The following is a 57,671-nucleotide window of genomic DNA, read 5'->3' as shown; positions in this document are numbered from 1 at the left end:
TATGTAATAACCTGTTTTATTGGTCGAATTTTCATAATCACCACTTACCGTTGCTAGATTTACCCCAGCTCTAACTCCTAAACTTTGTGCCGAAACAGTATTTGATACTATAAACATAAAAGCACCAAACAATAAAATTTTTAATAATTGCATATTTTCTTTTTTTTAGGTTAAAATCCAATTATGGAATAATTGGTTCAAAAGTACTACAATATTTTAATTTCAACTTTATTTATAATTCAAAAAGCAAGCATCAATACCGTGTTTTGAGCCTATTTTGAAATTCTTAAACAATTACAAATAAAGCGTTAAAATCATTAATAAATAACGCTAAACGGTATGATAAATTGTGTTACCTTTGAGTAAATTATTTACAAATTCATAATGAAGCTATTGCGGTTTTAAGTAAAAAATGTTTTTATGTTTTAAAAAATAAATCAGATGGATAAAATTATTCACAAAGCGAAATTGTTTCTAAAAACAAAAACATTTAAAATAATTAAAATCTTCTTAGTTTCTTTTTTAGTCCTACTACTACTGATTTTTATTGGATTGCGAATTTATTTTGAGAGAAATAAAGATCATATTCTGACCGAAATCAATCAAAAAATCAATGATAATATTTCGGGTTATGCCCATATAGGGGATCTAGGTTATAAGTTTTTGATTGGCTTCCCCGATTTTACAGTTGTTTTGAATAAAGTAGAATTACGAGATAGTTTATATGCAGTTCACAAGCGAAGTGTGCTCAAATCAGAGGAAATAGAAGTTCGTTTGAATGTTTTGGGTTTACTTCATAAAGCCGTAGAAATTGACAGAGTAGTATTAATCGATACCAAAATTGATTTGTATAAAGATAAAAATGGCGTTAGCAACTCTAATATTTTTAGACCAAATTCAAAGAAAAATAAGCCAAAATCCAAAAAAGATACCGAAATCAATAAAATAGATTTTAAAAATGTAGTTTTTATTTCTCAAAACGCACAGCGAAATAAATTATTCCATTTTGAAGTAGCCTCTTTAAAAAGCAAAATAAATTACACAAGTAGTGGTTGGGATACCAATGTTTTTCTTGATGTTACGGCCAAGAGTATGGCCTTTAATACTCGTAGAGGGAGCTTTATAAAAGATAAAAGAATAAAAGGAAAATTAGAAGTTCAATATACTAACGAAAAAAACACAATTGAGGTTGTAACTAACAGACTCGGAATTGGTAATGATGACTTTGACATTAAGGCGAGTTTTGGTTTAGATAAAGCGCATCCAATGATGGATATAAATATCACAACAAATATTATGTGGTTAGACGCGGCTCGATTATTGGATAATCACTTGTTTGGAATCCTAAATCATTTTAATTTAAAGAAACCTTTAGACGTAAACTGTAGCATAAAAGGAGACCTGAATGCAGAAGGAGATCCAGAAATTATTGTCGTAGGAAAAATCAAAGACAATATATTAGTTACACAAGAAGGTGAAACAACCAATTGTAGCTTTATTGGAAAATACACTAATAATGTAAAAAAAGGTCTGGGGCATGTCGATGCAAACTCTGCAGTGATTGTAAACAATTTCAAAGGAGTTTATGAAGGAATTCCCATTGAAATAAAAAATGGAGCCATTAATAATCTAGAAAAACCAGTTGCAACAGGAAGTTTGCATTCTAAATTTAAAGTCGAAAAACTGAAAAATATTTTCGAAGATAATTTTGTAAAATTCAATAGCGGAACAGCTAATGTTGATCTTGATTTTAATGTAAACATAGTGGATCTTCGTATTTCAAAACCACATTTCACAGGCAAAATTAATATTGAAAAAGCCAACATACTTTACAAACCCAAAAACTTAATGTTTCAAACTAACGTCCTTCTTGATTTTTCGGACAAAGCATTGTTTATTAGGAATATAAAGTATCAAAGTCAAAGAAACATTGTTTATTTAGAGGGGAGAATTGATAACTTCTTGAATCTCTATTATGATGATCCTCAAAAAATGGTAGCCGTTTTGAATCTCAAAAGTCCTTTTCTAGATGTTAAAAAATTTTTGGGAGTTTTGACCTATAAAGAGAAAGGGGCAAAAGTTAAACAACATCAAACCAGTAAAGCTGATTCTAAAAAAAGAGTTGCATTAGTCTTAAAATGCAAAGTAGATTTGAATTTGGATCTTGAGAAAATGGTGTATTCAAATTTGACAGCTCAAAATGCCAAAATCAACATAATACTTAACAACAGGAATATGTTTATTAGGCAAGGTTCGCTAGAAACTTGTGGCGGAAAAATTACTTTTGATTCCCAACTAATTCCTCAAGATGAAATCTTCCATGCCAAAACATTGGTCAATATTAATAATGTTGACATTCCTCGTTTTTTGAGTTCATTTAAGAATTTCGGAATTACTTCATTTCAACCCAATAATGTAAAAGGAAACCTTTCGGCAAAAGCAGATATGTTTATCAAAATAAATGACAAAGGCGATTTGATAAACGAATCTACTCAAGGCAACTTACAGTATAATATTACCAATGGATCTTTGGTGAATTTTAAACCCATTATGAAGGTTGGTAAATTTGCTTTTCCTAATCGAGATGTAAAACATATTGTATTTAATGATTTATCTGGAAAATTGAGTGTAGATGGTCATTTGGTCAATGTCGATTATTTTAGAGTGAGTTCGAATGTGCTAAATTTTGATGTCGAGGGTGTTTATTCTTTTACAAAAGGAACAAAATTAGGTCTTGTAATCCCGTTAAGAAATCCAGCTGATGATTTGAAAATAAAAAACACTAAGGAAAGAGACGCATTACGATACAAAGGAATTGTTGTTCATTTGCTTGTTGTAGATGGCAAAGATGGAGAGATGAAAATAAAATTAGGACATATTCCTAAAAATGAATTGAAATAATTATGAAAATATTTTTTTTAAGTTTAACAGCACTAATGTTAATCAGTTTTAATGATTTACATAAAACAGAATCTAATGAAAAAGAACAAATAAACAAAATGCTAGACTCATGGCATAAAGCTGCCGCCGATTCAAATTTTGATGTTTATTTTGGAATGATGACCGAAGATGCAATCTACATAGGAACGGATCCAACCGAGAATTGGAATTTAAGTGCGTTTAAAGCATTTGCCAAGCCTTACTTTGATAAAGGCCAAGCTTGGAATTTCAAATTGCACGGTCAACGTCATATTTATTTTGATCCGTCTGGTAAAATAGCTTGGTTTGATGAACTTTTGGATACCCAAATGAAAATTTGCCGTGGCTCTGGAGTTTTAGTAAAAATTGGAAAACAATGGAAAATAAAACATTATGTTTTATCAATTACCATTCCTAATGATAATATTGATGAAGTGGTTAAAATCATTACCCCTATAGAAGATAATTTATTGCAAATGAAAAATACAAAATGATGCTTTTTTTGATTTTTTAAAGTTAGAAGTGACCATTCTTATAGAATTGCTTAATTTTGCCGAAATTAAAATTATATCGTGGGAAGTAAAAATAAACTAAAAAGGTTCAAAGAAAACGAAACGTTTAATAATGTTTTTCAACCAACAAGAGAAGAGGTAGTAGGGAATTTATTCGCATTGAGAGGGAAATGGAATGCTGATTTTTTTAAAAATGATAATCCAATTGTTCTTGAATTGGGTTGTGGAAAAGGGGAGTATTCTGTAGGACTGGCTGAAAGATATCCAAACAAAAACTTCATCGGAATCGATATAAAAGGAGCCCGTTTTTGGCGAGGAGCTAAAACAGCAGTAGAAACAGGGTTACATAATGTTGCTTTTGTTCGTACTCAAATCGAATTAATCAATCATATTTTTGCAGAAAATGAAGTAGATGAAATTTGGATTACTTTTCCAGATCCTCAAATCAAATACAAAAGAACAAAACACAGAATGACCAATTCTGAATTTCTGAAACTGTATAAAAAAATCCTTAAAAAAGACGGAGTAGTCAATCTAAAAACCGATAGCGAGTTCATGCACGGTTATACTCTCGGATTACTGCATGGTGAAGGACACGAAGTTTTGTATGCAAATCATAATGTGTATGTAAATGAAGGAAGTCCTGAAGAAGTAACTGCATTTCAGACTTTTTACGAAAAACAATATCTAGAAATAAATAAAGCAATTACCTATATCCGTTTCAAAATAAAGTAGTATTTAGGTTGTTTTTTGCAGCTTAAATAGTAGTTTTTGAAATATTGAAGTGTTTAAAAATGAATAGATGGTATTAGTACTCCCTTTTTTTCTTGGCTTTATAGCTGCTGCTATTGGTATTACCCCTCCTGGGCTGATAAACATGACTGCGGCAAAAGTAAGCTTGAAAGACGGAAGAACTGAAGCTATTTTTTTTGCAATTGGAGCCACAATAATTGTTTTTTTTCAAACATTTTTAGCACTATTGTTTGCCAATTTTATTAATAGAAATCCAGAAATCATTAGTAGGTTGCAAGAAGTTGGTTTGTTTATCTTTATAGCGCTGACAATTTATTTTTTTTGGAAAGCCAAAAAACCAAAACTACCCAAAACCGAGATAAAAACCTATAGCAAAGCAAACCGATTTTTTTTAGGGATGTTGCTTTCAGCGCTAAATTTATTTCCTGTTCCGTATTATGTTTTTGTCTCGATTACACTAGCTACCTATGGGTATTTTCATTTTGCAACCTCGTTTATTTATGCGTTTGTAATTGGTGTTGTGGTAGGTTCTTTTTTAGTTTTTTATCTTTATATCTTATTCTTTAAAAAAAGAGAGGCAAAATCCTCTTTTTTAATCAATAATGGGAATTACATTATTGGAGCCATTACAGGTTTGGTTTCTATAATCACACTTTTTAAACTAATTAAGGGATAATTTAATTAGGGATTTATGGAAAAAAGTGAAAATTTTTTCGAGAGAGTTTATGTAGTGGTTAGACAAATACCATACGGTAAAGTTACTTCATATGGAGCAATAGCTAAGGTTTTAGGAGCAGAACGTTCGGCAAGAATGGTGGGATGGGCTATGAATGCTGCTCACGATCTCGAAGATGTTCCAGCACATCGAGTGGTAAATAGAAAAGGAATACTTACTGGCAAACATCATTTTGATGGAACTAATTTGATGCAACAGTTGCTAGAAAATGAAGGGGTTGTTGTTAAAGATAATCAAATAGTCAATTTCGAAGAATGTTTTTGGTTACCCGAAATGAAAATGCCCTCAAAATAAATAGGAATTCTGAGAGCATTTTATTTTAGTCTTTAATGGTGGTCTAAATGTAACGCCTTGTATAAACGTTCATCACGCTCATAAATATCTGTAAAGAAATTTACCTGACCATCATCATGAACCCAAGCGGTGTAATATCCAATATAAATTGGGACTTTGTCTTTAAGGACACAAGGAGTTTCTTCTTTTCCGCTCATAGCTTCGTTTATTTTGCTTATTGGCCATTCAGGATAATCTGCCAAAAGTTTTATGGCTAATTCTTTTGCTTTTTCAACATTTATACAGCCATGGCTAAAGGTTCTGGATTCAAAATCAAATAAATTTTTCTGCGGAGTGTCGTGCATATAAATATCATTAGGATTTGGGAATAAAAATTTCACTAATCCTAATGAGTTTTCGGGGCCAGGTTTTTGTCGGTAGCGACCATTATTAACTTCTATGTTTTGCTCCTCAAGATATTTTGGGTCTTGTGAGACTTTAAACTTCAAAACATTTTCGACTATGCTCGAAGGAATATTCCAATACGGACTAAAAACAATACGATCTATTTTGCTGCTAAAAATAACAGTTTCATTCATTTGGGTTCCTACAAATACTCTAGATTCAAGCTCGAATTTGCCATGCTTAACATATATCAATCTAAAAGATGGAATATTAATCATTACATATTCTGGATCACTTTCTAGATAGGGAGGAATCCATCTGCAACGCTCCATATTTACTAAAAGTGTTTGAATTTGTTTGCTATAAGGCGTATTCAATAATTTGATGTGCTCAGGAGCAATGAAAAAATTTTGCTTTAAACCATGACGTTTTTTAAAATTCAATACTCCGGTCATTAATTCGGTATCATAGACATTTTTTTTAGAATCAGTTTTCAAATCTCCATAAATAAACAAGCGATTCCGTATTTGTGCAATGGTGCTAGAAGTGTCGTCGGGTTTAAATTCGATATAAGTTGCTGAAGTGTCAATTCTTTTCCATGGATTGTTTTTTTCAATGTCTTGGTATTTTTTTAAGGCTTTTTCTAATTTATAGTATTGGCTAAAAAAGGCAGAATTATTTTTATTGATTAAGGCTGGCGAAACGAGCAAAGAATCTAATGCTTTTTCATACGAGATTTCTTTTTTAGGCAAATTCCATCCTAATTCTTTTACTTTTTTTTCGTCAAGCCCGTTATAAATTTTATCAACATAAAAAATGTACATACAGGTAATTAAAATTTCAGAATCTTTTTTAGAAGGCTTTTGCAGAGCGGTTTTGTTGAAAATGTTTTCAAGATCTTTTTTGTAAGGAACACTAGAAATGGAATTGTCTTCGGATAATTTTTTTACCTTATCATATAGCATTTGTCCTAACTCGCCAATACCTCGATCGTCATACCAAATAGTGTGATAATCCCGATTTTTGTATAGTGTTTCAGTCGATTTTTGATACTTTTTATAATCTGAATATTTTTTAAAAAAAACAGTAAAATAATTTTTATCCAAACTAAAAGCCGAATCTACTTTAACAATGCTACTTTCAGTAGTTGGATAAGTATAATTTTTGTGAAATTTTGTTTCAGAGTTTATAGATTTGAAAGAGCAAACTATAAAAAATACAATCAATAGGAATGATAAAAGAGTAATTTTTTTCATTTTCACGTTTTTTAGAGTTAACAGTAGGTCTTGTTGTGGGGCTCTAAAAAGATAAATGCGGTTATAAATTTACTAAATATTCATTTGAAAACCAATTTATTGTTTGGCATGTTTGTATTTGAGATGTTGGATTTATATATTCAAAAAAAGGATCTGATTCCTGAAAAAACAAAAAGACATTAGTACTTCTAAAAATGAGATTGATGATTTTTAATAATCATGTAGGGTTTCGTTATAAATCGATTTTAAAAAAGATTAAAAATCGCAAAGGAAAGCTTATCTTTGCAACTTAAAACGGTATAAATCAATCTTTGAATTTATACCATTTGACATAAATAGGAAAAACCTCTGAAATGAAATTAGATAGAAAAGATATCCTTAAGGCTTTAGAAACAATTACTATAGCTGGGGAAGGTAAAAATATGGTTGAAAGTGGAGCTGTTACCAATGTGATCACTTTTGGAGATGAAGTTGTGGTAGATTTAGTTTTGCACACCCCAGCAATGCATATCAAAAAAAGAGCTGAAGACGACATCAAGAAAACAATACATGAATTAGTATCTGCTGATGCTAAAATTAAAGTCAATGTAAAAGTTGAAGCTCCAGAAAAAAATGAAATAAAAGGAAAAGCAATTCCAGGTATAAAGAATATTATTGCGGTTGCTTCTGGAAAAGGAGGAGTAGGGAAATCTACCGTAACAGCAAATTTAGCTGTAACACTTGCCAAAATGGGATTTTCAGTTGGAGTTTTAGATGCCGATATTTACGGGCCGTCTATGCCAATCATGTTTGATGTAGAAAGCGAAAAACCAATTTCAGTCGAAGTAAACGGTAAGTCTAAAATGAAACCCGTAGAAAGTTATGGTATAAAAATGCTTTCCATCGGATTTTTTACTTCGCCAAGTCAAGCTGTAATTTGGAGAGGACCAATGGCTTCCAAAGCGTTAAACCAAATGATTTTTGATGCCAATTGGGGAGAATTAGATTTTATGTTGATCGATTTACCTCCAGGAACAGGAGATATTCATCTATCGATAATGCAGTCATTACCAGTAACAGGTGCAGTTGTAGTAAGTACGCCTCAAGCGGTGGCTTTGGCAGATGCCAAAAAAGGAGTTTCAATGTTCCAGTCAGAGGCAATCAATGTTCCTGTTTTGGGAGTTATAGAGAATATGGCTTATTTTACTCCAGAGGAATTGCCAAACAATAAGTATTATATTTTTGGTAAAGAAGGAGCTAAAAACATGGCCGAAGACTTAAGTGTTGCTTTTTTAGGTGAAGTGCCAATTGTACAATCTATTCGTGAAGCAGGTGATTACGGTCGTCCAGCTGCTTTACAAACAGGTTCTATCATCGAAAATGTTTTTGATGAAATTACTCGTAATGTAGTAAATGAGGTCGTGAATAGAAATGAAAATTTAGAACCAACCGAAGCGATCAAAATTACCACAATGGCTGGATGTTCGGCTGTAAAGAAATAATTTTTAAATTCATAGTCTATCTATAAAATGCACAATTGTTGTGCTAATTGTAATCAAGAGATGGAATTATATATATAACTTATGGAAACAGAAGAATTAACAAACGTTATTTTAAAAGCACTAGAGGAAATCAGGCCTTTTTTGAATTCTGATGGTGGCGATATAACACTAGTTTCAATTGAAGATGGTAAACATGTAAAAGTACGTCTCGAAGGAGCTTGTACTAGTTGTAGTGTAAATCAAATGACTTTGCGTGCAGGTGTCGAAACTACAATTAAGAAATTTGCGCCTCAAATTGAAACAGTTGTTAATGTAATTTAGATAGGTTTCGTTGTAAGGTTTGCTTTTCTAAATAGGATTTGAATTTTGTGTTCGCAACACTCTTTTTGAGATTGTGAAAAAATCACAAAAAGACCTTTTTAAAAAGATATTCATTAAAGAATAATTAATAAAAAAATCTTTTTTTTCATTATGCGTAAAAATTATAACGAATAATTCAATTTTTTTTCGATCGATTTTTTAAATAAAGATTTATTTTTGTAGCCTAACCTACAAACTTTGAATTATGAAAAATCTGTATTTGTTATTCGTTTTATTTTTATGCTTTTCCAAATCGTACGGGCAAGAACCAATTCAAGAAGCATACGTAAAAAAAACATATGTAAGTGTTGATGAAGCTTGGGAAGAGATAACTTTCAGCAGAATTATTGATGTGTGGTCAAATAGATTAGGACAGTTAAAAATATCTAATGCTGAATTTTTAAAGGTGCTTAGTGACGGTAAAGCGAATATGTTAGAAAATAGTGCTTATGTTACTGCAGAATTTGCATCGCAAATCCAAACTAAAAGCAAAACCGAGAAAAACGGATTGTTAAAAATAACCTACGAAGGGAAGTTGGTTTTTAAAACCATAAATGGTTCTTATTCGCCAAACGCAGTTATTGTTTTTGTCATCAATCAGGCTGATGTTGTTGGTCTGATAATATTCAATAAAGAGAATAGAAAAGAAATTGCTGTTGATCTTGAAGTAAAAGCATAACAAGAATAAAACGGTTTTTTCTTTAAAAAAATAAATAGTTATAATAAATGGATGTTTTAATAAAGATTAAAGACAGAGAAGGAGTAGTTCATGATTTGCAAGCTCCTACTGATATGGCAATGAATATTATGGAATTGTGTAAAGCTTATGAGTTACCTGTTGAAGGAACTTGTGGCGGAATGGCGATGTGTGCTTCTTGTCAGTGTTATGTTCTTAATGATGTAGAATTGCCAGCAATGGGAGATGATGAAGAGGCGATGTTATCTGAAGCTTTTTATGTAAAAGAGAATAGCCGTTTGGGGTGTCAAATTCCGATTACTGAAAGCTTGGATGGCTTGGAATTAGAATTGGCTCCAGAATATTAATTGCATTATTTTAAAGAGTAGTTTTTCAGTCTGTTTTTATAAAACATAGACAAGAAAAAATAGTTAAGTCACAAAAACAATATATGTTATGTTGTTTTTGTGACTTGTTTTATGGGGTATTCTGTTCTGAAACAAGTTAGCACAGAAAATTCTTATTATGAGTAATTAATTGAAAAAAGTTTTATTATTTATTTGAATGCTGAAATTCCTGTAATATCCATACCAGTAATCAATAAATGAATATCATGTGTTCCTTCGTACGTGATTACCGATTCAAGGTTCATCATGTGGCGCATAATGGAATATTCGCCAGTTATGCCCATTCCGCCAAGAATTTGCCTGGCTTCTCTAGCAATTTGAATGGCCATTTCTACATTATTTCTTTTGGCCATAGAGATTTGAGCCGATGTGGCTCTTCCTTCATTACGTAAAACTCCAAGTCGCCAGGTCAACAATTGAGCTTTGGTGATTTCGGTAATCATTTCGGCTAGCTTCTTTTGCTGTAATTGGGTAGCGGCTATTGGTTTTTCAAATTGAATTCTTTCTTTTGCATATCGCAAAGCTGTATCGTAGCAATCCATTGCTGCTCCGATAGCGCCCCAAGCAATTCCATATCGAGCAGAATCTAAACAGCCAAGCGGAGCTCCTAGTCCAGATTTGTTAGGTAATAAATTCTCTTTTGGGATTTTTACATTATCAAAAATCAATTCACCAGTAGAGGAGGCGCGAAGTGACCATTTGTTGTGAGTTTCTGGAGTCGTAAAACCTTCCATACCTCGTTCAACTATCAAGCCGTGTATTCGTCCTTCTTCATTTTTTGCCCAAACAATTGCAATATCCGCAAATGGAGCATTTGAAATCCACATTTTGGCTCCATTCAAAAGATAATGATTGCCCATATCTTTAAAATTGGTAATCATACTTCCTGGGTCAGATCCGTGGTTGGGTTCTGTAAGCCCGAAACAGCCGATGAGTTCACCAGTAGCTAGTTTTGGTAGGTATTTTAGTCTTTGTTCTTCGCTTCCGTATTTCCAAATTGGATACATAACTAATGATGATTGTACTGATGAAGTAGATCGTACACCAGAATCACCACGCTCAATCTCTTGCATTATTAATCCGTATGATATCTGATCCAATCCTGCCCCTCCATATTCTGCTGGAATATAAGGGCCGAAGCCTCCTATTTCGCCTAAACCTTTAATGATTTGTTTTGGGAATTCTGCTTTTTGTGCATATTCTTCAATTATTGGAGAAACTTCTCGTTTGACCCAAGCACGAGCAGCATCACGAACTAGTTTGTGTTCTTCATTTAATAAATCATCTACATTGTAATAATCGGGTGCTTGAAATAAGTCGGGTTTCATGATTATATTTTTAAGTTATTACAAATCTACATAAAGAAATATAACAAATACAAAATGAAATGTTATATTGTATGAAAAAGTAAATTAAAATGAAATAACTTATTAATCATTGGATGAAATAATCTTTTTGAAAATAATGATTTTAAGAGAGGAGTTACCAAAGCCACCACTCGACTTTTGCTCCCAAATACTGTCCCCATTTTTTAGTGCCGCTTTGAGCGAGATATGGAGAGTAAAGATTGTTTGCTGCAAAATCATTATATCGAGCCAAGCTATAGACGAATCTAAAATGAGGCCTTTCCCAGACATCTCTTTTTGCAGTAGGTACTATTGTTGGGGCAATAGTAAACTTTGTCATTTGAGCAAAATCTTGAGTTCCATCTTTTCTCCAAGCCAAATCGAATTCGTGTAGTAAGTGAAGCCAATCTTTTATATACCAAGTTCCTCTTGCGCCAACGGCAATATCTTGTTTTCGGTTGAATAATAATTGTTTGTGTAAGTAGTCAGGGGCTTTGTTTAAACTATCACTTGCACCTCTACTTTTTGTATAAATTGCATAACCATTTAAGGAGTAATTCTTGCTCAGATTTAATAAAAAAGTTTCTGTTAATGCAATAGAATAGGCTTTTCTAAAATTATTAGTTCCTAAATGCGGAGCGCCATATGTAGTGTATGTTCGGCTACTTCCTCCGTCTCCGCCATTGGCTATTCCCGATCCATAACGAGCGCTAATTGCATTAAAAGAACCTGGGAGTTTAGAGGCGATTGTTCTGAGGTATTTTGCTCCAATAACACAGCCCCAATCGGAGGGGTAATTGTATTCGGTATCAACGTCTTTTGAAATTCCAGAAGGAAGACGTTGAAATTCCCCCATTAATTTTATATAGCCATTGTTAGATCGTATGGTGTGTTCTAAAATAGAAATATACCTGTTGCGCAATCCTAATGTAGGCGTACCATTTACAATGTTTAGGTAGAAATTAGGAGGTAGTGTAGAAGTTGTGTCTATTGCGCCAGCAAAAATCAACGTGAATTGAGTGTCTTTGTATTTGATGCCTCCACCTTGCCCAGAATGATCGTCAAAATAAAAATGATCAATAATATGGATATCGTCACCTCGGAATAATCTTGCTCCCATCCAAATACTCCAGTCACTCCCCATTATGTTGTTGGCTTCGGCATATAATTCTGGTAAAGCAGTTACTATTCCTCCTATAGATTTGTTCGAAACATTGCCTATTAGTTGCCCTTGGGTGGTATAAAAAGCAAATCGAGCTTGGACATTGATTTTGGTTTTTTCTTTGTTTGCTATTGAAGGATTAAAGTGTAATGCAGTGGCTAATTCAAAATAGTCATTCTCTTCAAAACGTCCTCCTATTGAACCCATTCCGTTTAAATTTAGTGATTGTGGAAAAGAATCTCCTCCATCACCTAGAGCATACGCAACACCAGCCCTACCATAACTACCGATTGAAAAATTTTTGTTTGAAATCGTTGGGATTTGAGCAATGGTGTGTAAGGATACTAAAATAAGATAGCATACAAGGAGTTTTTTTTTCATAAGATTCAATTTTGTAAATTTTATGGAGAATTGTTTCTGCTAATGTCTATCAAATTTAATAAAATTTAGCAAAATTTAGCAATAAAAATACTCTTAAAATCTCTGTATTAAAGTCTTATGGCAATGGTATTACATTTTTAAATAAAAATCTTTTGTAAGTGCAATATATTCTGTAGTATAGTGGTGTCTTTTGGTTTCTATAATCAATTCGTCAATAGGGAAGTCGGTTTTTTCGTTTCGGCAAAATGCTAGTAAACTGCGTTTGATTTCGCTGGTTGGAGTTCCTTTTACGCGGGTGATTTTTAGAGGATACAGTTCGTATTCTTTGGTAAGAGATAAGAAATTTTCTTCTTCTTTAAAAGGAATTATAACCGAGAATACTCCGTTTTCGGATAATAATAAAGCAGCAGCTTCAATTAATTCATCAAAAGGCATGGCATCTTGAAAGCGGGCTAAATCTCTTTGTTCGTTGTCGGTTTTGTAATCTTCACTATAAAATGGTGGGTTGGAAAGAATTAGATCGTATTTGTCTTCGGGTTCTTCGACAAATTCGTCCAAACCAGCGTGAAAACAAAATAAACGGTCATTCCAGGGTGAATTCTCGAAATTGTCTGTAGCTTGTTCGTAAGCAGCATCGTCGATTTCTAAAGCGTCAATTTGTTCGGCGTGGCTTCTTTGTGCAAGCATTAATGCTATAATTCCTGTTCCTGTACCGATGTCTAGAATGTTGAACGGATTGTTCTCGATAGGAGTCCAAGCGCCTAATAAAACACCATCGGTACCAATTTTCATGGCGCAACGATCTTGTTCAATAGTAAATTGTTTGAATTGGAATTTGGACATAGAGGGGTTTAAGGTGGTAAATTGACGAATGCTGATTTCAGATTTAAGTAACTGAATACTAAAAACTGAATACTGTTTACTTTTTTAAAGATACATTTCAATTAATCCATCGGGTAAATCCATGATTACCTTATGATTTTCTCGGTCAATTTTAACCAAAAAATGATCTATAATAGGGATTAAGATTTCGGCTCCATCTTTATGAAGGACTTCAAAAAGAGGTTGAGCAGTTGAGTCGTTGACAGATTGAATTTCGCCAACAATTCCAAGACGTTTGTCTTCTACTTCAAAACCAATAACTTCGTGAAAGTAGAATTTGTTACCAGTGAGTTTGGGTAACATTTTTAGTGGAAGATATAAGTCGTTTCCGATCAAAGAGTCTGCTTCGTCTTCGGTATTAACATCTTCAAAACGAATACGGAGGAAATCGTTTTTGTGTAGTGAGCTACTTTCAATAAAAAAAGGAACCAAGTGTTTGTTGCATTCAACAAACACTGATTCCAAGTTTTCGTATAACTCAGGTTCGTCCGTGTCTAAATAAGCAAGGACTTCACCTTTGAAACTAAATTTTTTGGCGATTTTGCCTAGATAGAAACAGTCTTCTTTACGCATTTTCGCCTGCTAAATTAAGCTTCAGTTGTTTCGTTATTTTCTTCAGCAGCAGGAGCTTCTTCAGTTTCAGCAACAACTTCTTCAGTTTCAGCAGCTTCAGCTTCGGTAGCAGCAACTGCAGCAGCAGCATCTGCAATACGTTTAGCGTTTACAGCTTGTTCAGCTTTTAACGCTTTAGCTTTAACATCAGCTTTAGCTTTAGATAAACCATCTTTTTTAGCTTCAACTTTTCCAGCTTTAGCTTCTAACCAAGCAGCTAATTTTGCATCAGCTTGTTCTTGAGTCAAAGCACCTTTACGAACTCCTCCATCAAGGTGGTGTTTCAATAAAGCTCCTTTGTAAGAAAGAATTGCTTTTGCAGTATCTGTTGGTTGAGCACCATTGTGCAACCATTTTACTGCGCTATCCAAGTTCAATTCGATAGTTGCAGGGTTAGTGTTTGGATTGTAAGTACCAATTTTCTCTAGGTATCTACCATCTCTTTTTGAGCGAGCATCAGCTGCTACTACCCAGTAAAACGGTTTTTGTTTTTTACCGTGTCTTTGTAATCTGATTTTTACTGACATAATCGTATGATTAAATTTTGAGGTACTCGACCTCGATTAATTAAGGGTGCAAAGATACATTTTTTATTGAAACAAACTAAAAAGTTTAATGTTTTAATTGTTAATCTGTTATTAATGATGTTTTTACAGTCTTAATGTGCTTAAAAAATATACTATTTGTACTATTTATCTAGATAAAATGATTCGATTTTAGGGAGTCCTAGACGAAATATCATTTATAGTAATTGATTATTTCATTTGAAAACAGAAAAGGTGTCAACTAAAATTGACACCTTTTTTGATATTTATCTAAAAATGTATTAGATGTTGGCAGCTAACCAATCACCCACTTCTTTAGTACCATAGGCTTTACCGCCATTAGCTAAATCTTCGGTAACTACACCAGCTTCTAAAGCTTTGTTTACAGCATCTCTCATTGCTTTTCCTTCTTCCATCAATCCGAAGTTTTCGAACATCATAGCAGCAGATAAGATAGTAGCCATTGGGTTAGCAATGTTTAAACCTGTAGCTTGTGGATAAGATCCGTGAATAGGTTCAAATAAAGATACTTCAGCTCCCATAGAGGCAGACGGCATTAATCCCATAGAACCTGAAATTACAGAAGCCTCATCTGTTAAGATATCTCCAAATAAGTTTTCGGTAATTAATACATCGTAAGAGTTTGGCCACTGTACCAAACGCATCGCAACAGCGTCAACAAATTCGTAGCTCACTTCTACTTCTGGATAGTCTTTTTCCATAGCCTGAACTGTTTCTCTCCATAAACGGGATGTTTCCAAAACGTTTGCTTTGTCTACACAACATAATTTTTTAGAACGAGTCATAGCTAATTCGAAACCTTTTTTAGCCAGACGTTGTACTTCTTCTCTTGTATAAACACAGTTGTCAAAAGCAGTATCTCCGTTGTCTCTTCTTCCTTTTTCACCAAAGTAAATTCCTCCAGTTAATTCTCTTAAGAAAACCAAATCAGTTCCTTCGATTCTTTCTCTTTTTAACGGAGATTTATCTAATAAAGAAGGGAATGTAAAAGTAGGTCTTACATTTGCAAACAAGCCTAATGCTTTACGCATTTTTAGCAAACCTTGCTCTGGTCGTACTGGTGCAGATGGATCGTTATCGTATTTAGGGTGTCCAATCGCTCCAAAAAGAACTGCATCAGCATTTTTACAAATTTCGTGTGTAGCATCTGGGTATGGTTCACCTACTGCATCAATTGCAGCAGCTCCAGTCAAAGCTGGTTTCCAGGTGATTTCATGTCCGAATTTTTGTGCAACAGCATCTGATACTTTTACTGCCTGATCAATTACTTCTGGTCCGATACCGTCTCCAGCTAAAAGTGCGATATTTAATTTCATTGTTGTTTCTTTTTGATTATATATTATAGTTTTAAAGTGGCTTTTATTAAGCAATTATATTTAACATTTTCTGCGTCGCAATAATCGCAGCAACTGTTTGATCCGAATCTAATCCTCTTGTTTTAAATTCTTTTCCGTTGTTTGTCCAAGTAATAATAGTTTCGCATAATGCGTCCGAACTACTTCCTGGAGGGATTCTCACAGCATAGTCGATTAACTTTGGAAGTGTTAATTTTTTCTGCTTGTAAATTTTAGAAAGAGCATTCATAAACGCATCAAACTGACCGTCGCCTTGTGCATTTTCTTCGATTATTTCTCCGTTTAAATTTAAAGATAAAGTCGTAGATGGGCGCATTCCTTTAGAATGAACCAGCATATAAGAATTTATGGTGATTTTTTCCTCATATGTATGACTGTCTAAAACATCCGAAATAATATACGGTAAGTCTTCTTTGGTAACGGTTTCTTTCTTATCGCCTAATTCAATGATTCTTTGCGTAACCAATTTCAAATCTTCGTTGTTTAGTTTTAAACCTAATTCTTGAAGATTTTTTTCGATATTGGCTTTACCAGAAGTTTTTCCAAGAGCGTATTTTCTTTTTCTTCCAAAACGTTCTGGAAGTAGATCATTAAAATATAAATTGTTTTTGTTGTCACCATCAGCATGAATTCCAGCAGTTTGTGTAAAAACATTGTCACCTACAATTGGTTTGTTGGCAGGAATTCGGTATCCTGTAAACGTTTCAACCAGTTTGCTGACAGAGTATAAAGAAGTTTCTTTTACATTGATATTTACTTGCGGTAAATAATCGTTGATTACGGCAACAGTACTTTCAAGTGGGGCGTTTCCAGCACGTTCACCCATTCCGTTTACTGTTACGTGAAGTCCGTCGATTCCTGCTTTTATGGCTTCCATAACATTGGCAACACTTAAATCGTAATCGTTGTGTGCGTGGAAATCAAAATGAATCTGCGGATATTTTGCTTTAATTTTAGAAATAAATTCAAAAGTCAAAGATGGAATTAAAACGCCTAAAGTGTCTGGAAGTAATACTCTTTTGATTGGCTGAGTCGATAAAAACTCCAAAAATTGAAAAACATATTCAGGAGAATTTCGCATTCCGTTGCTCCAGTCTTCCAGGTAAACATTGGTTTCAATATTGTTTTCTTTAGCTAAAGCAATAATTTGAGCGATTTCAGAAAAATGCTGTTCAGGTGTTTTTTTTAATTGATGTGTTAGGTGATTCATTGAGCCTTTGGTCAATAAATTTTGAACTTTAGCACCGGCTTTTTTCATCCAGTCAATTGAAACACCGCCATCAACAAATGTCAAAACTTCAATTCTGTTAATGTACCCTTTTTCTTCAGCCCAGGAAGTAATGCCTTTTACCGCCTGAAATTCTCCTTCACTAACGCGTGCTGAAGCAATTTCGATTCTATCAATATTTAATTCCTCCAACAACAATTGTGCAATGGTCAGTTTTTCTGCAGCAGAAAAAGATACTCCCGAGGTTTGTTCACCATCACGGAGTGTAGTATCCATTATTTCAATTTTTCTTTTTTCCATTAAATATAGATGACTTTTGTATGATTTGATAAGTAATCAAATCGAATTTTGTAAAATTGTAAAAAGCAGTTACGAAGTCCAACTTTAAAATTGAAACTTACGTAACTGCGTTTGAGTTGGTTGTGTTTAGTAAGGAAGCTTATCAGCAAAAGCCTTAATATCTTCCTTCATATCTTGTAAATAATCAATATCGTCAAAACCGTTGATTAAATTGTTCTTTTTGTAACCGTTAATAGCAAAAGATTCTTGCTCACCAGTTGACAATAAAGTAATTGTTTGGTTTGGAAGATTGATTTCTAATGCGGTGTTAGGATCAGCCTCGATCGCTTTGAAAATGTTAGCTAAAAATTCTGGGCTGATTTGTACTGGCAAAACACCAATATTCAAACAGTTTCCTTTGAAGATATCTGCAAAGAAAGACGAAACCACAGCACGGAATCCGTAATCGTAAACCGCCCAAGCAGCGTGTTCTCTAGAAGATCCAGAACCAAAGTTTTTTCCTCCAACCAATATTTTTCCACTGTAAGTTGGGTTGTTTAAAACGAAATCTGCTTTTGGAGTATCATCTCCGTTGTATCTCCAGTCTCTGAAAAGGTTATCTCCAAAACCTTCACGTTTTGTAGCTTTCAAGAAACGCGCTGGGATGATTTGATCTGTATCTACGTTCTCAATTGGCAGTGGCACCGCACTGCTGGTAAGTATATTAAATTTATCGTATGCCATTTTTATTTATTTTACCGCAAGGACGCAAGGACGCCATGCATTTATTTAAAAATTAGTAGTTATTTACAAATCTTTTGAAACCATTTTTTATGATGGGAACATTAAAATTAATTAAGAATCCCATTTTTTTATCAGCTAATTTCAGATACGAAATTAATTGTGCCTGATGTACAGGTAGTATAGTATCAACTGATTTTAATTCAATTATTAACTCTTTTTCGACTAAAATGTCAATTTTGTATTCTTTCGACAAATTGAAACCTTTATATTGTAAAGGAATACCAACTTGGCTTTCGGCTGAAATATTTCTCAAGTGCAATTCTTTTAAAAGACAAATTTCATAAACGGATTCTAATAAGCCTGGTCCCATAATTTTGTGAACCTCAAGACTAGCTAAAAATATTTGTTTGGCTAATTCTTCCTCATACCGATTTATATCCATATTATTTCATTTGCGCCTTAGCGTCCTTGCGGTGAAATATTAAAACAATTCTCTTGGATCGGTTAATTTTCCGGTAACTGCTGCTGCTGCTGCCATAATTGGTGAAGCTAACAAAGTTCTTGAACCAGGACCTTGACGACCTTCGAAATTTCGGTTTGATGTACTTACGGCATATTTTCCTGCAGGAACTTTATCATCGTTCATTGCCAAACAAGCTGAACAACCTGGCTGACGCAATACAAAACCTGCTTCAGTTAAGATGTCCAAAATACCTTCTTCTTTGATTTGTGCTTCAACAACGTGAGAACCTGGAACTAACCAAGCCGTAACATTGTCTGCTTTTTTTCTTCCTTTTACAATTTCAGCAAAAGCTCTAAAATCTTCAATACGTCCGTTTGTACAACTTCCTAAGAAAACATAATCGATTTGTTTTCCAATCATCACATCGTCTTCGTTGAAGCCCATATAAGCTAAAGATTTTTTGTAAGTTTCCTCACCGCCTTCAACTTCTTTTGCATTCGGGATATGTTTTGTGATACCAATTCCCATTCCTGGGTTAGTACCATAAGTAATCATTGGTTCGATATCAGCAGCGTTGATGTTTAATTCAGCATCAAAAACAGCATCAGCATCAGTTTTAAGGGTTTTCCAGTATTCAACAGCTTTTGTCCAGGCTTCTCCTTTTGGAGCGTAAAGTCTTCCTTCGAGGAAATCGAAAGTAGTCTGGTCAGGAGCAATCATACCACCACGAGCACCCATTTCGATACTTAAGTTACAAACTGTCATACGGCCTTCCATAGTCATGTTTTCAAAAACATCACCAGCATATTCAACAAAATAACCAGTTCCTCCAGAAGTAGTTAATTGAGCAATAATATAAAGAGCAACGTCTTTTGGACCAACACCTTTACTAAGAGTACCATTTACATTGATACGCATTTTCTTTGGTTTTGGTTGCATGATACATTGCGTAGAAAGTACCATTTCAACCTCAGATGTTCCGATACCAAAAGCAATAGCTCCAAATGCACCGTGTGTAGAAGTATGTGAATCTCCGCAAACAATAGTAGAACCTGGCAAAGTAATACCGTTTTCAGGACCTACTACGTGTACAATTCCATTTTTTTGGTGACCTAATCCCCAGTGTGAGATTCCGTATTCAGTTGCATTGTCTTCCAAAGCTTTCAGCTGATTAGCAGATAAAGCATCCTGAACAGGTAAGTGTTGGTTTATAGTTGGTGTATTGTGATCGGCAGTAGCAAAAGTACGCTCTGGGTATAAAACTTTTACACCTCTAGCTTTTAATCCTAAAAAAGCAACAGGACTCGTAACTTCATGAATGAAATGGCGGTCAATAAAAAACACATCTGGTCCATCTTCAATTTTACGCACTACATGTGAATCCCATACTTTGTCAAATAATGTCTTACTCATTGTTTATTTTTTTTAATTGTAATTTTTATAACTACAGCATTTTCCTGTTCATTATAATAGCAAAACAAAAGTAAAAAAAGATACAAAAGTGTCAATTTCAATATTTCATTATATACGATACCCAAACTAAATTACAGATTGCAAATTAGCTTTTGTGGGTTTGAATTTGATATAAAAATATTTTGGTAACGGATTTTAATTTTCTTTTTCGACTTTTCTTTTTTTGAAATGATTTTAGTTTTAATAGTTAGCAAATTTATTTTAAAACTACTACAAAATACAAGGATTGTTTATGAAAAATGTAACAAAATGAATAAAAATAGTAACAATTATTAGTTTTGCTTTTTTTTTATTGCTTCCTTTTTTTGGGTTTTGGAACGTCTAAAAATTCATTTTTTACTTGTGGTATCTAATTTATGTTGTACCTAAATACTACGACATCCAAAGAAAGATATTTGGCTTTTTTTGACCGTAATTTAGGATTTAAATTTGTAGATTAAAGTTAGCTTATAAAAAACTAGTTTTAAGCGAAGAATAAATTTTTGAATGCAAAACAAACTTTTTTGAAATAATCTAAAACAGTATAAGAGTGTTCCTGAATTTGTGTCAGTGAAATGCAAATGGCTTTCAGTTTTAGTTTTGATGAAGATATGGCAAAAACATAAACAATATCATCGGGACTAGAATCTTCATGACAATAATGAATGGAATCAATTTTAAATTCATTGAAATCTATATTGTAGTTACTCTTGTTGTTTGTTAAAGTGAGCATATTTTCGAGTAGGTCTAAATTGACTACATATCCACATTCGATTAATTCATTTATTACTTCGCTTACTATTCTAATTTCTTCCATAACCCAAAGTTGCTAAAGATAATAAATGCTATTCCCAACTGCCTAAAATCGAAACACTCAAGCTATCATTTTGGATTTCCATATCAATAGGAAAAATAATTTTGTATTCATCCATGTCAATATCGCATCTTCCTAAGTAGCCATTGATTTCGCCCCATAATTGGATGTTGTAATCCTTGCCATACAATTGCATAGGTGTAACTGGATATACCTTGAAAGTGGCTGGCATGGTATATTCGCTAGGGTAGAATCCTGTTTCGGACAGAGGAATTTCGGAGTCGTTTTTAAAAACTTTTAAATATAATTTTTGTGATGGAAGATTTGTTCTTTCTTTAAAATCGTTGAGTTTGATAGTTTTTAGACTAAAAGTCATATCATCGTTGCTGCAAGCACTAAGAAGAGCAATAATGCAAAGTAGGATTATTTTTTTCATAATAAATTAAAAATTAAGCAGGCGAAAGTCTTCGGGATTTTAAATACAACATGGTTCTGTTTAGATAAGGTGTTAATGCAATGAATAGTATTGTGGCGATGATTAGCCAAGCCATCATTTCATAATAATCCATCGCAAAACGTAGTTGTCCCTGAGTATTTACCTTGTTTACAAGTGTTTTATAGGCCGCTTTTACGGCTTTTCCGTGTGTCATCCCTTTGTGAGTTAAGTTTGCAACTTGTTTTTGCAAGAACAATCTCGACATAGGATCTGTACTGGTTAAATGGTCTTGAAAAGCGTTGTAATGGCTGCTTTTTCCAAAAAGGGTAAAAAAGTTAATCAATGCAATGCTTACACAAAATCCTAAGTATCTAATGGCTAAACATATTGCTGCAGCCGATGGTCCCAGAGCTAATGTTACTGATGATATAGTATAAACAATTGTAGGTACCATAATGAGACCTACCCCTAAACCTTGAATGAAAAGCGGGATAAAATAATTGAATTCGTCTCCTTGAATATCGAATAAAAAATACATGCTGAAATGAAAAGCAAGCAATAACAGAAATCCAGGAATCCAGATGCTGCGAATACGTCTTTTTTGTAAAATCATTGCACAAGCGATGGTGACACCAATTATCAATCCGAATAAATTAAAGAGATTGATATATGATATATGCATAGGATCAAAACCATACGCTTGAGTAAAGAAGGTATTGGTTATTCCTGATGCAAAACGGCAGATGTACATTACAAACAAAACAATCAAACCAACACTGAAATTTCGGAATTTAAATACAGCCAAACTGATATAAGGACGCTTAAGTGATTTTTGACGAAAGGCATACACGATACCAAGTCCAAAAATTGCCACAACACTACCTAGGATACGAATGTCTTCTAGCCAATAATATTCTTGCCCAAAAATACAGATGTAGCCTATTAAAGACAGAATAATGCTATAAAGTACAAAGCTTTGCCAGTCCAGTTGGTATAATGGGAATTTTACATTCAGTCGAACATTGTTCATTAGGGTCAATAATAAAAGTAAACCAGGTACATAAGAAAAAACAGCAATCTTGTAAACGATGTTGTAATTGAACGTATCAATTAGATCTGCCGTTACTAGATTATTAAATGGCAATGCACAGAGTAATAATCCAAAGAAAACAGAAAAGCCAATTTCTCTTGCACGCTCAGTTGCAATGCGACTAAACATTAATGAGAGCGAAATATTTACATTGCAGGCAAATAACATTCCCTGTAAAAAACGCAACGGAAAAAGTATAAAAACCTCGTTGGTTTCATAACAAATGAATGTGGCGGCTAATTGCAAAAATGTAAAAATGATAAAGTATTCTTTGGCAGCCAAAAAAGAGAAAAAACGTCTTTCTAAACTGTAAAAACCTACGTAACCAGCATAGAATAAGGCAACAGCAAATTGCATATCGGCAGGTTCGCTACCGTAATATCCAGCGGCAGCATTAAGGTTTGTCATGGGTAAAAAAAACAAAACCAAATTGGGCATGATTAATACAAAAAGCGTAACGTTGATTAACCAATTAGGAGCCCAAGGTTTAAAAATTGGCAATGAATTATCCATGGTGTTGTTTTTTGGGAACAAATACGTTCACATTCATTCCTACCTTTAATACGTCTATATCTTTACGATTTCCGTCAATTCGAATACGAACAGGCACACGTTGTACAATTTTTACATAGTTACCTGTTGAGTTATCTGGGGGTAATAGCGAAAAGCTAGAACCTGTAGCTGGCGAAAGTGAAATAATAGTACCGTTGAATTCTTGATCTGGATATGCATCGGCATAAACTTTTACTTTGTCTCCTATTTGCATATGTTCGACTTGAGTTTCCTTGTAATTTGCCACGACCCATTTGTCTGTTTCATTATTTACAATGAAAGCCAAAGTTTCTCCCACGTCAATCATCTGACCTACTTCTACGGTACGTCGTCCCATTCGTCCATCATAAGATGCGGTAATTACAGTATAAGATAAATCAAGGTTATGGCGGTCGAGTAAGGCTTCTAAACGCCCAATTTCGGCTTTCACAACGTGTTTTTCTGCTCTAACGTCTTCTATTTTAGAAACGGATGCGCCATAATTGTCAACAGCAGTTTTATAATCACTTTTGTTTACATCTAGAGTAGCTTCTATGTTTTCAAGTTGTTGTTTAGTGGCAGATTCTTCTTGGTATAGCTGTTTGTAACGTTTGTAATCCAACTCTTGTTTCCAGACTTTGGCTTTATTTGCAGAGATTTGAGATTTTGAAGCTGAGGCGGTTTTTTCTAAAGTTTCTATGTTGCTATTTAAAACCAAAAGTTGCGCTTGAGCTTTTAAAAGTTGTGCTTGGGTTTGTTCTATTTGTAAAGTATATTCTCGGTTGTCAATAAGCAGAAGCGTATCTCCTTTTTTGACTGGTTGATTTTCTTCAAACTTCACAGCGACAATAAATCCGCTGGATCTCGAAATTACAGGATTTACATACTCTTGAACTTGCGCATCATTGGTTTGCTCAAATTGAAAATAATTCCATAGACTGCTTCCTCCCCAAATTATTAAAACAAGAACTGTAATTCCGGCAATCCATCCAGTTATTTTGGTAATCATACGATCGGTAGTTGTTATTCTTTTTTTCATTTTTTTTAAAGTATCCCAATAATGTTTTGTAATAAATAGTATTTGTCTTGTGCTAGAATTTGTGCAGATGCCAATTCAAATCGAGTTTGTAAAACCTGAATATCAGCATCGAGTAAGTCGGTAATCAAAGAGGTTTGATTGAAATAAGTATTTTTGATAATACGAGCATTTTCTTTGGCATGGGTTTCGTTTACCTTAGCTACTTTAATTTGTTCTAATGCTTCTTTGTAGCGCAAATATGCTTCTTTTACCTCTTGTCGTACTTTGTCTTCGGTATCTTTGTGGGCTTCTTCTTCCTTCTCAAATTCTAGTTCGGCTGCCTTTACTTTATTGATATTATGGTATAAAGCCGAAATAGGAAAGCTTGCTTTTAGTCCTACTACTCCCAATGAATATAAATATGGATTATACGGATAAAGGAATATTTGAGGATTAGCAAAATAAAACTCACTATACAAACCTACTTTTGGAGCCACATTGGCACGGACTTGCTTAAGATTGATTTTGCTGAGTTCTGTTTTTTGTTCAGATATGTGATAAGGGAACGAATGTTGCAAAGCCATGGCTAAATAGTCTTCATAAGTGGTTTTTTCCTCCCAATCATTTTTGGGTAAATTAGGAAGTACCAACCTCTCATCGGGTTCGCCCATAATAATATTTAATTTTTGTGATGCGATCAAAATATCATTATTAATGGTGGTTAGTGCTAGTTTTCTGCGAGACAATTCTAATTCTACTCGCAGAACATCACTTTTCAGGACCGTTCCGTTTTTATGAAAGGCAACTATTTCTTTGAGTTGTTTTTCCTGATCTTCTATATCTTCAATAATAAGTTTTTTAAAGATTATAGATTTTTGTAAATCCAAATACAAAGAAGCCGTTGTATAGTGAATATCAGAGATTGTCTGATTTTGTTTAATCTCACTAATTTGATGAATGGTTTTTTCTTCTTTGATTTTTAAATTCGTCTTGTTACCATTGTAGAGATTCAAATACAAATCGGCACCAACTTTATATAAAGTATGAATTACTTCGTGTTGAGTTGGTTTGTGAAATAATCCGTTCTCATAAACGGGAATGTTAGAAGCTTTTTCGATATTGCCTTTTACTCCCAACTCGGGTAGTCTTTCCATTTTGGCATCTCGGACTTCAGCTTCAGAGATTTCGGTATTCTTTTTTTGGATTTCAATTTGACGACTGTGACTTTCTGCTTTTTTCCATGCTTCTTGTAGAGAAATATGCAAGGTGTCGCTTTTAATTTCTTTCTGGCTGTAAGCTACTGTAAAGCAGCAAGATGAGATCAGTAAGAGTGCTGGTTTTTTAATATTTGTTTTCATAATTATTTTAGACGTGCAAATTTACTACGAGAATCAGCGTGTCTTTTATCTTGAAAAGACAATTATTTCATTATTCTAGCCATTTTTTAAGTATTTTTGTTCTGTCAAAAAAAGTAAAAGGAACGATTTATGGGGTTAATAGATTCATTACCAGAGATTAATAATCTAGAGGATAGTGTTTTTGTGATGCATGAAAAATCAGAGAAACTAATCCCTTTGCACACACATACAAAAGGACAGTTAAGTTATGTAGAAGGTGGGATTGCATATATTACAATCGAGAATCGTACTTATGTAATACCTGCTCGTCATTATTTTTGGGTTCCACAGGGATTGGAGCATGTATTAAGAATTGGGTATTCGGCAACAGTATTACGTTCGTTATATTTTTATGCCCACGATGACAACAATAATCCATTTTATGGAAAACTAGGGATTTATCCAGCTAGTGAGTTGCTTATTCAAATGATAAATTTTACCGAATGTTGGGATGGAAGGCACGTAACCAAAGACGATGCTAATTTTGAATTTCTAGTAGCCCTTAAGAATATTTTGCCCCAAATAAATTCAACAGCTTTACCAATAATTCTGCCTTTTACTGATAACGAACAGATGAATAAAATCGTGAGTTATCTTGAGAAAAACATGGGTGAACCTTTGAGTTTGAAAGAAATTAGTGAGAAATTTAATAGTAGTGAACGAACAATGTCCCGTTTATTTCAATCTACTTTGCAGTTGTCTTTTTTGCAATATTTAAAAACAATTAGAATGGTCAAGGCCATCGAATTGTTGGTTAAAACCCAAATGTCAATTAGTGAAATCGCATTTGAAGTCGGCTATAATAGTTTAAGTGCATTTAGTGATACTTTTCATGAGTTTACGCATTCACGTCCAACTGATATGAGAAAAATCAATAAGAGATAAGACTTGTTTTGTACTAAAAAGCAAAGTCATTTAAATAATTGAGAGCTATATTTTTTGCTACAAATATATAGCTGTTGATAACTTGAATTATATTTCTACTGTAAAAAAACTAAATTTGAAAATTACTAGGCACAGTGTTTTGTTGTGTGTAAATGGTTAAAATTCAGCTATGTACTTAATATTCGATACCGAAACTACCGGATTACCCAAACGTTGGGACGCACCTTTGAGCGATTCAGACAACTGGCCAAGATGTATTCAGATTGCTTGGCAATTGCATGACGAACACGGACAGCTGATCGAACATCAGGATTATTTGGTAAAACCAGAAGGATTTAACATTCCCTATGATGCCGAACGTGTACACGGAATTTCGACTGAATTGGCACAACACGATGGGATTTTGCTGGCTGAGGTTTTGGAGAAGTTTAATATCGCTTTAAGTAAAACCAAGTTTATCGTTGGACAGAATTTAGGTTTCGACGTAAACATTATGGGTGCCGAATTGTACAGAATGGGAGTGGAAAGTCCTTTGGCTTCCATGCCTGTATTGGATACCTGTACCGAAGTTACGGCCAATTTGTTGAAATTGCCTGGAGGTCGAGGCGGAAAGTTCAAATTGCCTACGTTGACTGAGTTACACGAATACTTGTTCAGTGTTCCATTTGCGGAAGCGCACAATGCCACTGCCGACGTTGAGGCAACGACTCGTTGTTTTTTGGAGTTAGTTCGTCGTGAAGTTTTTACCAAAGAGGAATTGGATGTTCCGGCATCTTATTTCAAAGAATTTCAAGAAAGAAATCCTATTGAAATTCCAATAATTGGGTTAAAACACATTAATCTAAAAGCAGCTTCTGATAAAATTCGTGAGCAGCTAAAAGCATTAGAATCAGAGGGCAAAGAAACTATTGTTTCCGATTCGGATAAAGCAGATTTAAAAGCGGCTCGTTTTGCGCATTTGCACAATCACACTCAATTTTCAGTTTTACAGTCCACTATCGGAATCAATAATTTGGTTTCGGCTACCGCCAAAAAAAATTTGCCAGCAGTAGCAATGACTGATACCGGGAACATGATGGGAGCTTTCCATTTTGTGAGTGCCGTGATGAATCACAATAAAGGAGCTTCTGCCAAAATTAAAGCTTCAATCGAAGCAGGCGAAGAGCCAACCGAAACCGAAATAAAACCTATTGTGGGTTGTGAGTTTAATATTTGCGATAATCATAAAGATAAATCCAAGAAAGATAATGGCTACCAGGTTGTTTTATTGGCTAAGAATAAAAACGGCTATCACAATCTGGCCAAAATGGCCTCGATTGCCTATGTGGACGGCTTTTATTATGTACCTAGAATCGATAGAGCGATAGTCGAAAAATACAAAGAAGACATTATGGTTTTATCTGGAAATCTCTATGGAGAAATTCCGAGTAAAATCCTGAATATTGGTGAAAACCAAGCCGAAGAAGCGCTGATTTGGTGGAAAGAGCAGTTTGGAGATGATTTTTATCTCGAAGTCATGCGCCACAATCAGGAAGATGAAAACCGTGTCAACAAGACTTTGATTGAATTTTCGAAAAAGCATGACGTAAAACTCATTGCCACCAACAATACTTTTTATTTAAATAAGGAAGATGCCAATGCGCACGATATTTTGTTGTGTGTAAAAGACGGCGAAAAACAAGCCACTCCAATTGGCCGTGGACGTGGGTATCGTTACGGATTACCCAATCAGGAATATTATTACAAGTCGGAAGAGGAAATGAAAAAACTCTTTGCCGATTTACCCGATGCGATTGTTAACATTCAGGAAATTATTGATAAGGTCGAAATTTACTCTTTGTACCGAGATGTATTACTTCCTAAATATGAAATTCCGGTTGAGTTTGAAGTAGCCGAAGATGCCGAAGACGGTGGCGTTCGCGGAGAAAATAAATACCTGCGTCATCTTACAATGGTGGGAGCCGAAAAAAGATATGGCGAAATTACGCCCGAGATTCAGGAACGATTGGATTTTGAGTTATTGACAATCTCTAATTCGGGTTATCCTGGTTACTTTTTGATTGTACAGGATTTCATTGCCGAGGCTAGAAAAATGGATGTGTCGGTTGGTCCCGGTCGTGGTTCTGCAGCGGGTTCTGCCGTGGCGTATTGTTTAGGAATTACGAATATTGACCCGATTAAGTACGATTTGCTTTTTGAGCGTTTCCTGAATCCTGATCGTGTGTCCATGCCCGATATTGATATCGATTTTGATGACGAGGGTCGTGGCCGCGTTATGGATTATGTAATCAATAAATACGGAGCGAATCAGGTGGCGCAGATTATCACGTATGGTAAAATGGCAACCAAATCGGCAATTCGTGATACGGCTCGTGTATTGGATTTGCCTTTGTTTGAAGCCGATAGAATTGCGAAGTTGATTCCGGCAATGATGCCCGGAAAATGGAATTTGGCACGTTTTATTTCTGAAAGTGAAGATGAGGTCAAAAAAGCACTAAAATCTTCGGAAGAATTTGACCGGGTAAAAGAATTAATCGGAATTGCCAATGAAGATGATTTGGCCGGAGAAACGATTCAGCAGGCCAAAATATTGGAAGGCTCCATGCGAAATACAGGAATTCACGCCTGTGGGGTAATTATCACGCCATCGGATATTACCAATTATGTTCCTGTAACCACAGCCAAAGATTCGGATTTATATGTAACCCAATTTGATAACTCGGTTGCCGAAAGTGCAGGACTATTAAAAATGGACTTCTTGGGTCTGAAGACCCTGACTTTGATAAAAGATACCGTGAAACTGGTAAAATATAGAACCGGTATTCAGTTGGATCCAGACACTTTCCCGATTGACGATGTTAAAACGTATGAGTTGTTCCAAAGAGGTGAAACGGTTGGAATTTTCCAATACGAGTCGCCTGGAATGCAGAAATACATGAAAGACCTGAAACCGACCGTTTTTGGGGATTTGATTGCGATGAATGCCTTGTATCGTCCAGGGCCGTTGGAGTATATTCCGTCTTTCGTTCGAAGAAAAAACGGAGAGGAAGAAATCAAGTATGATTTGGATGCTTGTGCCGAATATTTATCAGAAACCTACGGAATTACCGTTTATCAGGAACAGGTAATGCTTTTGTCCCAATCGCTGGCTGGATTTACCAAAGGTGAGGCCGATGTTTTGCGTAAAGCGATGGGAAAAAAACAAAAGGACGTTCTAGATAAAATGAAACCTAAGTTTGTCGAGCAAGCAGCTGCTAAAGGACATGACGCAACGGTTTTGGAAAAAATCTGGAAAGACTGGGAAGCCTTCGCGAGTTATGCTTTTAATAAATCACACTCGACTTGCTATGCTTGGATTGCGTACCAAACCGCTTATCTAAAAGCGCATTATCCTGCCGAATATATGGCAGCGGTGCTTTCTAATAATATGAATGATATCAAGCAAGTATCGTTCTTTATGGAAGAATGTAAGCGAATGGGCTTGCGAGTTTTGGGGCCTTGTGTAAATGAATCCTATTATAAATTTACCGTAAACGATGAGTACGCAGTTCGTTTCGGGATGGGAGCGATTAAAGGAGTAGGACAAGGTGCCGTTGAAACGATTGTCAATAGTCGTAAAGATGGAAAATACAAATCAATTTTTGATTTAGCCAAACGAATTGATTTGCGTGCGGCCAATAAAAAAGCGATCGAAAATTTGGCTTTAGCCGGTGGTTTCGATTCTTTTGAAGGCACTACTCGTGCACAATATTTTCACGATGATGGTGATGGAATTACGTTTTATGAAAAAGCGATGCGTTATGGAAACAAATTTCAGGAAAATGAAAATTCCTCTCAAGTGAGTTTGTTTGGCGAAACCAGTGAAGTACAAATTGCAGAACCAGTTGTACCGCCTTGTGAAGATTGGAGTACGATGGAAAAATTGGCTAAAGAAAAAGAAGTGGTTGGGATTTATATTTCAGGACATCCATTGGACGATTATAAATTTGAGATGAAATATTTCTGTAATGCCAAACTCGAGGCATTGAAAAATATGGAACAATACGTTGGTAAAAACTTAACTTTTGGAGGAATCATAACCAATGTACAACACCGAGTAGCAAAGAACGGAAAAGGGTGGGGGACTTTTGTTCTGGAAGGATATGATGAGAGTTATGAATTTAAAATTTTTGGAGAAGAATATTTAAAATTCAGGCATTTCTTTATTCAAAACAATTTTACTTTTATGAAAGTACTGATAAAAGAAGGCTGGGTCAATCAGGAAACTGGTAAGAGAGCCGAACCTCGAATGCAGTTTGTTTTGGTACAATACCTGCAGGATGTGTTAAGTACTTTTGCCAAAAGGCTTATTCTTTTGTTGAATATTAAAGATCTCGATGCAGAATTTATTCATAGGCTAAATCGTCTTTTTCAAGAGTATAAAGGGGACAATATGGTGAGTTTTGAAGTCATGGAATTGGAGAAAATCAAAAGAATTGTCGAAACAACTTCTGATTTTGAGAATGCAGATGAAGAAACATTTGGGGATGAAAATGATGAAGCCAACGATGGTGTTGAAGTCAAACAAGTCTCCGAAGTAGAAGAAATCAAAGTGGTGACCAAATTATCGATGGCTAGCCGAAAATTGAAAGTTCAAATTTCGAATGAGTTGTTGTTCGAGCTGGAGAAAATGCAAGTGAATTTTAAATTGAATTAAAGGAAATATTCTCATTTCAAAAGACTAAAAAAAAAAATCCGCTTCTCGGGAAAAGAAGCGGAAAAATCAAAAAAAACTAAAAAAAAATTAACTGAAAACTTTATCAGGATTGTAACCTATGTAAGGCATTTCCTGTTCTTTGAAAACAACACCATATTCTTCTAACTCTTTCAAAATGGGGTCATAGACTTCTTTCCGAATAGGAAGTTGTACTCCAGGAGTTGTTATTTTTTTATTCAAAATTAATAAGGTGGCTATCGCTACAGGGAGTCCCACCGTTTTGGCCATTGCGGTATAGGTTTGGTCTTCGCCAAGACATACCATTTTTGCATCAATTTGTTTTTCTTGGCCGTCGAGTACAAATCCAAATTTGTGGTACATTACAATCATATCTTTATCATCAGGTTGCAAGGTCCAACTATCAGTAAGTATCTTTTCAAGGATTTGAGCAGGAGTAGCATTTTTTAGACCAACTTTTTTATGATGACTAAATAGGTCTAACTCCAAAAGTTTGTCCCACATGATATCATCTTGGTCAATTTTTAGAATCAAACGCATCTTGATTTCAACAGAATCTGTAGGGTGATAAGGAAGAAATGAGTTTACAAATTGGCGGTAGGTCATGTTTTCAGAATCTTCCATAATATAACTATCATCAGTCATTCCGAGTTGCACAAACATATTCCATGCCTTAGAAAAACCTACTCTCCGAATGGTTCCTCGATATAAGGTAAGTACATCATTTAGACCATAAACGCTTTTGTATTTTAAAGAATCACGATTAGAATAAGCTTCGAACTTTCCATAACCTTCTACTTCTAAAAATTCGGTTCTTCTGAATAAATTAGAATATGGGATGTATTTATAGGTACCTTCTTGAATAAATTTTGCGGCTCCACCTTGACCCGCAAGAACCACATTTCTAGGTGCCCAAGTAAATTTATAGTTCCATAAATTGTTGTCGCATTCAGGAGCAACAAGACCTCCACAAAAGGATTCAAAAAGCAACATTTTACCGCCTTGATCTCTAATAGAATCTATTATTTTCATGGCGCTCATATGATCTATTCCAGGATCTAAACCAATTTCGTTCATAAAAATTAGATTGTTTGCTTTGGCAGCATTATCCAATTCTTGCATGGCATCACTAATGTATGAAGCCGTTACAAGATGTTTTTTATAAACAATACAATCTTTGGCAACTTCTATATGGAGGTGTGCGGGTAACATTGAGATCACAATTGTTGCATCTTGAATTGCTGTTTTTCTTTGATTTTCATCAAAAATATTCAATTCAATTGCTTTGGCATTGGGATGATTGTTTGCTTTTTTTTGAGCCATTGTCAAAGAGATGTCGGCAATGATAATTTGTAATTTTTCGGAAACGGATTTGTTTAAAAGATACTGTATCAAAGATGAGGCCGATCTTCCAGCTCCTATAATCAGAATTGTTCTCCTATTTTGCATTTGACTCAAAATTGTAATCTGTACTATTTAGAATGTCTTTTTTTAATAAAACAAAAAAATATTGCCTCTTAATTTAGAATGTTCAAAAAAAATGATTATTGCATAAATACAACACAAATCAATTCTATTGTTTGATTTGTAACAAATATATTAAAAAAATTAGAACTTCAAAACAGTTGCGATTATTAAAAGAAGATTCTCTAACAATTATTAGTTTTTGAATACAAAAAATTTAACTTTTAAAGTTGGATGTGAAATGTTTTAAGTTTGAAAAAATAGGAATACTTTTGTTGAAATAAAATAAAATAATGAACAAGAAAATAATTTTGACGGCAGCTATTTTTGGAATGGTAGCGGTAATTTTAGGCGCTTTTGGTTCACATGGACTAAAAAAACTTCTTCCGATAGAACAAATTATAACTTTCCAAACCGGAATTCGATACCAAATGTATCATGCTTTGTTTTTATTGTTTATAGGAACTACTACTATTATCAATCAAAAGGTTAAAAGAAGGATTTATATTGCCGCTACTCTTGGTATATTATTTTTTTCCGGCTCAATTTATCTTTTGGCGACCAACTCATTAACCCCGATAGATTTTAAGGTGATTGGGTTTATTACCCCGATTGGTGGGCTATTTCTTATTTCTTCTTGGATATTATTGATTTTTGACTTAATAAAGCCTTCAAAAAAGAAAAATAATATTTAATACGGTTCAAAAAAAAAATTATACTTTTGTAGTGAAATAAACATCACTCACAAAACTTAATTTATATGGAGAGCTATGACTTGATTACGAAATCGATTTCGTTAAAAGAACTAGGGATTGAAAATGCGAATATTAGATACCAACTCAATCCAACAGAGTTACATGAATTGACGATTCAATCTGGGCAAGGATTAGAGAATAATACTGGGGCTTTAGTTATAAACACAGGTAAATTTACAGGACGTTCCCCAGAAGATCGTTTTATCGTTAAAGACAATATTACTGCGGATAAAGTATGGTGGGGAAAGGTAAATATCCCATTTGATCCAGATGATTTTGATCGACTTTACCAAAAGGTGACTAACTATTTATCAAATAAAGAAGTTTTTGTTAGAGATTCTTATGTTTGTGCCGATCCCAATTACAAATTAAACGTACGGGTAGTTACCGAAACAGCTTGGGCCAATTTATTTTGCTACAATATGTTTTTGAGACCTAATCCCGAAGAACTTCAAGACTTTTCTCCTGAGTGGATGGTAATTTGTGTTCCAAGTTTTTTAGCAGACCCCGCCATTGATAAAACACGCCAAGGTAATTTTGCTATTTTGAATTTTACAAAGAAAATTGTCTTAATAGGAGGAACGGGTTATACTGGTGAAATGAAGAAAGGAATATTTTCGGCTTTAAATTTTATTCTTCCTGTTTTTAAAAATGCCTTACCAATGCATTGCAGTGCCAATGTTGGTTCAGATGGTGACACCGCCATTTTCTTTGGTTTGTCTGGAACGGGAAAAACAACACTATCGGCAGATCCTACTAGAAAATTAATTGGTGATGACGAACACGGATGGACAAATGAAAATACAGTTTTTAATTTTGAAGGCGGTTGTTATGCCAAAGTCGTGAACCTAACCGAAGAAAATGAACCGGATATTTTTAGAGCGATAAAAAAAGGAGCTATTCTAGAAAATGTAATTTTTAAACCTGGAACCAACGAAGTAGATTATGAAAATATTTCGATCACACCAAACACTAGAGTCAGTTACCCGATAGATCATATAGACGCTGTTCAACCAGGTTTGATTGGCGAAAAACCCCAAAACATTTTCTTCTTAACGGCTGATGCTTACGGAATTTTACCTCCCATTTCTAAATTAACTGCAGGACAAGCCGCTTATCACTTTATCTCGGGTTATACTGCAAAAGTAGCAGGAACAGAAGCAGGAGTTACGGAACCACAACCTAATTTTTCGGCTTGTTTTGGTGCTCCATTTATGCCTTTGCATCCTACAAAATATGCCGAAATGTTGAGCAAAAAGATGAAAGAAGCCAATGTAAAGGTTTGGCTAATCAATACCGGATGGACAGGTGGTGCTTACGGTAAAGGTAGTAGAATGAAATTAAAATACACCAGAGCTATGATTACCGCAGCGTTAAAAGGAGAATTAGATACGGTTGATTTTGTAAATCACAAAGTGTTCGGAATTGCAATTCCTCAGTCTTGCCCAGAAGTTCCTTCGGAAATTTTAAACCCTAGAAATACTTGGGAAGATCCTGAATTATATGATATAAAAGCGGTTGAATTGGCTAAAAAATTTGAAGCTAATTTTGCTCAATTTGCAGCATTTGCCAATGAGGAGATTTTGGCTGGCGCACCTATAATACAATAAGGAAATTACTAATTCAAACTAAAAAAGCTGTTCACAATGAACAGCTTTTTTGTTTTTTGAAAAAGTCTAACTGAATACTAAATTCTGCTAACGGAGTACTACTTCTTAGCTTGATCAATTCTTTCTTGAATCAAATCCCAAGCATAATAATGAAAAGTCATACCGTTACTCATCGCTACGAAAAGACCATTTTGGTAGTCTCCACCTAAATTAACACTAGTTACATCGGCACCATCACATTCTATTGTAGAAGTTGGTACTTCTGCAAGTAAGGTATATTCGTTAGGGTTTCCGTTTGCTCCTTCTCTAGGATAAACCATAAAACTATTGGCTTGTTGGTTGGATATTAATAGATAACCTTCGGTAGCTGATTTTTTGTAAATAGCAATACCTTCATGATCGGATTTGAAGTCTGTTTTTCCAAAAAGTGCTAATTCTTTATTGTCGTTTAATGCAGGATCTGCATGATATTTTCGGATTCCGAATTGCTCATCACAGTAGTAAATAGCACCCAATTCATTGTCAACAGCAATGGCTTCGATTTCTTTTTTACCGCTATATTCTCCAAATTTTCTCACCACAGAGGCAGTTACATTATTTTCATTTCCAGAGAGTTCATATTGCCATAAATATGTTCCAGATGGCCCTGATTTTCTGCCTACAACAGCAAATATTTTCTTGTCACTTGGGCGTGTGTATAATGCAACTCCCATTGGATCACGCTCTAATTCTCCTTCAAAAACGGGAATTCCGCCATTGTCAATCGGCTCTAAATCTGGTAAACTGAAGATTCTGATCTTGTTGTTTTCTCTTTCGGTTGTTACAGCAATATCAACTTTTTTGCCATTAATGACCAATCCGTAAGCAATATCAACATTGTTAGGTCTTTTTAAAACAATTGATTTTTTTAGGATTTTTCCGTTCAAATCAAATGCATATAAACCGCCATCGGTGTCTTTGTCTGTTCCGATAACAATACTTTTTGAAGCATCTGTTGGATTAATCCAAATAGAAGGATCATCGGTATCGTGAGGTAAAGTTTGTGTAACTGTAGTTGGTTTTACAGCATTTTCTGCTACTGGAACTAATTTGCTACCGCAAGAAGTTAAAGAGATTACCGCCAAGGCAGCTAATGTTTTATTTAAATTTTTCATTTTATTTTTTTTCTATTTGTGTTGTAAATATTATTTTTCCTTTTTCGTCAACTACCTGAGCCAATAATTTTGAGTTTGTAATGGAGAAGGTCATAAATCCTGGTTTTTCGGCAAAAAATAAGGTTCCTTCTCTTGATCCGCTTGGGCGAACAGTACAAGCTGCACCTGACAAAAACTGAGTAGTATAGTGTCCTTTTGGTTTTATAATTTGTAGATCATGTTCGTGTCCACAGAAATAAGCATCTACTTTATTAGTATCAAAAATGGCAGCAAATTTTTTCTCGAAACTTGTTGTTTCGGTACTTGTTTTACGCTTTCCGCCACTATACAAAGGATGATGCCCCACCACAATTTTCCAAGTAATTTTTTTATCGGTTGTTGCCAATTCTTTTAGCAACCACTTTTTTTGCGCAATTGTATCTTGGGTTTTGAGATTTTCGCTCATACCCGAATCGGCATCATAATATTTGTCAATAAATGGCGAAGTATCCATAAACAAGACCAAAACTTTATTGCCATCTTCAAGATCAAATTCTTTTTTGTAATAAGTTGAAGGCATATGCCAACGTCTGCTTTTGGCAGAATAGTCAATTTGTGCCTGAACATTTCCTCTATAATCGTGATTTCCTAAAGTTACAAACCAATCGTTTTGCAAACTATAATCGGTATAAATGTTTTCAAAAGAAGCTAACCAAGAATGATCTGAAGTGCTTTGAACCCCGTTTGGATAAAAATTATCCCCAACGCTTATTACAAATTCGGAGCCAATTGTTGCCGCTGCTTGTCCCATTTTGGTAGCAACCTCTTTTTGATAAAATTGGCCATAACGACCAAAGTCACCCATTAATAAAAAGTTTAAACTCTTATCTACTTTTTGTAATTCTGGAATGTAGCCTTCTGTATAACCAGAGAGTTCTCTCTTTTCGGTTTGCTGTGCAATGGTTCCTTGAAAAATCAAGGAAGTCATAAAAATATAGAATATTTGTTTCATTCTGTATATATTATAAAAAATGGAACAGGACATTACATCCTGTTACCATTTTTTTGCTATTTATAGACTGTATTATAAATCAAATTTTAATCCCAAATTGAATCTAGATTGATAGTATTCAGCTTGTTTTGTATGATCTGCAACTCCTTGATAGTAACGCAAAGGTTGGTTTGTCAAGTTGTTTGCTTCGGCAAATACACGAAGCTTAGTTGTGATTTTGTAAGCTGCATTTGCATCTAGGAAAAATTGTTTGTCATAGTAGGTATCGTTATAATCTTCTGAACCCAATTCGTCTAAATAATCAGAGGTGAAGTTTGTAGAAATTCTAGCTGAAAAACGTTTGTTTTCCCAAGATAATGAACCGTTGAACATGTGTGGAGCTGTTCCTGGAAGACTGATGTTTTTTCTTTCGTTTCCATCTTCGTCAGCAATACCTTTAGCTTCGGAATTAGTGTAAGTATAGTTCAAATAAACACCAAAACCTTTAAGGAATTTTCCAGGTAAGAAATCCAATTGGCGTTGTAAAGCCACCTCAAAACCATAAACATCTACAATATCTCCATTTCTTGATTGTACAAAAGACCAGTTTTCGCCAGCAGGAATTGGGTTTTCTTGATTAGGGAAATCTGTAGCAAATTTCTCTTGGGTGTATTGATTATCGCTGTAGTTGTAAATGAAATCGTTTAATCTTTTATAGAAAACACCTCCAGAAAGTATCCCGACAGATTTAAAATAGTTTTCGGCCATCAAATCATAGTTGTATGAATAAGTAGCTTCAAGATCTGGATTACCAGCTGTAATTTCTTTATCGGCAGCAATATTATTTACATAAGGAGCCAATGCATAATAGTTAGGTCTAGCTAATGCTGTTGTAGCTGCAGCTCTCAAGATTAAATCTTTTGTAGCTTTGTATTCAAAAGTAAGACTTGGCAATACATTTGTATAAGAGTTGGTTGTGTTGATTGTACTTTCTAATTCTTCTTCGTCAAGAACGCGGTTACCAGTATAATCAATATGCGTATTCTCTACACGAAAACCAACAACCATAGACAATTTATCATTGAAATCTTGATCCCATCTTACATAGGCAGCATAAATATTTTCTTTTGCATTATAATTTTGCGTCAAATATTCAGCTGGGTCAGTTTCTTTATCGAACAATGCAGTATTATTCAAATCTAATCCTCCTAAGTATTTTGCAGAAGCAAATGTACCTGGAACATATTGGTTACCTGGATTGAAACCGTTTCCATCAAAATAGCTAGTTGAGATATCAGATAGCAATTCCATATCATCACCAGTTGGCTCATACGTATAAAAGATATTGTTTCTCTTTTTCTCCTTCATACGCACTCTAAGTCCTGTTCTTAAACGTCCTTTTTCTGAAGGGATAATAGTAAATGGGAAACGAACGTTTATTTTTGCTCCTAGTTCACTTTCGCTTGTATCATCTGTATTTTCGGTAACCGAATCAAATTCGAATTCATCTACAGACTCACCAGTTGTTGTAATTAATGGAAATCTCAAATCCGATAAATCTTCGGTCATTTCCAGACCTTTTTGGCGGTACTCGATGTAACGTTCATTTGGACGGTATTCTCTAGCTTTTGCATAGTTTACAGACCAATCCAAATCTAATTTAGATCCAATTAAATGTTCTCCACGAAGTGAATAGTTTTGTACACGTTGGTCTTCAAGTCTTCTACTTTTGTTTCTGTTATTATCGATTCCTCCTTTTGTCTGACGTTTTACACGACCTTCAAAACCAACAATCTTAGACTCGTCTAAATCATCGTAGATTGCTTCGATATCATCATAAGTAGTTCTAAAACGATTCTCTCTATCATCTCTCCAGTTGTAAATGACATTGGCAAAAATGGCGTTATTTTCGTCAAATTTATAGTCTAAAGCCAATGAGGTACTACGACGAATACGTTGTACATCGTATTTTCTGATTTCTGAAGCTTGTAAAAATTCATTTCCAAAATCGTCTTTTACCCATTCGTTTTCGATATCATCAGAACCATAATCTACATTATTATAAGAACCACTGAAAACAGCACCAAATTTGTTATTAAAAAAACGATTTCCATATACTAATGCTGCAGTATAACTAGCTTTTTCACGTATTGGTAAATAGCCTCCAGCAAGAGTTGCAGAGATTCTTTCGCCGTTTGGTGTAGCTCTTGTAACCAAGTTAACAGAACCTCCAATAGCGTCTGCATCCATATCTGGAGTAAGGGTTTTGTTTACAACAATTGTCGAAATCATATCCGATGGAATCAAATCCATTTGAACATTTCGGTTATCCCCCTCAGCAGATGGGATTCTGTCCCCGTTCAAAGTTACTGAGTTCAATGATGGAGCCAAACCTCTAATGATAATGTTTCTGGCTTCACCTTGGTCGTTTTGCATGGTAATACCAGGAACACGTTTTAGAGCGTCTCCTACATTGGCATCTGGGAAACGTCCTACTTGATCTGATGAAATTACGTTTCCAATATTTTTATTATTTTTTTGTTGATTCAATGCTTTGGCTTGACCTTTTAAATTATCTCCCACCACAACTTCGTTCAATTCGGTTCCCGAAACTTTAAGGGAGAAATTAAGAACAGTGTTTTTTCCTGAGTCAACTGTTACTTCTTGTGTAGAAGTTGTATATCCGATATATTTTACTGAGATCGTATAGGTTCCTGCATCAATATTTAGGAATTCATAATGACCTGTATAGTCAGTTGTAGTGTATTTGTTATGCCCAACAATTTGAATCATTGCTCCAGGCAAAGAAAGTTTGTCATCTGCATCTATAATTTTACCAGAAAGAATCGCTTTCTGTGCAAAACTTGAAATCGATAACAGTAATAGTAGTGTTATTAGATAATTTTTTTTCATTGTTTTTTTCGTTAGATTTTGGTTGCAAACCTAGAAATCATGTATTATTAAACCGATCAAAAAAGATTAGCATTGTGTTATGATTTCTTGCGAAAATTTTGATTTTATTAACTTTAAGATAATATTAAGAATTTGGAGGAGCGGTAAATAAAAACAAATCAACTATTTATGTTGAAATTGATTTTTTGGACTTAAATTTGTAGCAATCAAATCATCAATCAAAAATCAATCAATTATGTTAAAAAAATTCTTCATCCTGTGTTCAGGAGCAGACAAACAACTTCTAGAAGGTTGTTCCGAAGGCGAACAAACTAAATTCGTAGGAATTGGGGCTACCGTTTTCTTTACAGCCGTTATGGCTTTTATAGCTAGTGCTTATGCACTTTTTACAGTTTTCGATTCTGTTTATCCCGCTTTGTTATTTGGCCTTGTTTGGAGTTTACTTATTTTTAATTTGGATCGTTTCATTGTTTCGACAATCCGAAAACGAAACCAATTTTCTGCTGAGTTTTTGCAAGCTACTCCTCGAATTATCCTGGCGATTATTATTGCTATTGTGATTTCAAAACCATTAGAAATCAAAATTTTTGAAAAAGAAATTAATGCGGTTTTGTTGAAAGAAAAAAATGCGATGGCTTTGAACAATAAAAAAGAAGTTGCGAATTATTTCAAATCGGATTTGGATAAAAATATAACCGAAATAGCCAGTCTTAAAAGAGAAATCACAGACAAGGAAAAAGAATTAAGCACACTTTATCAATCGTATATCCAAGAAGCGGAAGGAACCGCAGGAACCAAAAAAATGGGAAAAGGACCTATTTTCAAAGAAAAATTTGCCAAACACCAATTGGCTTCTGCCGAACTGGATACGATTCGAAAAATCAACTTAGCCAAAATCGCTCTTCTTGAAAAAACGGGTAAAACACTTCAAACCGACTTAAATAAAAAAGTGTCCGAAACACAACCAGTTATTGATGGTTTTGACGGTTTGATGGCACGCATTAACGCTTTGAACAAATTGCCTTGGATTCCATCCTTTTTTATAATGTTGTTGTTTCTGGCAATCGAAACGTCGCCAATTATTGCCAAATTATTGTCGCCAAAAGGAGAGTACGATTATAAATTGGAAGATTTAGAAACGGCTCTTAAGGCCACAATAGAACAAGACAAATACCAACGGGAATTGTTGATCAAAACCAGTGCAACCATGCATGATAAAGTTTATGCTGATATTGCAGAGGATAAAAAATTATATGATTTGCAACGAAAAAATGCTACAGAATTGCTAGAACAACAATCTAATAATTTTGTAGATAAACAAATGAAAACGTTTTAAATCAGATGTAATTGTAATTTCAAAAGTCGATTCAATATCGACTTTTGAAATTTATTTATATTAAAAGTAAATCTTCGATCATAAAAAAATCAAGCGAAATCATGTCTAATACTTCCCAATATAGTAATGAAAATTTTACACCAAAATAATTTTTTCTGCAACTTGCTGGAGTAAATCCATAAAACAATTTGAATGCTGATGAAAAATGCGAAACATCGCAAGGTTACTACATTTCAAGAGCTGATGTACCAGTTTTAAACCAAGCTAAAACGAAACTTTACATTGGTGTAAACGTAGGAAGACATGATGTAAATGGTACGCCAGCACCAAACTCTTCTGGAACTCTTGTTTGGCCAGCTAGTAAAGCGGTTAGAGAATTAGGAACTGTAACCTATGTGGTAGATTATCCTTCTTTGAGAAATCCTAAAATCATTATTTCAGAGAAAAGTATTGTAAACAATCACGGTTACCGTACAATGACACAATATGTGGGTACTGATGGAAATCTTTATCAAGCTACAGCTACATCTGGTGCAGATATTCTTCGTATTAGTAAAGCTACTGATGATTATGACCAAAGTTATCACTTTAACTTAAATACTGCTTTGGGTGTTGCCGATGCTAGTATAAAAGCATGGAGATATATTAAAGACGGTAAAGCTGTAGTGCTTTATACGCTAAAAAATACAGCTGGTGGATATGTTGCTTTGGTTGATTTGAACACTCCTTCAAACTCAGTAAAATTAGCTACAGAAATTGAAACAGATGCAGCTTTATCAACAACTTTAGGGCAGTTCCAAAACATCGGTCTTATTGGTGATAATGTATATCTTCCATTAACTCCTGCAGGAAAAGATGGAAATATTTACATCATTAATTACAAAACTAAAGAAATCAAAAAAGGAGCTAAATTAAAAGCGGCTTCTGGTAGTTTCTACTTAGGAGCTTACTAAGTTAAGCTTACAATAAACGCCGAATTGGGGAAGCGACGTCAATGCTAATTTAGTTACGTGCTAGGTTAGTTTTCAAAACAAGATCAATTATGAATTTATTTTATTTTGATTTTGCCCTATTAATAAAAATAACACCTAAAGCCCGACAAGTTTTTTATTTGTCGGGCTTTTAAATTACATCTGACTTAAAATTTCTTTTTTGAAAGCGTCATATTCGCCTTGCATGATTAATCCATTGTCAAGTAGTTTTTTATAGTTTTGAAGCTTTGCAAAAAGCTCGTCTTGTGTCAATCCACTAGGTTTATTTTCAGCAGGAGCTATTGTGTTTTCTACAATTGGTTCAGCATAATTAGCAACTGTAGGTATGATTTCGGCAAAATTGGTTATCTCTTCTGTTTCGATTTCTTCAATTGTTTCTGGTTCCTCAATAACTTCAGGAGTAACTATTTCATCGATTATTGGAGTTGTTGTGGCACCATTTTTTAGTATGTCCAATTGTTCTTTGGCGTAAGTCGAAATTTTTCTGGCTTGAATTTTTGGAATATAATCGATTGAAACTGCAATTTGTGTTTTGGTCGAAAATGAGAATTCTGAACCTAAAATATTTTCTTTTACAAAAGTTCCTTCGATTTCATCCCAAGTAAAATCAGTGAAATTCATAGAAAGCCCCATGTTTTTTGGCTGACAAATAATGATTCTTTTATTGGTTACCACTATACTATCAGGAAAAACGGTAATGGCTGGTTTTTTTTGAACGGCGATATAGCCAACTTCTTCACCTTTCATCAACAAATCGTTTAGTTTAGAAGTGATTTTTTCTATCGCTTTTGGATCTTGTTCCTCGTTAAGGATTTTTTTTAGATTATCAATCATATTATTTTATTTGAAGGTATCTGATTTTTTTTAAACAAAAATAATGCCTATTTTTCTAATTGAGTGATTTCCATTTGAATTTTCTTGGTCAAACTTTTAAAAACCAAGTCATACGAATGATCAATCAATTCTTTTAGTAAAACATCAGGAGCGTCCTGATTTACGGCAATAGTATTCCAATGAATTTTGCTCATATGATAACCTGGTTGAATAGCATCATACTCGGCTCGTAATTCTAGTGCTCGTTCTGGGTCACATTTTAAGTTTACCGAAGGTTCATTCTTTTCCCATTGCGATAAAGACGAAAGCGCAAACATTTTTCCGCCTACTTTAAATACTAATGTATCTTGGTCAAACGGGAAATGCTCAGTAACTCCTTTTTTGGAAAGGCAGTATTCGTAATAAGTTTCTAGATTCATTGTATAATTTTTTCCATCATTCTTTCGGGATGAGCCAATACTTTAAAACCGAATTTTTTATATAAAAATTGTGCATCTCTCGTAGCCAATCGCCAAATTTTTACTTCATTCAGTATTGGTTCTTCCAGCATGGCTTTTACTAAAATAGAAGAATATCCTTTTCCTCTGTGTTCCTCCGTAATAAAAACATCCATCACATAGGCAAAAACAACATAGTCGGTAATGACTCTGGCAAAGCCAATTTGGACATTATTCAGATAAATTCCGAAACAAAAAGAGTTGTCAATTGTGGTTTGCACTTCTTCAATAGTTCTTGGAGCTGTCCAATATATGTCTTTCAAAAAATGCTGAATAAACGGAATATCCAGTTTTTCTTTATTTGTAGAAACTACAACCATACCAATTATAATTTAAGGAGATCATTTACTTTATTAACCGGTTTACTAATATATTTTGGAGCACCAAAACGGTATCCAAAGTAAATAAGGCCGAAGGCTTTGTCATTTGAGATAATTTCGTGATCCTTATCATCATAGCTGGTATTATCAAAATTGAAGGAAAGACCAAAAAGAATATGTTCCGAATTATAACCCATTTTTAAACCGCCAACTAAATTATAAACCCAATAATTATCACGATTACTGGATTGCATACCAGATTGGAATGATTCTGAATTTGTAATTTTTATTCCTGTTGCAAAGGTTAGATTGGGTGCGATGTAAAAATTTTTACGAATGATACAATTATAAAAATAACCTACTCCTAAATAAATATCGTATTCGTTTTGTTTGCTATTCAAAAAATCCGTTTCGACAGAAAATTTTTTATAATCATAAATCAAAGTAGGAATAAAACTTCCCGCACTTTCTTTTTGCCATTCGGTAAAAGAGGTGACCGATTTTAGGGAATATTTTGGATTGAATACATAAGAAGTTGACATTCCATATTTTACTGTTTTTAGATTAGGGAATTGAAAGTAAGGATCTTCGTTTGGATTCCAATCTGGTAAAAAAAACCCTGTATTTTCAACATAATACCCTCGAATTTTACTGTAATCTACGGTTTGAATCCATTTGCCTAGAAAAAAGCGAAAATTATATTCCGAAAATTTGGATTTACCTTTAGTGGATTCATCATTGTTACCACCAATGAATTTAGGATAGAATCCATAACTAAAACCTATAAATTTATAATCAACCGATAAAAAGAGTTTGTAACTATTATTGGTTTCCAAATCCAGATTATCACCATTTTTACTTTGCAAAATTTGTGCGTCACTCTGAGTGCTCAGGTTGGCCCGAATCATTATTTTTTCGGGATAAAAATGAATATTGGAGGTGTCTATTGCTTTTTTATTTTGTCCAAAGAGAATACTAACATTTATAAAAAAGAGCAAGAAAACATTAGGGAAAAAAGACTTTAATATTGTTTTCATACTCTTGAAGTTTTCTTATTCCAAATTTAAATAAAATAAATCTGAAGCAATACCATCTGTCAGAAATTTTCCTTTTTTTGTTGGTTTCAGAATGCCACTTTCAATAAAAAGCAAATCATCATCAATGAATTTTTGAGATTGTTTTTGCAAATATTGGAAGTAATCAGTACCAAAATCGTTTTTAATTCTCTCTAGTGAAACTCCCCAAATCGTTCGCAATCCCGTCATAATATATTCGTTGTAACGATCAGTAATGGTTAAAATCTCTACTTCATTTGGTAATTGATTTTCTTTAATTGAATTTATGTAAAGTGAATTATTCGAAACATTCCAGCTTCGGGATATGCCGTCATAACTATGTGCTGAAGGACCAATTCCGATGTATTTTTTACCTAACCAATACGCTGAATTGTTTTTGGAGAAATAGTTTTCTTTTCCAAAATTGGATAATTCGTAATGAACAAAACCGTTTGTTTCCAGCATCTCTGCCAAAATCGAAAAGTGTTCTGAGGCAACTTCATCTTTCGGTTCGGCAATTTTTCCACTCGCAATGAGTTTGTTCAAGGCTGTTTTGGGTTCGACAGTCAAGGCATAACTCGAAATATGCGGAATACCAAAACTCAAAGCTGTTTCGATGTTTTGTTTCCATTTTTCGTTGCTCATGCCTGGAATTCCATAGATCAAATCGATCGTAATGTTATCGAAATATTTGGTGGCAATTTCCAAACATTTTTTGGCTTCTGCCGAATTGTGAGCGCGGTTCATCATTTGCAAATCATCCTCAAAAAAGGATTGAACTCCAATACTCAAGCGGTTAATTCCAATTTCTGAAAGTGCAATCAAATACTCTTCTGATAAATCATCGGGATTGGCTTCGAGTGTAATTTCGGGGTTTTCAATAACCTGATAATTTTTATAAACCGAATCTAGCAGTAATCTCAAATCAGCAATCTGCAATCCACTCGGCGTTCCTCCACCGAAATAAATAGTTTCTACAACTTCATCTTTGCCATTTTGAACGGAATCGAGAAGCTCATTTTTCCGCATTTGGATTTCTTTGGCAATAGCCAAAACCATTTCTTCTTTCTTCTTCATTGAAGTCGAAAAATGAAAATCGCAGTAATGACAAGCCTGCTTACAAAAGGGTATGTGGATGTAGATGCCGGACATATTTTTAGTGTTCAGTATTCAGAATTCTAGTGATCAGTCTTGGGAAAGTGGTCAGTATTCAGTTTATTAGTGTACAGTTTATTACTGACCACTGATTACTTTTTTATTCGTTCTTCATTTTGCTTTACAAAAGCATCCCAACCCGAATAGCTTTTGCCCGCGATAACTTTTCCAGAATTGAAAAAATGACAAACCGCCGCCGCCAAACCATCGGTAGAGTCGAGGTTTTTTGGCAATTCTTTCAAGCCTAAAAGTTGCTGAAGCATTTTGGCCACTTGTTCTTTGCTAGCATTTCCGTTTCCAGTGATAGCCATTTTTATTTTTTTTGGTTCGTATTCGGTAATCGGAATATCTCTCGAAAGTCCTGCTGCCATTGCCACTCCTTGTGCTCTACCTAGCTTTAGCATCGATTGTACGTTTTTGCCGAAGAAAGGAGCTTCAATCGCAATTTCATCGGGATGATGAGTGTCTATTAATTCGATTGTTCTTTCAAAAATGATTTTTAGTTTTTGATAATGATTATCGTATTTGGACAATTGCAATTCGTTGAGCTGCAGAAATTCCATTTTTTTATTGATGACACGAATTAGCCCAAAACCCATAATGGTTGTTCCAGGATCGATTCCTAATATGATGCGTTCTTTTGTCAAGGTTTAATTTTTAGTTTTTCTAGTCGATATTCTATAAGACCTAAAAGGTTTTAAAAACCTGTTAGGTATAATCTTAGGAGTAACATTATTTATCTGAATTAGCTTTCATTTCTTCCAGTAACGAAATTATCTTATCTACTTTTTCGGTTTCAAGTTTGTACAATTTAATGGCCAGATCTTCTATTTCCTGTTTGGCATCAAGATTGGTTTGATAATCTGATTGTGCCTGAGCTCTGTCTCTTTCATTCTGTCTGTTTTGCGACATCATAATAATAGGAGCTGCATAGGCCGCTTGAGTTGAAAAAAGGAGATTTAGCAATATAAACGGATAAGCATCCCAATGGTTAACGTATCCAACCAGATTCAACCCCATCCAACCCATTACAAAAAAGGTTTGAAAAATGATGAATTTCCATGATCCCATTCCATTGGCAACTGAATCGGCCAAACGGCTGCCAAAATCTAATGTGTCTCTATGTCTTTCGTGCCAATTTTTATGGTGTAGTAAACTCATAAATTCTATTTTTTTGAGATTATTTGTCAAACTCTGGCTGTTTTACTGAGTTTTGTAAATAAGTTTTTCCTTTACTTTGCGCAATGATTTCAATACCACACAAAACTAAGCAATTCCTAGTACTTCTAATCAAACTTTTGATTGTAGGCGGTGCGTTTTATTTTATTTATAATCAATTAGCGAGTAATGACAAACTTGATTGGGAAAAATTCTTGATTTTGTTTCAAAAGAACAAATCGGTGTCAGGAATTGGGTTTATATTGCTTTTGAGTATTTTAAACCGTTTTTTTGAAATTTTGAAATGGCAAAATTTGGTTGCCTATCTTCATTCTATTTCGTTAGGTGAAGCCACTAAGCAGGTTCTAGCGGCTTTAACAGCAGGTCTTTTTACACCAAATGGAGTTGGGGAGTATGCTGGGAAAGCATTTTATTTTGAAAAAAAAGAAGCCAAAAAAATTGTCTTTTTGAATTTGATTTGCAACGGAATTCAAATGATTCTTACTGTGATTTTTGGAATTTTTGGTTTGCTTTATTTCAATTCACAGTTCAATGTCATCACGTCCAAAACGGTTGCTATTTTATTCGGATGTTTTTTGATTCTTAGTGCAGTTTTATTTTTTTCCAAAAAAGTAAAGATCAAAGGTTATTCTATTGAAAAACTGATTCATAAAATCAATGATATTCCAAAATCGATTCATCAAAAGAATATATTTTTGGCTATTTTACGCTACTTGGTTTTTTCGCATCAGTATTATTTTTTGTTTTTGGCTTTTGATGTAGATTTGCCGTATTTAACCTTGATGTCGGCCATTACGAGTGTTTATTTTTTGGCTTCGTCTTTGCCCACTTTTCAGTTTCTAGATTTTGCTGTCAAAGGAAGTGTAGCGGTATATTTTTTCGGAATATTAGGGGTAAATGAATGGGTTGTCGTTTTTATTTCTACTTTAATGTGGTTCCTAAATGTGGTTTTGCCAGTTCTTATAGGAAGTTATTATGTATTGAATTTTAAAACTAAGCCTACTCAGTGATTTTGTTTTTGCTAACCATAATAATCATTTATGTACTGACTATCGGTTGGCTCATTTTTGGTTTTACCAAAATAAATCACGTTGATTCAACTGGCTTAACACCAAAAACAAGCTTCAGTATCATTGTTCCCTTTCGGAATGAAGCCGAAAATTTACCTGTTTTATTAGAAAGTCTTTCTAAATTGAATTATCCAACCGATTTGGTTGAAGTGATTTTGGTTGATGATGCCTCAGATTACAGATTTCAGATTGTAGATTGTAGATTTCAGATTTCTGTCATTGATAATATTCGGGTTACAAATTCCCCGAAGAAAGATGCGATAACGACTGCTATGCAACATGTAAAAACGGATTGGGTTATTACCACCGATGCTGATTGTGAAGTTCAAAAGAATTGGTTGCTTTTTTTGGATAATTACATTCAGTCGTATCCAGTTCAAATGGTGGCAGGAGCTGTGACTTATGACTGTGATAATTCGTTTCTGCATCATTTTCAGCAATTAGATTTAGCCAGTTTACAAGGGGCAACTATTGGTAGTTTTGGAATCCAAAAGGGTTTTATGTGTAATGGAGCCAATTTTGCTTATACAAAATCATTTTTTCAAAAACTCAATGGGTTTGCAGGGAATAATGGTATTGCCAGTGGCGATGATGTTTTTTTGTTGCAAAAAGCAATGATTCAATATCCCGAAAAAGTAGCCTATTTAAAATCAAAAAAAACTGTTGTTACTACAAAACCTGTAAACGATTGGAGGTCGCTTTTTTATCAACGTGTGCGTTGGGCTTCCAAAACAAGCTCGTATCAGAGTTCATTCGGGAAAATAATTGGGATAATTGTTTTTTTAGCGAATCTCGGTTTTGTTTGGGGTTTGGTGCTGACAGCTTTTGGAGTGCTTCCTAATTTTTTAATTGGTTTTTATTTTTTGGCAAAATTTGGAATTGACACTGTATTGATTAAAAAAGCAAATCTCTTTTTGACTCAAAGTAAAATTCGTTTTTTGTTTCTAAGTAGTTTGTACTATCCTTTTTTTTGTACAGCTGTGGCAACGTATAGTTTGTTCGGAAAATACGAATGGAAAGGGAGACGATTTTAGATTGCAGAATAATATTACGGTGATAATTTTTTCGTTAGGATAGCAATTTCGTATTTAATTCTAAATTCTGAAATCTAGCTACTCTACCTTTAAAATAACAGGAAGAATAAACTGCGTTTTTACGGGTAACCCACGCTTGATGGCAGGATTTATTTTAGGGAAATCTACTAAACGAGCTTTTAGAATGCTATCAATTTTCACCGTATCGTAGGCAACAGAATCTTTTGGAAATTGTGGTTCAAATTTTAAAGTAGCATCTGAGAAAACGGTAACTTTAACTTCTATTGTGTCCAATTCTGGATATAGTGTGGACAATGTATCGCTACTGAGTTTTTCTTGTATCAATTGAGTAAGTACTTCGAAAAAACATTGCTCTCGTTGCTTTTTGTTTTCAATTTTATCACAATCAACCATCGAAGGGTATTCATCTACTTCTTTCCAATTGATTGCCTTTAGTTCCTTTTGCAATAATTCCTTTTCAGAAGGAACTTGCTTGTCAAAATATTGACAAGAATTAAAAAGGATTAGAGCCAAAAAAAGGGAATATTGCTTCAAGGGTTGTTTTTTGAATGGAACTACTATCTTATAAAAATACAATTATTTTTCTCATATTCGTATTACGAAATTGGTATTGTATTTTGGTTTTCAAAATTACTAAAAATATTTTTATGGATATCCTGCTTTTGTTATTGGGTTTTGTCTGTGTTATTGTGGGGGTTTTTGGTAGTTTTTTACCAGTTTTACCTGGTCCAAGTATAAGTTGGGTTGGGATTTTATTGTTGTACTGTACCAAGGCTGTTCCTGTTAATTATTGGATTCTTGGGATTGCAGCGCTGATTACCATCGTGCTTTCTATCTTAGATTATGTTATTCCTGCCAAAGGGACTAAAAAGTTTGGAGGGAGTAGCTATGGGATTTGGGGGACTAATATTGGTCTGATAATTGGTCTGATTGCCCCAATACCTTTGGGTTTTTTAATTGGTCCTTTTGTGGGAGCTTTTGTTGGTGAACTTATTTATGATTCCAAAGATCATCACCGAGCCTTAAAAGCTGCTACGGGTTCATTAATCGGTTTTCTCGCCTCGTCTTTTATGAAGTTTATAGTTTGTATTATTTATTTAGGCTTGTTTCTTTGGATTGTTGGACAACACAGTACTAGCTTATTGTAGCTTTCTTTTTTTAAAATCCTAAGTGCAAGAGTCTATTGGAGAGGGTAGTAAATAAAAAAAGCTTCTCGATTGAGAAGCTTTTGTGCGGATAATAGGACTCGAACCTACACGCCTTGCGGCACCAGATCCTAAGTCTGGCACGTCTACCAATTTCGCCATATCCGCTAATTGTGGGTGCAAAGATAATCATATCTTCTAATTTACAAAGGATTTTTTAAAAAAAAATATTTATTCTGTTTTTTGTATTTTTGAATGATATAAAAATTTGATTTAATGGAAGACATAAAACAATACGTTGCCAAACACAAAGATCGATTTATCAATGAGTTAATCGAACTATTAAAAATCCCATCAGTGAGTGCAGACACAGCTTTTTCTCAAGATGTCCTTGATACATCAGAAGCAGTTAAAGAAAGTTTAGAAAAAGCAGGTTGTGATTTTGTCGAAATTTGCGATACTGCTGGTTATCCAATCGTGTACGGAGAAAAAATAATCGATCCTCAATTACCTACTATTTTAGTTTATGGTCATTATGATGTACAGCCAGCCGATCCATTAGAATTATGGGTGTCTCCTCCTTTTGAACCAGTTATCAAAACGACTAATATTCATCCTGAAGGAGCAATATTTGCAAGAGGAGCTTGCGATGATAAAGGACAAATGTACATGCATGTTAAAGCTTTCGAATATATGATTCAGAGTAACACTTTGCCATGTAACGTGAAATTTATGATCGAAGGTGAAGAAGAGGTTGGTAGTGTAAACTTAAAAACCTTTGTAGAAAATAATAAAGAGAAATTAAAAAATGATGTGATTTTAATTTCGGATACTGGTATGATTTCGAATCAACAACCATCAATCACAACAGGACTTCGTGGGTTGAGTTATGTAGAAGTTGAAGTTACAGGTCCAAATCGTGATTTACACTCAGGTTTATATGGTGGAGCCGTTGCTAACCCTATTAATATTTTAGCCAAAATGATTGCGTCTCTACATGACGAAAACAATCACATAACCATTCCTGGTTTTTATGATAAGGTCGAAGAACTTTCTCTTGCTGAAAGAGCAGAAATGGCTAAAGCTCCTTTTGATCTTGAAAATTACAAAAAGGCTTTAAACATTGAGGATATTTATGGCGAGAAAGGGTATGTTACTAATGAGCGTAATTCGATTAGGCCTACATTGGATGTGAACGGTATTTGGGGTGGTTATACTGGAGAAGGAGCAAAAACGGTTATCGCCAGTAAGGCTTTTGCTAAAATTTCGATGCGCTTGGTTCCTAATCAAGATTGGGAAGAGATCACAGAATTATTCACTAAACATTTTATGAATATTGCACCAGCTGGTGTTACTGTAAAAGTTACGCCTCATCATGGAGGACAAGGATATGTAACTCCAATAGATAGCATTGGGTATAAAGCTGCAAATCTAGCTTATACTGAAACTTTTGGTGTTTCAGCAATTCCTGTACGTTCAGGAGGAAGCATTCCTATAGTGGCTTTATTTGAAAAAGAATTAAAAAGTAAAACCATCTTAATGGGATTTGGTTTAGATAGCGATGCAATCCATTCTCCTAATGAGCATTTTGGAATTTTTAATTATCTCAAAGGAATCGAAACTATTCCATTGTTTTATAAATATTTTGTTGAGCTTTCGAAATAGACTTTCTTCGCACAAAAACCGCTAATCTAAAGCGGTTTTTTTGTGTAATTTTTTTAAATTTTTTTACTTCAATAGGATTCAGTTCCCGAAAAGATAACCTATCAAATTGATTATTACATTTCAAGTCAGTTTTGAGTATAAATCGGATAAATAAGCATTTAAGCCTTAATCAATTTCGTGGTGATTTTTCAGTAATGAATTATAAAAAAAATGTAAAAAATAACGCTTAACAACCTGTTTTTATTCAATAAGTAATATTATTCTTATTTTTGTAAATTTTAAATATTTGTTGTTTTTGCAAATTTAGTAACGATAACACTTTATTTGTGCAATAAAATTGATTACTGTTTAATTTTTTTAAGAAAAAAATACAATTTTATGTTATTCTGTCGTGTAGAAGATAAGAGATTCAGATTTAGATATAAATTTGGGCAAACAAAATTTTAAAAAATGAAAGCAAAAATATTTTTATTCGGATTATTGGTTTCTACAATGACAATGGTAGGACAAACAACTAACTCAACAGATGCTAAAAAAGAGTCTTGGTATTTTAAATTAGGAGGTTCTTATTTTGTACAAACAGCTGCAACTGAATTTCCAATTGTTTCTGGTGCATTGCCTAATACAGATGTATATGCGGCTAATGGAACTACTTTAGTTTCTAGAGAAACAAATCATGGTTCTTTTGGTGAAGGATTTAGAACTGGATTAAATGTTGGTTATCGCTTTACAACACGCTTGGGTGTTGAGATGGGAATTAATTATTTCTCAGGGAAAGAAAAAACAATGGTTAAAACAGTTAACCGATTAGTTGCTGCTGGACCAATCTTTGCTTCTGGTACTGCTGAGGGAAAAGTTACTGCTTTGGATTTAGCTCCTGCTGTAGTTTTGTTTTTAGGAGAGACTCATGGATTTGAGCCTTACACTAAAGTAGGTGTTATTGTTCCTGTACATGGAGATTTGACTATTGAAACCAATAGAACTTATACAACTCCTGCTGGGACTGTACAAGCTTATGCAAAAGATGTAGTTTTACCTAATCCAACAGTTGGTTTTATGGCGGCTTTAGGAACATCTTACAAGTTAGGAAACCACATTTCTCTTTTTGCTGAATTAGAATATCGTAATTTTACTGTTAGCGGAAAATCTAAAGAAACAAAATCATATACAGAAAATGGAGTTGATAAATTAAATACTCCTACTAGTTTCCGTCCTGACGCATCATACTCAGCAAGTCATGTAAAATATGTTGATCAATTAAATAGTAGTTCAAATAATTACTTATTTAACCCTAATACTAATACAGCAACTATTACTACAGATACCACAAGACCAGATGAAGCAATGAATGATATTAGTTCATATGTAGGTATTTCTGGACTTGGTTTTACTTTTGGATTGAAATACAGTCTGTAATTTAAAATAAAAGTGTAACTACTTGTAAAAGTGGTCATTCGAATTGAATGACCACTTTTTTTTTAAATGAATATTGAATTAGAACCAAATGTTCATATTTTAGCGACCTTTTAACTTAAAATCTATAATTAAATGAAAAAAATTACTTTAACTATTCTTTTTTTGGGATTGATTAATTTGATGTCAGCACAAGAAAAAGGAAAATTCAGAACTGGTTTAGATCTTGGTTTTGCTGCTGGCTCAGGTCAAAGTGCAGGATTTATTTTTGCTGTTGAACCCAAATACAATATCAAAGATAACTTAAATGTAGGTCTTCGTATTGAAGTAGGAGGTATTGTCAAGGATGTACATTATTTAAGTGGAAATGATGATGAATACGATTCAAAAATTCAGGCAAATTATAATTTTATGGCAGTTTCAGATTATTACTTTCATAAATCAGGAGGAGGGTCTTTTGCTCCATTTGTTGGAGCTGGAGTTGGTTTAAATAGTGTTGCAAATGTATTTTATTCTTCATACGAAAATGAAAATGACATAGATGCTGAAAATATAAAGATACAGGCTGTTTTTGGCGGAATGATTCGAGGAGGTTTCGAATGGGGTAAGTTTAGGATGACTGCTCAGTATAACATTATCCCAAAAACAAATTTGCAAGATACATCTGGATTTATCATTGGTAAGGCAAAGAACAACTATTTCGGTTTAAGTCTTGGTTTTTATTTAGGTGGAGGAAAATGGCATAGATAAATCAATTTAATATTTCATAAATAAAACCTTTGTAGCAGTTTAATGTTGTAAAGTTTTTTTGTAAATTAATGAACCTCAAAAATTATATATGAGCTCCAAATTCTATAAGAATAGTAATAACTAATACATTTATAGTGAAAACTAATTTTAGAATGATGTTCAATTGGGTTTTAATTTCTAAATTTGTAACCTAATTGAAACAAATTAGCTTTTTAAACATAAAAAAATAACAATATGGCATTAGCAATAACAGATGCTACTTTTGATGAAGTAGTTTTGAAATCAGATAAACCAGTAATGGTAGATTTTTGGGCAGCATGGTGTGGACCTTGTAGAATGGTTGGGCCAATCATTGACGAATTAAGCAACGAATACGAAGGTAAAGTTGTTGTTGGTAAAGTTGATGTTGACGCTAATCAAGAGTTCGCTGCAAAATACGGAGTTAGAAATATCCCAACAGTATTAGTTTTTCATAATGGAGAAGTAGTTGGAAAACAAGTTGGAGTTGCTCCAAAACAAACCTATGCGGATAGTTTAGATGCTTTATTGTAATCTAACGAAATAATATGATTTAAGAAGGTCTGGCGTGAGTCAGACCTTTTTGTTTGAAATAGTATAAACGATAATTAACAAATCGACTTAAAAAGCTCAATTGTTTTTTTGAATCGTTCAATCTTTATAATAAATTTGGGGAAATAGAATTTGAAAATGAAAATCGAGTCGCAGATAAAAAGAATTGCTAGTTTTCAACACCTTGAATTATTAGCCAATCAAGTAGTAGAAGGGTTTATTTCGGGTATGCACAAAAGTCCTTTTCATGGGTTTTCGGCAGAATTTGCAGAACATAAAGAATATAATACTGGTGAAAGTACCAAGCATATTGACTGGAAATTGTTTGCAAAAACGGATAGATTATATACAAAACGTTTTGAGGAAGAAACTAATTTACGATGTCATATTATTATTGATAATTCTTCATCAATGCATTATCCCAAATTAAAAGAAGATCAGTTTTTTTACGAAAACAAAATTGGGTTTTCGGTATTGGCTTCAGCAGTTTTAATGAATGTTTTAAAAAAACAGCGGGATGCAATTGGGTTAAGTGTTTTTTCGGATTCGTATGAATATTATGCTCCTGAAAAAGGAAGTGATCGTCATCACAGAATGATTTTAAATGCACTAGAAGGGCTTTTGCAACAATCAAAAGTAAAAAAAAGCACAGACACTATTACTTATTTGCATCAAATTGCTGAAAAGATTCACAAGCGTTCGATGATTATCTTGTTTACCGATATGTTTCAATATGAGAACGAGGAAGCCTTGTTTAATGCCTTGCAACATTTAAAACATAATAAGCATAAAGTAGTTTTGTTCCATGTTATAGATAAAGAAACGGAACTAAAATTTGATTTTGATAACTCTCCACGGAAGTTTATAGACGTTGAATCTGGAGAAGAAATTGTTTTTTTTGCTGATAATGTTAAGGAGGAATATGAAAAAAAGGTTAGAAATTACTTCAACAATCTGGCTTTGACCTGCGCTCAGAACAAAATAAAGTATATTTCTGTAGGAGTTGAAGAAAGTTTTGATAAAATTTTGACTTCATATTTAATTGAAAAACAAAACTTTGGCTGATTTAATTAAAAAATATTGAAAATTCTCTTTAAAAAGACTTGCGAAAATAAAAATCTGTTGTATATTTGCAACCGCAATAAAGCAGAGGTTTGGTAGTTCAGTTGGTTAGAATACATGCCTGTCACGCATGGGGTCGCGGGTTCGAGTCCCGTCCAGACCGCAATATTGGGAGAAGCCTTTCGTAACAGAAAGGCTTTTTTGTCCAAATAAGGTATCTAAAGCTAGTTGTGTTGTTTCTCGTCTTCTAATGACGAGATCGGTTTGTAGTTAGACCAATGAAAAGCTTTCCATGCTTCTGGATTTATTCGGAATCTACGGATGGCTTTTTTGATTTTTTTAAGAGAGTTTTTTTTTTTTTTTTTTTTGATTTTATATTGTAAAATACTTGTGGGAACAAAAATCTATTGTATATTTGCACCCGCAATAAAGCAGAGGTTTGGTAGTTCAGTTGGTTAGAATACATGCCTGTCACGCATGGGGTCGCGGGTTCGAGTCCCGTCCAGACCGCAAATATTGTTAAAGCCTTTCTTGATGGAAAGGCTTTTTTTTTTGTTTAAAATCTAAATGTTTTTTGGGGATCAAGTTCAAAAGTTGGTAAATAATGGACCAAGTTCAAAGGTTGGTAATTTGGTAAGTAATTTAGTTAATCGATACGGGAAAAATTAGGTATTTCTAACTTCTCTAAAGTGGTTTCTGAAGTTCTTTATTTTGGTATTAAATGAGTATTCATTCATTTTTATTTTTTATTGGTGTCTGTGAATTCTGTTTCAGTTGAAATATTAGTGCTTCTTTTGTCAAAGTAGTTTATGGTGGCTTCTTTGTTGTTATTGTATTAGTGGCGATATTAAAACTTTTAAATCCTGATTTTTCGCATTTGCTGTACTAATGCGGAAGTTTTGTTATTACTGCATTCTTGTTATTGTTGTGAATACTGAGGGGTTGTTGGTTTAGGTTATGAACTTTTCTATAATTAGCTTCGGTTGTTTGCTTGATTATTTTTGAAAAAATGAGTTGGATTGCCTCGTGGTTTTTTATTTTATCTGGACTGGGGGTGGTTGTAGGGGTAAAACAATACCTATTTATATGGTATATGGTAGAATGAAATAGCTAAGAATTATCAAATAATGAAGTAAAAATCGGCAAAACTCATTAAGATCTCCTTGGATAAACTATTAAATTTAAAAAATCATCAAAAAAGTGATTGTGTAACCTTCCTTAAACCAGAGAGTTAAAAAATAAACGAAAAAAAGATCAAAAAAGTCATTGTTTAAACGAATAAACTATCTACTTTTGCACCCGCAACAGCGATAAACGTTCTAAGAAATACTGGCAAGCCTAGGGGATCAAAAAGAAATTTTTTTTCAAAAAAGATTCAAAAAAGCTTGTGAGATTTAAAAACGGATGTTACTTTTGCACCCCGCAAAATGCGCAACGGTCTTTGAGATAATGATGAATAAAAACGAGAGGAAAAGAAAATAATTTTTCTAAAAAAATTTCAGATTTTATTTGTCAGATTAAAAAGAAGTGTTACTTTTGCACCCGCTAATCGAAAGAGTAGTGATGAAAAAAAA

The 57,671-nt window shown here is 34.0% G+C and carries 52 protein-coding genes and 3 tRNA genes (1 of these 55 running past the window's edge); 25 read left to right on the top strand and 30 right to left on the bottom strand.

Annotation, left to right across the window (positions count from 1 at the left end; genetic code table 11):
* Positions 1-153, bottom strand: the 5' end (the start) of a protein-coding gene (locus tag ABEB18_RS09740; protein ID WP_348799115.1) for a porin family protein. The gene continues 411 nt to the left of window position 1, outside the view; the window shows 153 of its 564 coding nt (coding positions 1-153); its start codon is at positions 151-153; its stop codon lies beyond the left edge, outside the window.
* A gap of 288 nt (positions 154-441) precedes the next feature.
* On the opposite strand from ABEB18_RS09740, the gene ABEB18_RS09735 reads away from it, so the two are divergent.
* The 5 genes from ABEB18_RS09735 (at position 442) to ABEB18_RS09715 (ending at position 5,214) form a co-directional block, all read left to right on the top strand.
* The gene (locus ABEB18_RS09735; protein ID WP_348799114.1) at positions 442-2,901 is read left to right on the top strand and encodes an AsmA family protein; all 2,460 of its coding nucleotides are present in this window, start codon (positions 442-444) and stop codon (positions 2,899-2,901) included.
* 2 nt (positions 2,902-2,903) lie between these two features.
* On the top strand, positions 2,904-3,413 hold the full coding sequence (locus ABEB18_RS09730; RefSeq protein ID WP_348799113.1) for a nuclear transport factor 2 family protein: 510 nt from the start codon (positions 2,904-2,906) through the stop codon (positions 3,411-3,413).
* 78 nt (positions 3,414-3,491) lie between these two features.
* Positions 3,492-4,166, top strand: a complete 675-nt coding sequence (gene trmB / locus ABEB18_RS09725; protein WP_348799112.1) for a tRNA (guanosine(46)-N7)-methyltransferase TrmB — start codon at positions 3,492-3,494, stop codon at positions 4,164-4,166.
* Positions 4,167-4,233: 67 nt separating this feature from the next.
* Complete coding sequence (locus ABEB18_RS09720; RefSeq protein ID WP_348799111.1) at positions 4,234-4,860, top strand: LysE family transporter; 627 nt, start codon at positions 4,234-4,236, stop codon at positions 4,858-4,860.
* A gap of 15 nt (positions 4,861-4,875) precedes the next feature.
* Positions 4,876-5,214, top strand: coding sequence for an MGMT family protein (locus ABEB18_RS09715; protein WP_348799110.1), 339 nt, complete (start codon positions 4,876-4,878; stop codon positions 5,212-5,214).
* A gap of 32 nt (positions 5,215-5,246) precedes the next feature.
* Here ABEB18_RS09715 and ABEB18_RS09710 read toward each other — a convergent pair whose 3' ends face one another.
* Complete coding sequence (locus tag ABEB18_RS09710) at positions 5,247-6,854, bottom strand: L,D-transpeptidase family protein (protein ID WP_348799109.1); 1,608 nt, start codon at positions 6,852-6,854, stop codon at positions 5,247-5,249.
* A gap of 353 nt (positions 6,855-7,207) precedes the next feature.
* Here ABEB18_RS09710 and ABEB18_RS09705 point away from each other — a divergent pair, with 353 nt between their 5' ends.
* The 4 genes from ABEB18_RS09705 (at position 7,208) to ABEB18_RS09690 (ending at position 9,739) form a co-directional block, all read left to right on the top strand.
* The gene (locus tag ABEB18_RS09705) at positions 7,208-8,335 is read left to right on the top strand and encodes an Mrp/NBP35 family ATP-binding protein (RefSeq protein WP_348799108.1); all 1,128 of its coding nucleotides are present in this window, start codon (positions 7,208-7,210) and stop codon (positions 8,333-8,335) included.
* 81 nt (positions 8,336-8,416) lie between these two features.
* A complete protein-coding gene (locus ABEB18_RS09700; protein WP_348799107.1) occupies positions 8,417-8,656 on the top strand; it encodes a NifU family protein in 240 nt (79 codons plus the stop codon).
* Between the two features lie 244 nt (positions 8,657-8,900).
* On the top strand, positions 8,901-9,374 hold the full coding sequence (locus ABEB18_RS09695; protein ID WP_348799106.1) for a hypothetical protein: 474 nt from the start codon (positions 8,901-8,903) through the stop codon (positions 9,372-9,374).
* A gap of 47 nt (positions 9,375-9,421) precedes the next feature.
* Positions 9,422-9,739: a 2Fe-2S iron-sulfur cluster-binding family protein gene (locus tag ABEB18_RS09690; protein WP_348799105.1), complete on the top strand. Its 318-nt coding sequence runs from the start codon at positions 9,422-9,424 to the stop codon at positions 9,737-9,739.
* Between the two features lie 188 nt (positions 9,740-9,927).
* On the opposite strand, the gene ABEB18_RS09685 is transcribed toward ABEB18_RS09690, so the two are convergent.
* The 15 genes from ABEB18_RS09685 to ABEB18_RS09615 all read right to left on the bottom strand — a co-directional run bounded on the left by ABEB18_RS09685 (position 9,928) and on the right by ABEB18_RS09615 (position 25,495).
* Complete coding sequence (locus ABEB18_RS09685; RefSeq protein ID WP_348799104.1) at positions 9,928-11,106, bottom strand: acyl-CoA dehydrogenase family protein; 1,179 nt, start codon at positions 11,104-11,106, stop codon at positions 9,928-9,930.
* Between the two features lie 154 nt (positions 11,107-11,260).
* Positions 11,261-12,667, bottom strand: a complete 1,407-nt coding sequence (locus tag ABEB18_RS09680; RefSeq protein ID WP_348799103.1) for a carbohydrate porin — start codon at positions 12,665-12,667, stop codon at positions 11,261-11,263.
* Between the two features lie 129 nt (positions 12,668-12,796).
* Positions 12,797-13,510, bottom strand: coding sequence for a tRNA1(Val) (adenine(37)-N6)-methyltransferase (locus ABEB18_RS09675; RefSeq protein ID WP_348799102.1), 714 nt, complete (start codon positions 13,508-13,510; stop codon positions 12,797-12,799).
* 84 nt (positions 13,511-13,594) lie between these two features.
* Entirely contained in the window at positions 13,595-14,122 is a 528-nt protein-coding gene (gene rimM / locus ABEB18_RS09670; RefSeq protein WP_348799101.1) for a ribosome maturation factor RimM, read from the bottom strand.
* A gap of 14 nt (positions 14,123-14,136) precedes the next feature.
* On the bottom strand, positions 14,137-14,688 hold the full coding sequence (locus ABEB18_RS09665; RefSeq protein WP_348799100.1) for a 30S ribosomal protein S16: 552 nt from the start codon (positions 14,686-14,688) through the stop codon (positions 14,137-14,139).
* A 299-nt stretch (positions 14,689-14,987) separates the two neighbouring features.
* Positions 14,988-16,043 carry a 3-isopropylmalate dehydrogenase gene (gene leuB / locus ABEB18_RS09660; RefSeq protein ID WP_348799099.1) on the bottom strand — a complete coding sequence of 352 codons (1,056 nt, stop codon included), beginning with the start codon at positions 16,041-16,043 and terminating at the stop codon, positions 14,988-14,990.
* 46 nt (positions 16,044-16,089) lie between these two features.
* On the bottom strand, positions 16,090-17,610 hold the full coding sequence (locus ABEB18_RS09655; protein ID WP_348799098.1) for a hydroxymethylglutaryl-CoA lyase-like TIM-barrel protein: 1,521 nt from the start codon (positions 17,608-17,610) through the stop codon (positions 16,090-16,092).
* A gap of 126 nt (positions 17,611-17,736) precedes the next feature.
* Positions 17,737-18,333 carry a 3-isopropylmalate dehydratase small subunit gene (gene leuD / locus ABEB18_RS09650; RefSeq protein ID WP_348799097.1) on the bottom strand — a complete coding sequence of 199 codons (597 nt, stop codon included), beginning with the start codon at positions 18,331-18,333 and terminating at the stop codon, positions 17,737-17,739.
* A 52-nt stretch (positions 18,334-18,385) separates the two neighbouring features.
* Positions 18,386-18,775, bottom strand: coding sequence for a GxxExxY protein (locus ABEB18_RS09645; protein ID WP_348799096.1), 390 nt, complete (start codon positions 18,773-18,775; stop codon positions 18,386-18,388).
* Positions 18,776-18,814: 39 nt separating this feature from the next.
* Entirely contained in the window at positions 18,815-20,209 is a 1,395-nt protein-coding gene (gene leuC / locus ABEB18_RS09640) for a 3-isopropylmalate dehydratase large subunit (protein ID WP_348799095.1), read from the bottom strand.
* A gap of 523 nt (positions 20,210-20,732) precedes the next feature.
* Entirely contained in the window at positions 20,733-21,065 is a 333-nt protein-coding gene (locus ABEB18_RS09635; RefSeq protein ID WP_348799094.1) for a hypothetical protein, read from the bottom strand.
* Between the two features lie 28 nt (positions 21,066-21,093).
* Positions 21,094-21,498, bottom strand: a complete 405-nt coding sequence (locus ABEB18_RS09630) for a hypothetical protein (protein WP_348799093.1) — start codon at positions 21,496-21,498, stop codon at positions 21,094-21,096.
* A gap of 13 nt (positions 21,499-21,511) precedes the next feature.
* Positions 21,512-23,101: an MFS transporter gene (locus tag ABEB18_RS09625; protein ID WP_348799092.1), complete on the bottom strand. Its 1,590-nt coding sequence runs from the start codon at positions 23,099-23,101 to the stop codon at positions 21,512-21,514.
* Positions 23,094-24,158 (bottom strand): HlyD family secretion protein, encoded by a 1,065-nt coding sequence (locus ABEB18_RS09620; protein ID WP_348799091.1) that lies wholly within the window; start codon positions 24,156-24,158, stop codon positions 23,094-23,096. Before ABEB18_RS09620 ends, ABEB18_RS09625 begins: the two co-directional genes overlap by 8 nt.
* A gap of 5 nt (positions 24,159-24,163) precedes the next feature.
* A complete protein-coding gene (locus ABEB18_RS09615) occupies positions 24,164-25,495 on the bottom strand; it encodes a TolC family protein (RefSeq protein WP_348799090.1) in 1,332 nt (443 codons plus the stop codon).
* A gap of 129 nt (positions 25,496-25,624) precedes the next feature.
* On the opposite strand from ABEB18_RS09615, the gene ABEB18_RS09610 reads away from it, so the two are divergent.
* Positions 25,625-26,419: a helix-turn-helix domain-containing protein gene (locus ABEB18_RS09610; protein ID WP_348799089.1), complete on the top strand. Its 795-nt coding sequence runs from the start codon at positions 25,625-25,627 to the stop codon at positions 26,417-26,419.
* 169 nt (positions 26,420-26,588) lie between these two features.
* Positions 26,589-31,115, top strand: a complete 4,527-nt coding sequence (dnaE, locus tag ABEB18_RS09605) for a DNA polymerase III subunit alpha (protein ID WP_348799088.1) — start codon at positions 26,589-26,591, stop codon at positions 31,113-31,115.
* Between the two features lie 87 nt (positions 31,116-31,202).
* Here dnaE and ABEB18_RS09600 read toward each other — a convergent pair whose 3' ends face one another.
* Complete coding sequence (locus tag ABEB18_RS09600; protein ID WP_348799087.1) at positions 31,203-32,582, bottom strand: saccharopine dehydrogenase family protein; 1,380 nt, start codon at positions 32,580-32,582, stop codon at positions 31,203-31,205.
* 308 nt (positions 32,583-32,890) lie between these two features.
* Between ABEB18_RS09600 and ABEB18_RS09595 the strand changes: the two genes are divergently transcribed.
* On the top strand, positions 32,891-33,292 hold the full coding sequence (locus ABEB18_RS09595) for a DUF423 domain-containing protein (RefSeq protein ID WP_348799086.1): 402 nt from the start codon (positions 32,891-32,893) through the stop codon (positions 33,290-33,292).
* Positions 33,293-33,357: 65 nt separating this feature from the next.
* On the top strand, positions 33,358-34,962 hold the full coding sequence (gene pckA, locus ABEB18_RS09590; RefSeq protein WP_348799084.1) for a phosphoenolpyruvate carboxykinase (ATP): 1,605 nt from the start codon (positions 33,358-33,360) through the stop codon (positions 34,960-34,962).
* Between the two features lie 98 nt (positions 34,963-35,060).
* Here pckA and ABEB18_RS09585 read toward each other — a convergent pair whose 3' ends face one another.
* From ABEB18_RS09585 to ABEB18_RS09575, 3 genes are all read right to left on the bottom strand, one after another.
* Positions 35,061-36,116 carry a phytase gene (locus ABEB18_RS09585; protein ID WP_348799083.1) on the bottom strand — a complete coding sequence of 352 codons (1,056 nt, stop codon included), beginning with the start codon at positions 36,114-36,116 and terminating at the stop codon, positions 35,061-35,063.
* A gap of 1 nt (position 36,117) precedes the next feature.
* Positions 36,118-37,107 (bottom strand): metallophosphoesterase, encoded by a 990-nt coding sequence (locus tag ABEB18_RS09580; protein WP_348799082.1) that lies wholly within the window; start codon positions 37,105-37,107, stop codon positions 36,118-36,120.
* Between the two features lie 72 nt (positions 37,108-37,179).
* Positions 37,180-39,999: a TonB-dependent receptor gene (locus ABEB18_RS09575; protein ID WP_348799081.1), complete on the bottom strand. Its 2,820-nt coding sequence runs from the start codon at positions 39,997-39,999 to the stop codon at positions 37,180-37,182.
* Between the two features lie 235 nt (positions 40,000-40,234).
* Between ABEB18_RS09575 and ABEB18_RS09570 the strand changes: the two genes are divergently transcribed.
* Both ABEB18_RS09570 and ABEB18_RS09565 read left to right on the top strand, forming a co-directional pair.
* Positions 40,235-41,335 carry a DUF4407 domain-containing protein gene (locus ABEB18_RS09570; protein WP_348799079.1) on the top strand — a complete coding sequence of 367 codons (1,101 nt, stop codon included), beginning with the start codon at positions 40,235-40,237 and terminating at the stop codon, positions 41,333-41,335.
* Between the two features lie 188 nt (positions 41,336-41,523).
* A complete protein-coding gene (locus ABEB18_RS09565; RefSeq protein ID WP_348799078.1) occupies positions 41,524-42,288 on the top strand; it encodes a DUF4374 domain-containing protein in 765 nt (254 codons plus the stop codon).
* Between the two features lie 174 nt (positions 42,289-42,462).
* Here the strand turns inward: ABEB18_RS09565 and ABEB18_RS09560 are convergent, their stop codons facing one another.
* The 7 genes from ABEB18_RS09560 to ABEB18_RS09530 form a co-directional block, all read right to left on the bottom strand.
* The gene (locus ABEB18_RS09560; RefSeq protein WP_348799077.1) at positions 42,463-43,161 is read right to left on the bottom strand and encodes a PH domain-containing protein; all 699 of its coding nucleotides are present in this window, start codon (positions 43,159-43,161) and stop codon (positions 42,463-42,465) included.
* A gap of 47 nt (positions 43,162-43,208) precedes the next feature.
* Positions 43,209-43,580, bottom strand: a complete 372-nt coding sequence (locus tag ABEB18_RS09555) for an MmcQ/YjbR family DNA-binding protein (protein ID WP_348799076.1) — start codon at positions 43,578-43,580, stop codon at positions 43,209-43,211.
* Positions 43,577-43,978: a GNAT family N-acetyltransferase gene (locus ABEB18_RS09550; protein WP_348799075.1), complete on the bottom strand. Its 402-nt coding sequence runs from the start codon at positions 43,976-43,978 to the stop codon at positions 43,577-43,579. The genes ABEB18_RS09555 and ABEB18_RS09550 overlap by 4 nt, the downstream gene beginning before the upstream one ends.
* Before the next feature lie 5 nt (positions 43,979-43,983).
* Entirely contained in the window at positions 43,984-45,015 is a 1,032-nt protein-coding gene (locus ABEB18_RS09545; RefSeq protein WP_348799074.1) for a DUF4421 family protein, read from the bottom strand.
* A 15-nt stretch (positions 45,016-45,030) separates the two neighbouring features.
* Positions 45,031-46,164 carry a radical SAM family heme chaperone HemW gene (gene hemW, locus ABEB18_RS09540; protein WP_348799318.1) on the bottom strand — a complete coding sequence of 378 codons (1,134 nt, stop codon included), beginning with the start codon at positions 46,162-46,164 and terminating at the stop codon, positions 45,031-45,033.
* A 116-nt stretch (positions 46,165-46,280) separates the two neighbouring features.
* Positions 46,281-46,835, bottom strand: coding sequence for a crossover junction endodeoxyribonuclease RuvC (ruvC, locus tag ABEB18_RS09535; RefSeq protein ID WP_348799073.1), 555 nt, complete (start codon positions 46,833-46,835; stop codon positions 46,281-46,283).
* An 85-nt stretch (positions 46,836-46,920) separates the two neighbouring features.
* Positions 46,921-47,349 (bottom strand): DUF1003 domain-containing protein, encoded by a 429-nt coding sequence (locus ABEB18_RS09530; RefSeq protein WP_348799071.1) that lies wholly within the window; start codon positions 47,347-47,349, stop codon positions 46,921-46,923.
* An 83-nt stretch (positions 47,350-47,432) separates the two neighbouring features.
* Between ABEB18_RS09530 and ABEB18_RS09525 the strand changes: the two genes are divergently transcribed.
* Both ABEB18_RS09525 and ABEB18_RS09520 read left to right on the top strand, forming a co-directional pair.
* Positions 47,433-48,377 (top strand): hypothetical protein, encoded by a 945-nt coding sequence (locus ABEB18_RS09525; protein WP_348799070.1) that lies wholly within the window; start codon positions 47,433-47,435, stop codon positions 48,375-48,377.
* Positions 48,378-48,385: 8 nt separating this feature from the next.
* Entirely contained in the window at positions 48,386-49,471 is a 1,086-nt protein-coding gene (locus tag ABEB18_RS09520) for a glycosyltransferase family 2 protein (protein ID WP_348799069.1), read from the top strand.
* A gap of 78 nt (positions 49,472-49,549) precedes the next feature.
* Here the strand turns inward: ABEB18_RS09520 and ABEB18_RS09515 are convergent, their stop codons facing one another.
* Complete coding sequence (locus ABEB18_RS09515) at positions 49,550-50,026, bottom strand: hypothetical protein (RefSeq protein WP_348799068.1); 477 nt, start codon at positions 50,024-50,026, stop codon at positions 49,550-49,552.
* A 113-nt stretch (positions 50,027-50,139) separates the two neighbouring features.
* Between ABEB18_RS09515 and ABEB18_RS09510 the strand changes: the two genes are divergently transcribed.
* Positions 50,140-50,640: a DUF456 domain-containing protein gene (locus ABEB18_RS09510; protein WP_348799067.1), complete on the top strand. Its 501-nt coding sequence runs from the start codon at positions 50,140-50,142 to the stop codon at positions 50,638-50,640.
* A gap of 83 nt (positions 50,641-50,723) precedes the next feature.
* On the opposite strand, the gene ABEB18_RS09505 is transcribed toward ABEB18_RS09510, so the two are convergent.
* Positions 50,724-50,805: transfer RNA gene (locus tag ABEB18_RS09505), tRNA-Leu, on the bottom strand.
* 108 nt (positions 50,806-50,913) lie between these two features.
* On the opposite strand from ABEB18_RS09505, the gene ABEB18_RS09500 reads away from it, so the two are divergent.
* The 7 genes from ABEB18_RS09500 (at position 50,914) to ABEB18_RS09470 (ending at position 56,607) form a co-directional block, all read left to right on the top strand.
* On the top strand, positions 50,914-52,302 hold the full coding sequence (locus ABEB18_RS09500; protein ID WP_348799066.1) for a dipeptidase: 1,389 nt from the start codon (positions 50,914-50,916) through the stop codon (positions 52,300-52,302).
* Between the two features lie 450 nt (positions 52,303-52,752).
* Complete coding sequence (locus ABEB18_RS09495) at positions 52,753-53,718, top strand: outer membrane beta-barrel protein (RefSeq protein ID WP_348799065.1); 966 nt, start codon at positions 52,753-52,755, stop codon at positions 53,716-53,718.
* A gap of 132 nt (positions 53,719-53,850) precedes the next feature.
* Positions 53,851-54,465, top strand: coding sequence for a hypothetical protein (locus ABEB18_RS09490; protein WP_348799064.1), 615 nt, complete (start codon positions 53,851-53,853; stop codon positions 54,463-54,465).
* Positions 54,466-54,699: 234 nt separating this feature from the next.
* Positions 54,700-55,017 (top strand): thioredoxin, encoded by a 318-nt coding sequence (gene trxA, locus ABEB18_RS09485; RefSeq protein WP_110305890.1) that lies wholly within the window; start codon positions 54,700-54,702, stop codon positions 55,015-55,017.
* A 156-nt stretch (positions 55,018-55,173) separates the two neighbouring features.
* Entirely contained in the window at positions 55,174-56,100 is a 927-nt protein-coding gene (locus ABEB18_RS09480) for a DUF58 domain-containing protein (RefSeq protein WP_348799063.1), read from the top strand.
* 86 nt (positions 56,101-56,186) lie between these two features.
* Positions 56,187-56,260: transfer RNA gene (locus ABEB18_RS09475), tRNA-Asp, on the top strand.
* 273 nt (positions 56,261-56,533) lie between these two features.
* Positions 56,534-56,607: transfer RNA gene (locus ABEB18_RS09470), tRNA-Asp, on the top strand.
* Positions 56,608-57,671: the final 1,064 nt, after the last annotated feature.

Origin of the sequence: Flavobacterium adhaerens (assembly GCF_040045115.1) — a bacterium.
Classification (GTDB): Bacteria; Bacteroidota; Bacteroidia; order Flavobacteriales; family Flavobacteriaceae; genus Flavobacterium; species Flavobacterium adhaerens.
Note: the sequence above shows the minus strand (reverse complement) of the source record. Positions and strands in the feature narration are given on the sequence as shown.

Excerpts from the sequence above, each read along its gene's own strand:
- ABEB18_RS09655 (WP_348799098.1), bottom strand. The coding sequence starts at position 17,610 with ATGGAAAAAAGAAAAATTGAAATAATGGATACTACACTCCGTGATGGT.
- dnaE (WP_348799088.1), top strand. The coding sequence starts at position 26,589 with ATGTACTTAATATTCGATACCGAAACTACCGGATTACCCAAACGTTGG.
- ABEB18_RS09560 (WP_348799077.1), bottom strand. The coding sequence starts at position 43,161 with ATGATTGATAATCTAAAAAAAATCCTTAACGAGGAACAAGATCCAAAA.
- ABEB18_RS09580 (WP_348799082.1), bottom strand. The coding sequence starts at position 37,107 with ATGAAACAAATATTCTATATTTTTATGACTTCCTTGATTTTTCAAGGA.
- ABEB18_RS09480 (WP_348799063.1), top strand. The coding sequence starts at position 55,174 with ATGAAAATCGAGTCGCAGATAAAAAGAATTGCTAGTTTTCAACACCTT.
- ABEB18_RS09685 (WP_348799104.1), bottom strand. The coding sequence starts at position 11,106 with ATGAAACCCGACTTATTTCAAGCACCCGATTATTACAATGTAGATGAT.
- leuB (WP_348799099.1), bottom strand. The coding sequence starts at position 16,043 with ATGAAATTAAATATCGCACTTTTAGCTGGAGACGGTATCGGACCAGAA.
- ABEB18_RS09665 (WP_348799100.1), bottom strand. The coding sequence starts at position 14,688 with ATGTCAGTAAAAATCAGATTACAAAGACACGGTAAAAAACAAAAACCG.
- ABEB18_RS09555 (WP_348799076.1), bottom strand. The coding sequence starts at position 43,580 with ATGAATCTAGAAACTTATTACGAATACTGCCTTTCCAAAAAAGGAGTT.
- ABEB18_RS09530 (WP_348799071.1), bottom strand. The coding sequence starts at position 47,349 with ATGAGTTTACTACACCATAAAAATTGGCACGAAAGACATAGAGACACA.
- ABEB18_RS09690 (WP_348799105.1), top strand. The coding sequence starts at position 9,422 with ATGGATGTTTTAATAAAGATTAAAGACAGAGAAGGAGTAGTTCATGAT.
- ABEB18_RS09675 (WP_348799102.1), bottom strand. The coding sequence starts at position 13,510 with ATGTCCAAATTCCAATTCAAACAATTTACTATTGAACAAGATCGTTGC.
- pckA (WP_348799084.1), top strand. The coding sequence starts at position 33,358 with ATGGAGAGCTATGACTTGATTACGAAATCGATTTCGTTAAAAGAACTA.
- ABEB18_RS09610 (WP_348799089.1), top strand. The coding sequence starts at position 25,625 with ATGGGGTTAATAGATTCATTACCAGAGATTAATAATCTAGAGGATAGT.
- ABEB18_RS09715 (WP_348799110.1), top strand. The coding sequence starts at position 4,876 with ATGGAAAAAAGTGAAAATTTTTTCGAGAGAGTTTATGTAGTGGTTAGA.
- rimM (WP_348799101.1), bottom strand. The coding sequence starts at position 14,122 with ATGCGTAAAGAAGACTGTTTCTATCTAGGCAAAATCGCCAAAAAATTT.
- ABEB18_RS09570 (WP_348799079.1), top strand. The coding sequence starts at position 40,235 with ATGTTAAAAAAATTCTTCATCCTGTGTTCAGGAGCAGACAAACAACTT.
- ABEB18_RS09720 (WP_348799111.1), top strand. The coding sequence starts at position 4,234 with ATGGTATTAGTACTCCCTTTTTTTCTTGGCTTTATAGCTGCTGCTATT.
- ABEB18_RS09615 (WP_348799090.1), bottom strand. The coding sequence starts at position 25,495 with ATGAAAACAAATATTAAAAAACCAGCACTCTTACTGATCTCATCTTGC.
- ABEB18_RS09525 (WP_348799070.1), top strand. The coding sequence starts at position 47,433 with ATGATTTCAATACCACACAAAACTAAGCAATTCCTAGTACTTCTAATC.
- leuD (WP_348799097.1), bottom strand. The coding sequence starts at position 18,333 with ATGGCATACGATAAATTTAATATACTTACCAGCAGTGCGGTGCCACTG.
- ABEB18_RS09510 (WP_348799067.1), top strand. The coding sequence starts at position 50,140 with ATGGATATCCTGCTTTTGTTATTGGGTTTTGTCTGTGTTATTGTGGGG.
- ABEB18_RS09600 (WP_348799087.1), bottom strand. The coding sequence starts at position 32,582 with ATGCAAAATAGGAGAACAATTCTGATTATAGGAGCTGGAAGATCGGCC.
- ABEB18_RS09575 (WP_348799081.1), bottom strand. The coding sequence starts at position 39,999 with ATGAAAAAAAATTATCTAATAACACTACTATTACTGTTATCGATTTCA.
- ABEB18_RS09550 (WP_348799075.1), bottom strand. The coding sequence starts at position 43,978 with ATGGTTGTAGTTTCTACAAATAAAGAAAAACTGGATATTCCGTTTATT.
- ABEB18_RS09595 (WP_348799086.1), top strand. The coding sequence starts at position 32,891 with ATGAACAAGAAAATAATTTTGACGGCAGCTATTTTTGGAATGGTAGCG.
- ABEB18_RS09730 (WP_348799113.1), top strand. The coding sequence starts at position 2,904 with ATGAAAATATTTTTTTTAAGTTTAACAGCACTAATGTTAATCAGTTTT.
- ABEB18_RS09545 (WP_348799074.1), bottom strand. The coding sequence starts at position 45,015 with ATGAAAACAATATTAAAGTCTTTTTTCCCTAATGTTTTCTTGCTCTTT.
- ABEB18_RS09620 (WP_348799091.1), bottom strand. The coding sequence starts at position 24,158 with ATGAAAAAAAGAATAACAACTACCGATCGTATGATTACCAAAATAACT.
- ABEB18_RS09585 (WP_348799083.1), bottom strand. The coding sequence starts at position 36,116 with ATGAAAAATTTAAATAAAACATTAGCTGCCTTGGCGGTAATCTCTTTA.
- ABEB18_RS09680 (WP_348799103.1), bottom strand. The coding sequence starts at position 12,667 with ATGAAAAAAAAACTCCTTGTATGCTATCTTATTTTAGTATCCTTACAC.
- ABEB18_RS09735 (WP_348799114.1), top strand. The coding sequence starts at position 442 with ATGGATAAAATTATTCACAAAGCGAAATTGTTTCTAAAAACAAAAACA.
- ABEB18_RS09645 (WP_348799096.1), bottom strand. The coding sequence starts at position 18,775 with ATGGATATAAATCGGTATGAGGAAGAATTAGCCAAACAAATATTTTTA.
- ABEB18_RS09630 (WP_348799093.1), bottom strand. The coding sequence starts at position 21,498 with ATGAAAAAAATAATCCTACTTTGCATTATTGCTCTTCTTAGTGCTTGC.
- ABEB18_RS09700 (WP_348799107.1), top strand. The coding sequence starts at position 8,417 with ATGGAAACAGAAGAATTAACAAACGTTATTTTAAAAGCACTAGAGGAA.
- ABEB18_RS09625 (WP_348799092.1), bottom strand. The coding sequence starts at position 23,101 with ATGGATAATTCATTGCCAATTTTTAAACCTTGGGCTCCTAATTGGTTA.
- ABEB18_RS09705 (WP_348799108.1), top strand. The coding sequence starts at position 7,208 with ATGAAATTAGATAGAAAAGATATCCTTAAGGCTTTAGAAACAATTACT.
- ABEB18_RS09500 (WP_348799066.1), top strand. The coding sequence starts at position 50,914 with ATGGAAGACATAAAACAATACGTTGCCAAACACAAAGATCGATTTATC.
- ABEB18_RS09635 (WP_348799094.1), bottom strand. The coding sequence starts at position 21,065 with ATGGAAGAAATTAGAATAGTAAGCGAAGTAATAAATGAATTAATCGAA.
- ABEB18_RS09710 (WP_348799109.1), bottom strand. The coding sequence starts at position 6,854 with ATGAAAAAAATTACTCTTTTATCATTCCTATTGATTGTATTTTTTATA.
- ABEB18_RS09695 (WP_348799106.1), top strand. The coding sequence starts at position 8,901 with ATGAAAAATCTGTATTTGTTATTCGTTTTATTTTTATGCTTTTCCAAA.
- ABEB18_RS09490 (WP_348799064.1), top strand. The coding sequence starts at position 53,851 with ATGAAAAAAATTACTTTAACTATTCTTTTTTTGGGATTGATTAATTTG.
- ABEB18_RS09495 (WP_348799065.1), top strand. The coding sequence starts at position 52,753 with ATGAAAGCAAAAATATTTTTATTCGGATTATTGGTTTCTACAATGACA.
- trxA (WP_110305890.1), top strand. The coding sequence starts at position 54,700 with ATGGCATTAGCAATAACAGATGCTACTTTTGATGAAGTAGTTTTGAAA.
- leuC (WP_348799095.1), bottom strand. The coding sequence starts at position 20,209 with ATGAGTAAGACATTATTTGACAAAGTATGGGATTCACATGTAGTGCGT.